The 57,671-nt window shown below is 53.8% G+C and carries 42 protein-coding genes, 1 tRNA gene and 1 pseudogene (2 of these 44 cut by a window edge); 30 read left to right on the forward strand and 14 right to left on the reverse strand.

What is annotated here, in order from left to right; translation table 11 throughout:
• The 10 genes from BJ887_RS13320 to BJ887_RS13365 form a co-directional block, all read left to right on the forward strand.
• Positions 1–1,820 carry the 3' portion of a hypothetical protein gene (locus BJ887_RS13320; RefSeq protein ID WP_121339970.1) on the forward strand. It extends 739 nt beyond the left edge of the window, so only the last 1,820 of its 2,559 coding nucleotides appear in the window; the start codon falls outside the window, past its left edge; it ends in the stop codon at positions 1,818–1,820.
• A gap of 14 nt (positions 1,821–1,834) precedes the next feature.
• On the forward strand, positions 1,835–3,925 hold the full coding sequence (locus BJ887_RS13325; protein WP_121339971.1) for a hypothetical protein: 2,091 nt from the start codon (positions 1,835–1,837) through the stop codon (positions 3,923–3,925).
• A 19-nt stretch (positions 3,926–3,944) separates the two neighbouring features.
• Positions 3,945–9,788 (forward strand): DEAD/DEAH box helicase, encoded by a 5,844-nt coding sequence (locus BJ887_RS13330; protein WP_121339972.1) that lies wholly within the window; start codon positions 3,945–3,947, stop codon positions 9,786–9,788.
• Between the two features lie 90 nt (positions 9,789–9,878).
• A complete protein-coding gene (locus tag BJ887_RS23340) occupies positions 9,879–10,079 on the forward strand; it encodes a hypothetical protein (protein ID WP_380025535.1) in 201 nt (66 codons plus the stop codon).
• A gap of 293 nt (positions 10,080–10,372) precedes the next feature.
• Complete coding sequence (locus tag BJ887_RS13340) at positions 10,373–11,206, forward strand: HNH endonuclease signature motif containing protein (protein ID WP_121339973.1); 834 nt, start codon at positions 10,373–10,375, stop codon at positions 11,204–11,206.
• A gap of 232 nt (positions 11,207–11,438) precedes the next feature.
• A complete protein-coding gene (locus tag BJ887_RS13345; RefSeq protein ID WP_121339974.1) occupies positions 11,439–13,148 on the forward strand; it encodes a class I SAM-dependent DNA methyltransferase in 1,710 nt (569 codons plus the stop codon).
• Positions 13,138–14,526, forward strand: coding sequence for a restriction endonuclease subunit S (locus BJ887_RS13350; RefSeq protein ID WP_121339975.1), 1,389 nt, complete (start codon positions 13,138–13,140; stop codon positions 14,524–14,526). Before BJ887_RS13345 ends, BJ887_RS13350 begins: the two co-directional genes overlap by 11 nt.
• Positions 14,519–15,700: a DUF4268 domain-containing protein gene (locus BJ887_RS13355; protein ID WP_121339976.1), complete on the forward strand. Its 1,182-nt coding sequence runs from the start codon at positions 14,519–14,521 to the stop codon at positions 15,698–15,700. Before BJ887_RS13350 ends, BJ887_RS13355 begins: the two co-directional genes overlap by 8 nt.
• Positions 15,700–18,831, forward strand: coding sequence for a type I restriction endonuclease subunit R (locus tag BJ887_RS13360; RefSeq protein WP_121339977.1), 3,132 nt, complete (start codon positions 15,700–15,702; stop codon positions 18,829–18,831). Before BJ887_RS13355 ends, BJ887_RS13360 begins: the two co-directional genes overlap by 1 nt.
• A gap of 85 nt (positions 18,832–18,916) precedes the next feature.
• A complete protein-coding gene (locus BJ887_RS13365) occupies positions 18,917–19,759 on the forward strand; it encodes a hypothetical protein (RefSeq protein ID WP_121339978.1) in 843 nt (280 codons plus the stop codon).
• Between the two features lie 243 nt (positions 19,760–20,002).
• On the opposite strand, the gene BJ887_RS13370 is transcribed toward BJ887_RS13365, so the two are convergent.
• The 5 genes from BJ887_RS13370 to rraB all read right to left on the reverse strand — a co-directional run bounded on the left by BJ887_RS13370 (position 20,003) and on the right by rraB (position 23,648).
• Positions 20,003–21,271 (reverse strand): integrase arm-type DNA-binding domain-containing protein, encoded by a 1,269-nt coding sequence (locus BJ887_RS13370; protein ID WP_069196998.1) that lies wholly within the window; start codon positions 21,269–21,271, stop codon positions 20,003–20,005.
• A 198-nt stretch (positions 21,272–21,469) separates the two neighbouring features.
• A tRNA-Leu gene (locus BJ887_RS13375) sits at positions 21,470–21,554 on the reverse strand.
• Positions 21,555–21,658: 104 nt separating this feature from the next.
• On the reverse strand, positions 21,659–22,387 hold the full coding sequence (locus BJ887_RS13380) for a hypothetical protein (protein WP_020885380.1): 729 nt from the start codon (positions 22,385–22,387) through the stop codon (positions 21,659–21,661).
• Positions 22,388–22,417: 30 nt separating this feature from the next.
• A complete protein-coding gene (gene miaE / locus BJ887_RS13385) occupies positions 22,418–23,176 on the reverse strand; it encodes a tRNA isopentenyl-2-thiomethyl-A-37 hydroxylase MiaE (protein ID WP_073397216.1) in 759 nt (252 codons plus the stop codon).
• A 46-nt stretch (positions 23,177–23,222) separates the two neighbouring features.
• The gene (gene rraB / locus BJ887_RS13390; protein WP_014168417.1) at positions 23,223–23,648 is read right to left on the reverse strand and encodes a ribonuclease E inhibitor RraB; all 426 of its coding nucleotides are present in this window, start codon (positions 23,646–23,648) and stop codon (positions 23,223–23,225) included.
• Positions 23,649–23,747: 99 nt separating this feature from the next.
• On the opposite strand from rraB, the gene BJ887_RS23165 reads away from it, so the two are divergent.
• From BJ887_RS23165 to xynR, 3 genes are all read left to right on the forward strand, one after another.
• Positions 23,748–23,843 (forward strand): hypothetical protein, encoded by a 96-nt coding sequence (locus BJ887_RS23165; protein WP_215723726.1) that lies wholly within the window; start codon positions 23,748–23,750, stop codon positions 23,841–23,843.
• Positions 23,813–24,817, forward strand: a complete 1,005-nt coding sequence (gene argF / locus BJ887_RS13395; protein ID WP_121339979.1) for an ornithine carbamoyltransferase — start codon at positions 23,813–23,815, stop codon at positions 24,815–24,817. Before BJ887_RS23165 ends, argF (BJ887_RS13395) begins: the two co-directional genes overlap by 31 nt.
• Before the next feature lie 133 nt (positions 24,818–24,950).
• Positions 24,951–25,709: a DNA-binding transcriptional repressor XynR gene (gene xynR / locus BJ887_RS13400; RefSeq protein WP_121339980.1), complete on the forward strand. Its 759-nt coding sequence runs from the start codon at positions 24,951–24,953 to the stop codon at positions 25,707–25,709.
• Positions 25,710–25,713: 4 nt separating this feature from the next.
• On the opposite strand, the gene BJ887_RS13405 is transcribed toward xynR, so the two are convergent.
• From BJ887_RS13405 to BJ887_RS13425, 5 genes are all read right to left on the reverse strand, one after another.
• Complete coding sequence (locus BJ887_RS13405) at positions 25,714–27,333, reverse strand: glycoside hydrolase family 43 protein (RefSeq protein ID WP_121339981.1); 1,620 nt, start codon at positions 27,331–27,333, stop codon at positions 25,714–25,716.
• An 11-nt stretch (positions 27,334–27,344) separates the two neighbouring features.
• Positions 27,345–28,727: an MFS transporter gene (locus BJ887_RS13410; protein ID WP_121339982.1), complete on the reverse strand. Its 1,383-nt coding sequence runs from the start codon at positions 28,725–28,727 to the stop codon at positions 27,345–27,347.
• Between the two features lie 335 nt (positions 28,728–29,062).
• The gene (gene yagF, locus BJ887_RS13415) at positions 29,063–31,030 is read right to left on the reverse strand and encodes a xylonate dehydratase YagF (RefSeq protein WP_121339983.1); all 1,968 of its coding nucleotides are present in this window, start codon (positions 31,028–31,030) and stop codon (positions 29,063–29,065) included.
• Between the two features lie 14 nt (positions 31,031–31,044).
• Positions 31,045–31,953 (reverse strand): 2-keto-3-deoxygluconate aldolase, encoded by a 909-nt coding sequence (yagE, locus tag BJ887_RS13420; protein WP_121339984.1) that lies wholly within the window; start codon positions 31,951–31,953, stop codon positions 31,045–31,047.
• A gap of 218 nt (positions 31,954–32,171) precedes the next feature.
• The gene (locus BJ887_RS13425) at positions 32,172–32,624 is read right to left on the reverse strand and encodes a YhcH/YjgK/YiaL family protein (RefSeq protein ID WP_121339985.1); all 453 of its coding nucleotides are present in this window, start codon (positions 32,622–32,624) and stop codon (positions 32,172–32,174) included.
• A 675-nt stretch (positions 32,625–33,299) separates the two neighbouring features.
• Here BJ887_RS13425 and arcA point away from each other — a divergent pair.
• The 5 genes from arcA (at position 33,300) to BJ887_RS13450 (ending at position 38,547) form a co-directional block, all read left to right on the forward strand.
• Positions 33,300–34,520 carry an arginine deiminase gene (arcA, locus tag BJ887_RS13430; protein ID WP_020885388.1) on the forward strand — a complete coding sequence of 407 codons (1,221 nt, stop codon included), beginning with the start codon at positions 33,300–33,302 and terminating at the stop codon, positions 34,518–34,520.
• A gap of 10 nt (positions 34,521–34,530) precedes the next feature.
• Positions 34,531–35,442 (forward strand): carbamate kinase, encoded by a 912-nt coding sequence (gene arcC, locus BJ887_RS13435; RefSeq protein ID WP_121339986.1) that lies wholly within the window; start codon positions 34,531–34,533, stop codon positions 35,440–35,442.
• A 90-nt stretch (positions 35,443–35,532) separates the two neighbouring features.
• Positions 35,533–36,537, forward strand: a complete 1,005-nt coding sequence (gene argF / locus BJ887_RS13440; RefSeq protein WP_121339987.1) for an ornithine carbamoyltransferase — start codon at positions 35,533–35,535, stop codon at positions 36,535–36,537.
• A gap of 46 nt (positions 36,538–36,583) precedes the next feature.
• Positions 36,584–37,987: a YfcC family protein gene (locus BJ887_RS13445; protein WP_020885390.1), complete on the forward strand. Its 1,404-nt coding sequence runs from the start codon at positions 36,584–36,586 to the stop codon at positions 37,985–37,987.
• An 80-nt stretch (positions 37,988–38,067) separates the two neighbouring features.
• Positions 38,068–38,547 (forward strand): arginine repressor, encoded by a 480-nt coding sequence (locus tag BJ887_RS13450; protein WP_025205741.1) that lies wholly within the window; start codon positions 38,068–38,070, stop codon positions 38,545–38,547.
• A gap of 3 nt (positions 38,548–38,550) precedes the next feature.
• Here the strand turns inward: BJ887_RS13450 and BJ887_RS23345 are convergent.
• Positions 38,551–38,668, reverse strand: a pseudogene (locus BJ887_RS23345) (hypothetical protein).
• Here BJ887_RS23345 and BJ887_RS13455 point away from each other — a divergent pair.
• The 4 genes from BJ887_RS13455 (at position 38,648) to ridA (ending at position 40,654) form a co-directional block, all read left to right on the forward strand.
• A complete protein-coding gene (locus BJ887_RS13455; RefSeq protein WP_168769597.1) occupies positions 38,648–38,752 on the forward strand; it encodes a pyrBI operon leader peptide in 105 nt (34 codons plus the stop codon). The pseudogene BJ887_RS23345 and the gene BJ887_RS13455 overlap by 21 nt on opposite strands.
• 34 nt (positions 38,753–38,786) lie before the next feature.
• Positions 38,787–39,719, forward strand: coding sequence for an aspartate carbamoyltransferase (pyrB, locus tag BJ887_RS13460; RefSeq protein ID WP_014168402.1), 933 nt, complete (start codon positions 38,787–38,789; stop codon positions 39,717–39,719).
• A 12-nt stretch (positions 39,720–39,731) separates the two neighbouring features.
• Positions 39,732–40,193, forward strand: a complete 462-nt coding sequence (gene pyrI / locus BJ887_RS13465) for an aspartate carbamoyltransferase regulatory subunit (protein ID WP_025205744.1) — start codon at positions 39,732–39,734, stop codon at positions 40,191–40,193.
• A gap of 74 nt (positions 40,194–40,267) precedes the next feature.
• Positions 40,268–40,654, forward strand: a complete 387-nt coding sequence (gene ridA, locus BJ887_RS13470; RefSeq protein ID WP_014168399.1) for a 2-iminobutanoate/2-iminopropanoate deaminase — start codon at positions 40,268–40,270, stop codon at positions 40,652–40,654.
• A 66-nt stretch (positions 40,655–40,720) separates the two neighbouring features.
• Here the strand turns inward: ridA and BJ887_RS13475 are convergent, their stop codons facing one another.
• Both BJ887_RS13475 and mgtA read right to left on the reverse strand, forming a co-directional pair.
• Positions 40,721–43,105 (reverse strand): beta-N-acetylhexosaminidase, encoded by a 2,385-nt coding sequence (locus tag BJ887_RS13475; protein ID WP_121339988.1) that lies wholly within the window; start codon positions 43,103–43,105, stop codon positions 40,721–40,723.
• 150 nt (positions 43,106–43,255) lie between these two features.
• Positions 43,256–45,964, reverse strand: a complete 2,709-nt coding sequence (mgtA, locus tag BJ887_RS13480) for a magnesium-translocating P-type ATPase (RefSeq protein ID WP_050737609.1) — start codon at positions 45,962–45,964, stop codon at positions 43,256–43,258.
• A 392-nt stretch (positions 45,965–46,356) separates the two neighbouring features.
• Between mgtA and treR the strand changes: the two genes are divergently transcribed.
• The 4 genes from treR to BJ887_RS13500 all read left to right on the forward strand — a co-directional run bounded on the left by treR (position 46,357) and on the right by BJ887_RS13500 (position 51,439).
• Positions 46,357–47,304 carry a trehalose operon repressor TreR gene (gene treR / locus BJ887_RS13485; RefSeq protein WP_014168396.1) on the forward strand — a complete coding sequence of 316 codons (948 nt, stop codon included), beginning with the start codon at positions 46,357–46,359 and terminating at the stop codon, positions 47,302–47,304.
• A 128-nt stretch (positions 47,305–47,432) separates the two neighbouring features.
• Positions 47,433–48,851: a PTS trehalose transporter subunit IIBC gene (gene treB, locus BJ887_RS13490; RefSeq protein WP_025205752.1), complete on the forward strand. Its 1,419-nt coding sequence runs from the start codon at positions 47,433–47,435 to the stop codon at positions 48,849–48,851.
• A 51-nt stretch (positions 48,852–48,902) separates the two neighbouring features.
• The gene (gene treC, locus BJ887_RS13495) at positions 48,903–50,558 is read left to right on the forward strand and encodes an alpha,alpha-phosphotrehalase (protein ID WP_050737576.1); all 1,656 of its coding nucleotides are present in this window, start codon (positions 48,903–48,905) and stop codon (positions 50,556–50,558) included.
• Between the two features lie 134 nt (positions 50,559–50,692).
• The gene (locus BJ887_RS13500; protein ID WP_050737577.1) at positions 50,693–51,439 is read left to right on the forward strand and encodes an oligogalacturonate-specific porin KdgM family protein; all 747 of its coding nucleotides are present in this window, start codon (positions 50,693–50,695) and stop codon (positions 51,437–51,439) included.
• An 8-nt stretch (positions 51,440–51,447) separates the two neighbouring features.
• Here the strand turns inward: BJ887_RS13500 and BJ887_RS13505 are convergent, their stop codons facing one another.
• A complete protein-coding gene (locus tag BJ887_RS13505; RefSeq protein ID WP_014168392.1) occupies positions 51,448–52,107 on the reverse strand; it encodes a MurR/RpiR family transcriptional regulator in 660 nt (219 codons plus the stop codon).
• 179 nt (positions 52,108–52,286) lie between these two features.
• Here BJ887_RS13505 and BJ887_RS13510 point away from each other — a divergent pair, with 179 nt between their 5' ends.
• The 4 genes from BJ887_RS13510 to nrdD all read left to right on the forward strand — a co-directional run.
• A complete protein-coding gene (locus BJ887_RS13510; RefSeq protein WP_071993116.1) occupies positions 52,287–53,684 on the forward strand; it encodes a PTS fructose transporter subunit IIC in 1,398 nt (465 codons plus the stop codon).
• Between the two features lie 10 nt (positions 53,685–53,694).
• Complete coding sequence (locus tag BJ887_RS13515; protein WP_121339989.1) at positions 53,695–56,292, forward strand: glycoside hydrolase family 38 C-terminal domain-containing protein; 2,598 nt, start codon at positions 53,695–53,697, stop codon at positions 56,290–56,292.
• Position 56,293: 1 nt separating this feature from the next.
• Complete coding sequence (locus tag BJ887_RS13520) at positions 56,294–56,866, forward strand: PTS sugar transporter subunit IIA (protein ID WP_032681842.1); 573 nt, start codon at positions 56,294–56,296, stop codon at positions 56,864–56,866.
• Between the two features lie 367 nt (positions 56,867–57,233).
• Positions 57,234–57,671, forward strand: the 5' portion of a protein-coding gene (nrdD, locus tag BJ887_RS13530; RefSeq protein WP_121339990.1) for an anaerobic ribonucleoside-triphosphate reductase. Its footprint extends 1,701 nt past the window's final position; only the first 438 of its 2,139 coding nucleotides appear in the window; the start codon lies at positions 57,234–57,236; its stop codon lies beyond the right edge, outside the window.

The following is a 57,671-nucleotide window of genomic DNA, read 5'->3' on the forward strand; positions in this document are numbered from 1 at the left end:
GAGCAGTCCAGCTATCTTCCTGTGTAACACCGCATCAGGCCATCATTGATATGTACGTCGATTTCGATGGCTCGCGGTGCTATTTCAGTGTCGCAGACAAGAGCGACGAAAGAGTTTTTCATCCTACATTATCCGAAGCTCTTATCGCCCGCGACGCAGAGAGTAGCGAAAATCTGGGGAAGGCGACGCAGGTTGGCTTACTCTTTTTTTACGAGATAGGACACGGACGCTGGAGAGCTAAATCGTCACCCGACGTAGACACCCAACAGTTTCATATCGCTTTATCCAGTAAACATTCTGTACAGATGAGCAAGCGCTTGAATGAATATATTTCAGAGGACGAGTGGATTTTAACGTCGCAGCCGCTGAGCAGGGTTTCAGCGGCTGATTTATTCCGATTAATACGATCCTCTTCGGCTAATCAGGATGATGTCGTTACACGCCCTCAGCTATACGGAGGAATACGCGTCCCTGGCGGATGGCTGGGATTACCGGCATTTTTGCCTTATGTTGAGTCAGATACGCGGCGCTACAAAATATATTCAACCATGAATGATGAAGCAGGAACCAATATTTCTGTAATAGATGGTCGGCTGAATTCTTCTGAGCCGCTTAACGGTGAATTTTTCATCGAGCCAGTCCTTAAGGCAGGTGAACAAACGCCGCTCTGGCGGCGTCGCGCGCGTTTTTTCACCCGCGCCATACCGCACCCTACTTTAGGTGAAAGCGCAAGATACCGGTTTGAACTGCTTTGCGATTGGTTGACGTCTTCACTAAAGGCACCGGCGTTTAATTTCGAAGGATTGTTTGAGTGGGAAGATAGCGAAGCGTGTTGCGATCACCTCCTCGAAGCGATTTACGCGAGTGGAGCCAGCGGCTGGGAAGAAGCTGAATTAATCGAGCTTCTCAAGTCTGTGACCGGTGATCTCAACGTATGGCATTTGATTCGTTGTTTACATCATGCGGGTCTGATCGAGCCGCGCTTGCGGCCAGGCTGGAAAGGTCGGGTATGGACATTAGTTAAACCTTCATTGTTTTATATTCGCAATGGAGAAAATAGTCTGATTGTTGTGGAAGGCGCAGTCTGCGCCAGTCTGATGGATGATTTTCAAAAAGCGGTCGCTGGGCTGGGTGGAAATAGTTTTCGTCGTTGCGGTGTAAGCCTCTGGTCGCCGCCCGTATTTGGAGCAGCACTAGCTAATCCTCTTGCATTATCCCAACGTATGGGATGGCCGCTTATCGAAGCACCGTTGTCATCCGATACAACACCACTTTCACTGGTCTCAACGGAGCGCACAGCTGAACTACACGAGCCAGCGGCTGTCTGGAACTGGCGTTCAGGAAGATTTCAGCAGCATGGTTCTGAGGATAAAGAGTCTGCTTCGCTGTCATATCATAATCACCCTGGCGGGCGAGATCATGATATTTATCGGGTTGTTTCCGGAAAAAAAACAATACATTATCTTTCTAGAACTGCAGCTATTATCGCTGCTGGCGCAAAAAACCGGCAACCCGTGTTTAAACGCATCACCAAAAATCATCTGCTATGTCTTATCACTGATTGCGGTCTGCCTGACGCGCTTGCCGCGGGAATACGGCGTCACACACTCAGAAACGGAGGCCCAACGGATTCTGGTTATGTTTATCCTGTCGATGACGCCTCTTTCTTCTGGTTGAAATCGCTGCTTCCGGGATGTTTTTCTTCCCTCGCGCCGGACGGCGAGAAGGAAGCAAGCAATTTGGTTTCCTCCGCTCGCCATTCCGGCGGGAAAATACGTCTGACATGGCGAGACGGGCGACTCATGCTGGGTCCGAGATAATAAGGAAAATAACAATGAGTGAAATTCCATGGTATCTTGGTCAATATGACCGCAGAAATTACCAGTCGTACTTCAAAGTTGTCGCGCAGGAAACCCAAGATGGCTGGAGTGTGATCGACAATCCTAAGAAGAAATTTCCTCGTACAGGGGAAGTCGAGTTTAACGGAACTGACCTTTTACAATTTCGCCCGCAAGAATGGGCTGCCTTTCAGGTGGGTCCAGGTCCTCGAAACAAGACTCAGGCGAAACACACCCGTCGTATTTATCCTTATTATGATTTATCTTCCGGGCAATCACTGCTGGAGGCGCGTCGTAGATTAAGTTTCGATGGCATAACGGCAGACGGCGAACCGGGATTATGGGCTATCCGCTTCGGGTCCGATGCGCTTATTCTGGCTAATCTGGCGGAATCGAAATCAGGCAGCCTTATCCTGTCCAGAAATCAGAACGTTTACGAATATGATTTCAATGAAAACGGCGTAATTATCGTATCCGGTATATCTGAAAGCGAAAATTTATTTTATATGCCCGATGTCGATGCATCACCAACCCAGGTCCATGACTGGACGCCGGATAAGCAATACATCGAAAACGTTATTCGACTACTTTCCTGCGCTGATTCAACAGCCGCGGTAGCTTCGTGGCTTCGGGTGCATACAAACGAGCAAAATGGGGAATTAACATCCGGCACCGAAGCGCTTCTGGCTGCCGCTCAAACGCTCCGGGCTGGAGAGCTGGCGAAGAAACTGGAAGAAGAGGATTCACTGGCTCGTCAATTTACTGAAGCGGTGTTGAAGGACCAGCATATCACCCGCCTTCTCGACCATCAGATAAAAAACATTGCGAAAGAAGAGCGAGTCGCATTGCGCGCCGAACAGATTAAGGCGCTCGAGAAAGAGTTTTCTATTGAACGACGGCGACGTCGTGAAGTTATTGAAACGGAAATGGCCGTTTTTGAGAAGACAAGTAAAAGCGAGATCGAAGAGAAGCTCGCACAATTACGGCAACTCGAAGAAGAAAAATTACACATTGATTTTGCAGAAAAGCAAGCGAATATAGAACAAACGCTCAAACAGGAAAAAGCGTATCTCGAAAGCGAAATTAGCCGTCTGAAAGACGCCAACGCTGATTTATGCGCTCAGAACGAAAACCAGCGTCAGATACTGGCTTCTTTGACCTGTGAACATGAAGACTGTTTGGCATCTTTAACAGATATCGAAGAACATACCGCTCAGGCGCAAATTGAACTCGAAAAAATAGATATCGCCATTGCTGAGAAGGCTCGTCGTATGGCTTACTCAGCGATCCCCGAAGTACGCCTCCCGGTGCAAGCGAGAGTCGTATCTTGCGAAGAGTTCGGTCATACCGTCAGAGAGAACAAGCTACTGACGTCTGACGGAAAGATACTCATGACGCAATTTCTGGCGTTGATGTTGGCCGGCGAGTGTCCATTGCTATATGGCCCGGAGACACAAGACTTCCTTGCTATTGCCGAATCGCTGATTTCTTCAGGCCGCTCCATCCGACAGATCGCCGATCCAACGATGATTTCCTGTGAAGATCTTTGGGTTCGTGCGGGAAATAATATGGCAACGCCGTTTTATCAGGGTTTATTGTTGAGCGAAGCCTCTTGTCCTCGAACGATTCTCGCCGTCATTGAACGTGTCGAATGTTCCGCTGCGCGTTTCTGGCTGCCAACGCTGAAAGACCGATTACACGGCGGCGATTTGCCCAGACGCTTTCTGATTTGCGGCACCATTGAGAACGAAGATTGTGAAGAAGCAGAGAAAATGAAGGAACAACATCTTCGCCTACGGATGGAAAACGTCGTCATTCAGAATGCGATTGCGCTGTCCCCTTTGCACCTTTCCCCGGAAAATCATAGTGAACTGGATCCTGGCATAGCATCGCAAGGTTCACTCCCGGATAAACTCGCTATCACGGATAAAATGTCAGCCGGACGTTTAGATCTGGCAAATACCCTACGGGCGATGCGAACGGCACATGAAGTCGCGCCGTTTGATGATGAAAACAAAGCGATACATCAGAAGCAGTTAGTCGATTTATACGCTGATTTGCAGAATAACGAGCTGTACGCCCAATAAATTACAGGAGAAGGAAATCATGTTAGATCCAATTGGCGGTTTTCGCCGCATTCAGGACTTCTTCATTTCATATATAGAAACCAGCTTTCGAATTGCCGATCCTTCAGTCGCGGACTCAAGACGCAGTCTCTTGAATAGCAGCGGGGAATTTGCCGCAGAGCCCTACATTGAACCTGTTTTACGGTATGAGTCTTCGGATAAAACGCTTGAAGCTTTGGCCGAGATGGACAGCGGGCCGCTGAATAGCTTGTCTTCCAAAGGCCGTAAAGCGTTCGTCGAACTAGCGTTATCCGGTCTGTTCGATTCTAAACCAGGCGACGAAGTCTGGCCGCGTCGTTCGGTCCATGCGCCCTATAGCCACCAGACTCAAATGCTAGAGCGCGGTATTCGCCCCGGCTGCCCCGGCATTGTGACATCGGGAACAGGTTCGGGAAAAACGGAAAGTTTTATGTTGCCGATACTGGCTGCATTATCGAATGAGGCTGTCAACTGGGCCAAGCCTTGCGATGGCTATCTGCAAAATCGGTGGTGGAATGGCGAAAAAACAAACTGGGTTTCTCGTCGCGAAGGGGAAAGACGCCCTGCAGCGGTCAGGGCGATGGTGCTTTACCCAATGAACGCTCTGGTTGAAGATCAAATGGCGCGTTTGCGTAAAACACTGGATTCCGACGATGCGCGAGAGGTCATGGAGCAGCGTTTCGCCGGAAACAAGATCTTCTTCGGGCAATATACCAGCGCCACACCGATTACCGGCTACTCTAACCATCCTCGTCTTTCTGGCATCAGTTCGGAAAAAAGCCGCCGGGCTCGTAATCTTGAAAAATTACGTAAGGCGTTGAAACGAATTGATAGCGATCAGCAGGCTGCGCGCGCATTCGACGAAAAAGAAAACGCTTCGGAAAAGACCCGATATATATTTCCTTCTACAGACGGCGGGGAAATGATGTCTCGCTGGGATATGCAGGCTGCCCCGCCTGACGTTCTTGTCACTAACGCCTCAATGCTAGGGGCAATGCTTTCGCGCGAAGTCGAAGACGGTATTTTTGATGCAACGCGCGAATGGTTGATGAATAACAACGATGCGTACTTCTATCTGGTATTCGACGAACTGCATTTAATGCGCGGTTCCGCTGGAACCGAAACCGCAATGTTGATTAAGTCGCTGATTATCAGACTTGGGCTTGACGATCCGAAACATCGCTACAAACTGCGTTTGCTGGCGTCTTCCGCATCGCTGCCGATGGATGGAGCTGATGGAGAACAATCACGGAAATACCTTCGAGATCTCTTTGCGCCCTTTGGCACTTGCCGCGATTCTCTGGATCCCGGTAGCGATAAGCCTGATTTCTGGCTTAACTGCGTCATTCAGGGAAAACCTTATATACCGTTGAAGCCAGAAGGAAAAATCGCCGTGCGGCCTTTTGCCGCATTAATGCGGGTTGCCCTTGAGAATCAGGGAAATGTCATTCGCAATTTGAATATGACGGACGCGCTGAGTCAGGCTTTGTCTGATGTATTCCTGGCTCTGAGCGTGAATGCGCAAAATGATATACAAGGCATTAAACAAGCGGCGGAAAAAGCGGCTGCGCTATTGACCAACGCTTGTATAGAAGAAGACGGCGAGTTGCCACGAGCAATGCCTCCAGGACTTATTATAGATAAGATTTTTCTGAAGGAAGACTCGGATAAACCAGATGAATTGGAATTAGCATTACGCGGGTTAATGCTGGTGCGCGCGCTGCCGGAATGTGGAGTGGTTTGCGAGAAGCCCGCCAACGTCACACCAGCTTTTCGCGTGCATACATTCGTCAGAAATATTGAAGGTTTCTTTGCCTCCGTATCGGCGGGAAAGCAAAAGGCGAAATTCGCAGACTTTTGCCTAGAGCGAGGGCTGTCGCATGCGCCATCAACACCAGCCGGAAAACGTGGTCGCCGTTTGTTCGAAATGTTGTATTGTGAAGCGTGTGGCGAGTTACTGATCGGGGGGCAGAAGGGACAGAATCACGGTAAAATCATCGAATTATTACCTTCTGCGACAAATCTGGAAAATCTTCCAGAACGCCCTAGCGCTGAATATTACGATGATATGACACTGGATGAGTTCGCGGTTTTCTGGCCTGTCGATATAGCTGATCGACCGCCGGTAGGTTGCGAAAAAGGTTGGGATGTCTGGGAAAAAGCGGCGCTTAATCCTGTTACAGGCATAGTGACCACTGGTCAGGAAACATCAACGACGAATACTGACGTAGTTCGCGGGTATATCTATTTCCAGAATCAGGTTAAGCCTAAAAAAGGTGAGCCGCCGAAGAAACCCTCTGCGCAACCTTTCTGCTGCCCTAGCTGCGGTATTGACTATTCCAGCCGGCCTGCCAGCAATCGTTCCAGATCGCCCATTCGCGCATTTCGTACCGGTGTGACGAAATCATCCCAACTGGTAGCAACGGAGCTATTTGAATTACTGCATGCGATCGGCGCAGAAGCAAAGAGTATTGTTTTCTCAGACAGTCGACAGGATGCGGCATCAATGGCGCTGGAAATCGAACGGCTGCACTTGCGCGATCTACGCAGGGAAATATTGATCGCAGCGTCCAGGGCGATGATTAACGAGGCCGAAAGCGGGTACATTTCAGACAAGGATATTGAAGAAAGGAAAGCCAAAGCTATACAATCTGGAGACTACGATGAGTATGCCAAACTAGATAACCTTCAAAAAAGCCAAGTCGGAATTACCGAGCTTTGTAAATATCGACGGGTAAAAATAGACAAATTGCTGGAGTCTGAAGGCGGCTCAATCGGAAGAATCACATCTGAGCTAGTCGGACTGGGAATATCACCCTATAAATACCGTTCTAATTCAGATGAGAATGATAGCGCTGTTTGGCATGCTAATTTCATTAAAGAAGAGGAATCGGTTAGATTCAGTGAAAGACTTCCTTCTCATGAACTAATGAAAATAAAGACGAAAATATCTTACGATCAATCTGAACTGATAGATGACGTTATCTTCGCCAATACTTTTTTCGCGCTGGAAGAAACAGGACTGGCATACCCATGTATCTCAGATAAAGATGACATGCCGGAAATTGATGCTTGGCTAAGGGTGTTTTCCGGTGCCTATCGTGTTAAAGAGAATAAATATTTCGATGCAAGCCGTACTCGTGATTGGTATGTTGGGAAAGATGTTGAAAAAGAGAAAATTAAGCGAGTCGCGAGAGTTTTATTCGGTGATAACAACTATCAAGATGGGTTGACGCGTATATTAAAGCAGTTTACTGATTTGAAACATCCAGCAGGATTAATTAGTATCGGCAAGTTGTTTCTTAAAGTTGCTAAACCTGGCGATAATTACTGGCAATGCGGTAATTGTGGGCGAATTCACTTACATTTAGGGTTCAATCATTGTACCCGTTGCGTAAACCCGCTCGACATTAAACCCAGCGGAGTTGTCGAAGAGCTATGGGAAGAAAATTTTCTTGGTAAACGCATTGTACGTGGAGAGCGAGACGGAGTTAAACGTTTCCGGCTGAACGTCGAAGAATTGACGGGACAAACGGATGATTTCTCCGATCGTCTGCGTAAGTTCAAGGGTATTTTCGTCGATAAGATGAGTGAACTTGAAAAGCTAGATGCGGAAATAGATATGCTTGCTGTTACCACGACAATGGAAGTTGGAATTGATATCGGTTCACTTCAGTCTGTTTATCAGGCGAACATGCCGCCTCAACGGTTTAACTACCAGCAGCGCGTCGGTCGAGCTGGGCGACGCGGTCAAGCTTTTTCTTTCGTTATCACATTTTGTCGCGGACGTACTCATGATGCTTACTATTTCGCCCATCCTCATGCGATCACCGGTGATCCACCGCCGCCGCCCTTTCTGGCGGTAGATCACGATGCCATTCCATTAAGACTTATGCGGAAAGTATGGCTTAGAGCTGCATTTAATCTTTTACGCGAAGAGGATCATAAAAACGGAACAACTTTCCCTGGAGATAAGCTCGTTCCTCCTGATATTCATGGCGAATATGTTTCTACGCATGATTACTATCATAGCGATGAAACAAATTGGGCTGAACGATTGCTGGGAGCATTGAAAGCGACTCAGAATATACATGATCGTTTTATTGAAGCAGCAACATTCGCTCCAGAGCAAAAACAACGTCTTTATTCCGCATTAAATGCGGAAAGAGTAATTGATGAAATCGCTGAACTGAATGCTTATGTCCCTGAAGAAGATATGGGGCTCGCTCGTTTCCTGGCCGAACACGGTAAACTGCCGATGTATGGAATGCCGACACGGGTGCGCAACCTTTATTTGGGATTGCGTAAAACAAAAGGTCTAAATGCTCAAGAAGAATACGAATGGTCGACGATGGATCGAGATCTTGATCTCGCAGTTTTCGAATATGCTCCCGGTTCTGTATTGATTAAGGATAAGAAAAAGCATGAGGTTATAGGCTTTACAGGCAATTACCAGGAACCACAGGTCAAAAATAACCGAATATCGGATCTATCGACGGTAGGCTCCTGGCAGGAGTCATGCAGCCATGTAGCAATTTGCCCGGCATGTGGCTCCGCCAAGCTGGAGTTACATAAGCCTGGCAGCGATATTAATTGCGAGGATTGCCGCGCTCCTATTAGTCCTGACGAATTCAGGCTTTATATCACGCCCGCCGCTTTTCGCACGGATTTCAAACCCAAAGACGATATAGATAGTTTTATCCGCATGTCGTTGAAAACCACGGCGACAGTGTTGCATGAAGGCATTCCAACAAAATGCGATTCTTTCACTGTGCAACGCGGCGAAGTGACCATCCTGCGCCTCAACGATGGTCCTATTAATGGAGAAAAGGAAGGTGAACGATTTACTGTCGACTTGGTAACCGATCAAAAAGCACCGATGCCCTTTTCTACATATTGTTCGTCAGTTAAAGGCGAGCAGGCTATCGATTCAGGATGGCTGGAATCGCACAATAACCCGCGCTGGCAGTTTAGCGGCAAGAGAAAAAGTTTTGGGCTTATATCGAGCAAAGAGACCGAATCGCTTCATCTTGAACTAACGAAATTCGATACTCGCCTTAATCTGAATATGGTCGCCAGATACGGAGAGTACATGAATTTGCCTACGCGCGCCGCGGCTATCAGCGCAACCCAGATATTGACGCATAAAGCAGCGCTCTATCTGGATGTTTCGCCAGATGAATTTGAAATACTTGAACCCCGACTACATCTTGGTAAACCCATATTGCAAATCGCCGACGCGTTAATCAACGGTTCAGGATTATGCAGACGGCTTGCCGAACCAGCAACTGCTAACGGCTTACCTTTGATAGTCAAATTATTACATGAGATTCTCGAAGAGAAAAACGACTGGCCGATGGTTGATTTTCTAAAAAATGATCACCCGACTCAGTGCAAAACCGCGTGTTACAAGTGCATACAGCGCTATGGCAACCGTCAGTATCACGGCTTGTTGGACTGGCGTTTAGGTATGGCCTATTTACGAGCGATGGTTATGCCTGAATTCGCATGCGGCCTGAACTCCGTCGACTGGAACCAACCGGAAATGAAAGGCTGGCGAGAAAGAGCGTTTGAGTTAGCGGAAGACGTCGAGGCGCTACGACCAGGAACAATCAAATTGTCAAAAGAGCATTCATTACCTGTTCTTATCGAAATACAGGACGGAAAAGAGCTTTGGCGAGCGGCCGTAACGCATCCATTATGGCAATGGAGAGACGCCGAACGTGATGCCCTTATCAACACTTTTGGATTGGTTGATGGGAAGTCGCCGCTACGATTCATCGATACATTTGAACTGGAAAGACGACCACTGCGTGCGCTGACGAATCTTAAAAAATTGCAGTAGCGTTTATTGTTACTGGCTGGTGTTTTTTGCCGAAGACGCTTTCAATGCGAAAGCGCTTTTAAGTGACGACATAACATAGCGAGGTTTACGATGGATACGGTTTCTCCTGCTAAACGAAGCTATGTTATGTCCAAGGTTAAGGGGAGAGATAGCAATTCAGAAAGAATCGTTAGACGTCTCGTCTATCATGCTGGATTTCGTTATCGTTTATGCGATCCGCGATTGCCGGGCAAGCCAGATTTAGTGTTTTGGGGAAAGCGTAAAATTATCTTCGTGCATAGCTGTTTTTGACATGGTCATGAGGGATGTCAGCGAAATCGTATGCCAAAGTCAAACCAGGAATACTGGTTTGTTAAGTTGGGGAAAAACAAAGTCAGAGATACTTTGCATTTATCAAAACTACATGAAATGGGGTGGCAGAAGTTGGTGGTTTGGGAGTGCGAACTTAAAGAAACAGATATCCTTTTGGAAAAAATGAAAACGTTCTTAAAAGAATGATGGACAGGACAAATTTCAATAAAACGTTGCGTATTTATATAGATAGATAGTAGTTTTATAGAAAACCCTCACATAAGATCATTATAATGCTTGTTTTTGATAAAAACGGTACTGAACTGAACGCGGAATGCACAGTAGATGAAGAAGATGGGGTTTATGGCCTAATCCTTGAGTCTTGGGGACCAGCACACAGAAACAAAGACTACAATATTGCCCTCGATTGTATCATTGAGCGACTGATCAATTCCGATGTAGATAATGTCGTTGTATATCTTGCCTCATCGACAGCCAGAAAGCATATGCCGTCCATAACTGAAAGAAAAATCCATCCTGGTGAATACTTTTCTCTAGTAGGTAATAGCTCTCGAGATATTCGCCAAGAAATGTGTAGTTATCAAGCTCATTTCAGTAGCACAGGTAGAAAAGAAGTTCCTTCTGGTAACAGGACCAAACGAATAATGATAAGTGTTCCTAAAGTCAACAGTGGCGAATTTTGGGAACAAATAATACATGGAGAATCATCAGATCTCTTGCAACCTACAGATGATGAGAACGTTCTGAATACAAGAGTTAGCAAATTAATAAAAAAACCTCTGAGTAAGCCCAAAGGATATAAAGTACCAGGCGCGGTAGAGCGACTTCAAAAGGTCTATGTTAGAGATCCTGCGGTGAAAGCTTGGATCTTGCAGCAAAGTAAGGGTGTTTGTGAAAACTGTGGTGCAAAGGCACCTTTTTATTTAAACGATGGTAGCCCATACCTGGAAGTACATCACGTGATACCTCTATCTTCAGGAGGTGCTGATACCACAAGCAACTGCGTTGCACTTTGTCCCAATTGCCATAGGGCCTTGCACTACAGTCAAAATGCGAAAGAACTAGTCGAGATGCTTTACATTAATACAGATAGATTGCAGAAGTGAGGGGGTTCTTTTCTAAGTGGCTTGCAGACGAGCAACGTCCCATTTCTTTAAGAATAAGCAAGCGAGACGGTGATCTAGTTTCCTCTTTTTTACCCTGCAAAGGCAAACTTCTTGAAGCCGTGTCGTTTGTAATCTCCCCCGTTCCGGGTATCATTTTGCGAACTGCATTCCAAAAATGAATTTGCGGAAAAGCATGGCTGCTTTTTCGCTGCGATCTCCCCCGAGGATTTTCATGAACAACGCTGAACAACTCTTTCTGAACGAGCTGGATAACAAATTCTGGAAGGCCGCTGATAAGCTACGTGCCAACATGGATGCCGCCAACTACAAGCACGTGGTGCTAGGACTTATCTTTCTGAAATATGTCTCCGATGCATTTGAGGCCCGTCAACAGGAGCTGATAACCCTGTTCCGCGACATCGGCAACCCGGACAACATCTACGCCATGTCGCACGATGATTACGACTCCGACGAAGATTACGCACAGGCGATTGCTAATGAACTGGAAGTCAAAGATTACTACACCGAAAAGAACATCTTCTGGGTGCCAAAAGCAGCGCGTTGGGACACACTGAAAAACAAAGCCATGCTGCCAACCGGCACCGTGCTGTGGGTGGATGAAACCACTGGAAATGACGTCAAGCTGCGATCCGTCTCCTGGCTGGTGGACAATGCGTTAGATGAAATCGAAAAGACCAACCCGAAGCTGAAAGGCATACTGAACCGCATCAGCCAGTATCAACTGGGCAACGAGGTGTTAACCGGTCTGATTAATACCTTCTCGGATGCTAACTTCAGCAACCCGGAATATAACGGCGAGAAACTCAATTTAAAGAGCAAAGATATTCTCGGCCACGTATACGAATATTTCCTCGGTCAGTTCGCGCTGGCAGAAGGTAAGCAGGGTGGGCAGTACTACACGCCAAAAAGCATCGTGACCCTGATTGTCGAAATGCTCGAGCCTTATAACGGCCGCGTTTATGACCCGGCGATGGGTTCCGGCGGGTTCTTCGTGTCCAGCGATCGCTTCATTGAAGAGCATGCGGGCGAGAAGCAGTACAACGCCGCCGAGCAGAAGCAGAAGATTTCCGTTTACGGCCAGGAATCCAACCCGACCACCTGGAAACTGGCGGCGATGAACATGGCAATCCGTGGCATCGACTTCAACTTCGGCAGCAAAAACGCAGATACGCTGCTGGACGACCAGCACCCGGATCTTCGCGCCGACTTCGTGATGGCTAACCCGCCGTTCAATATGAAGGAGTGGTGGAGTGCCAAGCTGGAAAACGATGTGCGCTGGAAGTACGGCACCCCGCCGCAGGGCAACGCCAACTTTGCGTGGATGCAGCACATGATCCACCACCTCGCGCCAAAAGGTTCGATGGCGCTGCTGCTGGCGAATGGTTCGATGAGCTCTAACACCAACAACGAAGGCGAAATCCGCCGCAACCTGATCGAAGCCGATTTGGTCGAGTGCATGGTGGCGCTGCCAGGGCAACTGTTTACCAATACCCAAATCCCGGCCTGTATCTGGTTCCTGACCAAAGATAAATCCGGCGGCAACGGCAAAGCACACCGTAAAGGCGAAGTGCTGTTTATTGATGCCCGCCAGATTGGCTATATGAAAGACCGCGTGCTGCGTGACTTTACCCGCGAGGATATCGCCAGAATTGCCGAGACCTTCCATGCATGGCAATCAGATAAAGACTACGAAGACGAAGCCGGATTCTGCTTCTCGGCAACACTGGAAGATATTCAGAAAAATGACTTTGTGCTGACCCCTGGGCGCTATGTCGGAGCGGCCGAGCAGGACGAAGACGTTGAGCCCTTTGCCGAGAAGATGGCTCGATTGACGGCGCAGCTGAAAGATCAGTTGGAAGAGAGCGCGAAGCTGGAAACACAGATTAAGGCGAATCTGGAGGGGCTGGGTTATGGGTTTTGAAATAGTGCAACTCCAATCAATTTGCAAAAAAATTGTCTCAGGGGGAACGCCCAAGAGCACTAACCCAGACTTTTATAACAATGGGACTATTCCTTGGGTAAAAACCAAGGAAGTTAACAATAATAGAATTTATGTCTCTGAAAATTACATTACGGAACTTGGTCTTAAAAGTTCTTCAGCAAAAATAATCCCTGCAAACTCAGTAATTATCGCAATGTATGGGAATGGAGATACTGCTGGTAGAGTTGCGATAAATAAAATACCAGTGTCAACCAATCAAGCCTGTTGTAATTTAATTATAGATAACAGCAAAGCTGACTATCGCTATGTTTTTTATTTTCTCCGTACACAGTACCAGCGTTTAGTTGATTTGAAGAATGGAGGAGCACAGCAGAATCTTAATGCAAAAACTATTAAAGAATACCCTTTCCCTTGCGCACCACTTCAGTTTCAGAATGTTGTAGCTGATATTTTAGAAGGGCTTGATGAAAAAATCATACTTAATCAATGTATCAACCAAACCCTCGAACAAATGGCACAAGCCCTTTTCAAAAGCTGGTTTGTCGATTTTGAACCGGTAAAAGCCAAAATGGCAGTACTGGAAGCAGGCGGCTCGCAGGAAGACGCGACGCTTGCAGCCATGATGACGATTTCCGGGAAAGATGTCGATGCGCTGGCAGTTTTTGAGCGTGAACACCCTGAGCAATATGCCGAGTTAAAAGCCACGGCAGAGCTATTTCCGTCCGCGATGCAGGATAGTGAGATGGGGGCGATTCCAGAAGGTTGGGCTTTGGGGACATTAAGTGACATTGCAATTTTTGCCAACGGTAAAGTGGACGTTTCTTCTCTGACACCGGCTACATATGTTTCTACTGAGAATATGCTTGAAAATCGAGCCGGTATTTCTAGCGCTTCTTCATTACCCTCTGTAAACAGCGTTCCTAATTTTAGACGTGGACATGTTCTGATTTCCAATATTCGCCCTTATTTCAAGAAAATTTGGTTAGCTCGGTTCGAGGGAGGCCGTTCGGCGGACGTGTTAGCCTTTGAAGCAAGAGACTCTGTTACCGTGGAGTACATTTACAATTTGCTTTATCAAGAATCGTTCTTTGATTTTATGATGCTGACTTCTAAAGGTGTGAAAATGCCTAGGGGAGATAAAAAAGCGATAATGGGTTGGCAGTGTATTTGCCCTGAGAAGAAAATCTCACACGCTTTTTCAAAGGCTGTTGGTAACTATTATTCATTAATTGAAAGCAATCATGCTCAGAATAAGACTTTAACCCAACTCCGCGATACCCTTCTCCCCAAACTCCTCTCCGGCGAAATCACCCTGCCCGAAGCAGAGCAGGCAGTAAGCGAGGCGGAAAATGTATAAAGTCGATACGCCGACCAATAGCTTGCACTCCTTGCAAGAAGTGTCGTTCAGCAGCCTCGGCTTTCGCGAGCGCGATCATTTGCAGGAGTGGCTGGCGAAAAATCCGCAGACGCTGACCAAAAAAGACGACAAAGAAGACGAACTGCTGATTATCCAGAAAGAGTTCGCCGGCTTTGACGACACCAAAGAGCGCCTCGATCTGCTTGCACTCGATAAAAAAGGCAACCTGGTGATCATCGAGAACAAACTCGATGACTCCGGGCGCGACGTAGTCTGGCAGGCGCTGAAATACGCCGGATACTGCGCCAACCTGCGTCAGGAGAGCGTGGTGGAGATCTTCCAGCTCTATCTGGATCAGTACGATCCCAGCGAGAACCGCCAGGCAGCAGACGTCATCGCCGAGTTTATAGGCTGGGAAAGCCTGAAAGAAGGGGTGCTCAACCGTAAAGGCACCCAGCGGGTCATCATGGTCGCGGCCAATTTCCGCAAAGAGGTCACCAATACCGCGCTGTGGCTGATGCAGTTTGGTATCCGCGCCCAGTGCTTCAAAGTGACCCCTTACCGTTTTGGTGAAGACGTGTTTGTCGATATCCGCCAGGTTATCCCAACCCCGGAAGCGGAGTCATACATGATCGGCATGGCGCAGAAAGAGGCGGAAGAGCAGTCAACCTCCAGCAGTAGCGAACTGCAACAGCGTCATTATCTGCGCCGCGAATTCTGGACGATGGCGCTGGAAAAATTCCGCACCAGCCCCTGTACACTGTTTAACAACCGTGCCCCCTCAACCGATCACTGGCTGGCCGCCGGGTCGGGCGTCAGCGGCGTGCCGTTTGAGCTGATCTTTTCCCAGAAAGACGCTCGCGTGCAGCTCAATATTTCGCGCGGGGATGCGCTGGAAAACACCTGGTTATTTGAACGCCTGCAGGAACGCAAAACGCACATTGAATCGCTGTTTGGCGAGCCGCTCGACTGGCGATTGCTGCCAGAGCGAAAAAGCTGCCAGATCGTCTGCTCAAAGGCGTTTGACGGCGGCAATAAAGAGATCTGGCCTGCCATTATCAACTGGATGATGGATAGCATGAACCGTCTGGAAAAAGCGATCCGCCCGAGCCTGCTGGAACTGGCGATTGAGCTGAAACAGACCGGTATGATCACCGAGGGAGAGGAAGAGTAATGCTGAGCGAAGACGATTTAGAGCAGCAATGCCTGAAATGGTTTGCTGAACAGGACTGGGAAGTGCTGCACGGGCCAGATATCGCACCGGATGGAGACAACCCGCTGCGTGCTTCATTTCATGATGTGTTTCTGCGCCCGGTGATGCTGGAGCAGCTGCAAACCATCAACCCCCATCTCCCTGTTACCGTGCTGGAAGAGGTGATACTGCGTATTACCCGCCCCGAAAGCCCGGATCTGATCGTCAGCAATAAAGCCTTTCATCACCTGCTGCTCAATGGCGTACCCGTTGAATATAAGCATGAAGACAAGGTGATTCACGACAACGCGCTGTTAATGGATTTCAACCATCCAGACAACAACCGCTTTATGGTGGTGAACCAGGTCGCCATTCAGGGAATAAAACAGGTGCGTCGCCCGGATGTCATTGGCTATATCAATGGCCTGCCGGTAGCGGTGCTCGAACTCAAAAGTCCCATTGATGCTAACGCCGATATCTGGGCGGCGTTTAACCAGTTACAGACCTATAAAAATGAACTGAGCGACCTGTTTATCTGCAACGAAGCGCTGGTGGTGAGTGACGGGCAGAATGCGCGTATCGGCTCGCTGACTGCCGATGAAGAGCGCTTCCTGCCATGGAAAACCGTGGCTAACGAAGATGATAAACCGCAGTTTGACTGGCAGTTACAAACCGTCGTGAAGGGCTTCTTTAACCGTGCGCTTCTGCTCGATTACATTCGTTATTTTGTGCTGTTTGAGTCTGACGGTAAACGGCTGATCAAGAAAATTGCCGCCTATCACCAGTTCCACGCGGTGCGTGAAGCGGTTGCGGCCACGATTGTGGCGTCTACCGGCAAACACCTGCCGCTGCGCAGCAACATTACCCCCGGCAGTAAAAAAGCGGGCGTGGTGTGGCATACCCAGGGCTCTGGCAAAAGTATCTCTATGTGCTGCTACGCCGGAAAGCTGCTGCAACAGGCGGAGATGAACAACCCGACCATCGTGGTGGTGACCGACCGTAACGATCTGGATGGGCAGCTTTACGCCACCTTCTGCCAGGCGCAGGATTTGCTGAAACAGATGCCGTTACAGGCTAACGACCGCGACGAGCTGCGCGAGTTGCTCAATGCTCGTGAATCCGGCGGCATCATCTTTACCACCGTGCAGAAGTTTGCGCCGCTGGACAACGAGCGGAGCCATCCGGCACTCAATCAGCGCAGCAATATCGTGGTGATTTCCGATGAAGCGCACCGTAGCCAGTATGGCCTGAGTGCCACGCTGGACCGTGAAACCGGGGTCTATAAATACGGCTATGCAAAGCACATGCGCGATGCACTGCCGAACGCGTCGTTTATGGGCTTCACCGGTACGCCGATTGCCTCTGAAGATAAAGATACCCGTGCCGTGTTCGGTGATTACGTCTCGATATACGACATTCAGGATGCGGTGGATGATGGCGCGACAGTACCTATCTACTACGAATCCCGTCTGGCAAAACTCGATCTGAATCATGAGGAACTGGAAACGCTCTCCGACCAGGTAGATGAGCTGGTGGAAGATGAAGAGACGGACCAGCAAGAGAAAACCAAAGGTGACTGGAGCCGTCTGGAAAAACTGGTGGGATCTGAGCCACGTATCAAACAGGTAGCTGCGGATCTGGTTCAGCATTTTGAAACGCGCAACGCGGCCATGAACGGTAAAGCGATGATTGTCGCCATGAGCCGTGATATCTGTGTGAAGCTCTATGATGCCATCGTCGCAATCCGTCCGGACTGGCACAGTACAGATGTCGAACAAGGTGCCATCAAAGTCATCATGACGGGCTCGGCATCTGATAAAGACCATCTCCAGCCGCATATATACAACAAGCAGACCAAAAAGCGTCTTGAAGCCCGTTTTAAAGATTTGAACGATCCGCTGAAGTTGGTGATTGTCCGCGATATGTGGCTGACCGGGTTTGATGCGCCGTGTTGCCACACCATGTATATCGATAAACCGATGCGCGGCCATAACCTGATGCAGGCCATTGCGCGCGTTAACCGCGTGTTCCGGGATAAACCCGGCGGGCTGGTGGTGGATTACATTGGCATTGCCAACGAGCTGAAGCAGGCTCTGAAAACGTACACTGACTCGAAAGGGAAAGGGCAGACCACGGTAGATGCGCGGGAAGCCTTAGCCATTCTGTTGGAAAAAATCGATGTCATTCATGGGATGTTCGCATCCTCAGCAGGAAAACCCGGCTTTAGCTACGAAGGATTTTCTCGCGATCCATTAGCATTTTTACGCGATGCCGTGAACTACATTTTGGGTCTGGATGACGGTAAAAAACGCTACCTCGACGTTTCACTGGCGATGAGCAAAGCCTGGTCGCTCTGTAACACCCTTGATGAAGCTGAGCCCTTACAGGAGGAGTTCGCGTTTCTTTCTGCCGTCAGAGTGGGGCTTATCAAACTTGATCCGAAGGCAAAATTTAGCCAGTCAGAAAAAAACTCCCTGTTGAGCAAGATTCTCGATAACGCCGTTGTTGCAACCGGCGTTGAGGATGTGTTTGCTCTGGCGGGGTTAGATAAACCCAATATTGGGCTGCTGTCGGATGAGTTCCTGGAAGAAGTGCGGGAAATGCCACAGCGTAATCTGGCGGTGGAACTGCTGGAAAAACTGCTAAATGACGGCATCCATGCTCGTTCTGGTAATAACGTGGTGCAGCAGAAAAAATACTCTGACCGCCTGAAAGCCGTTTTGCTGAAATACAATAACCGGGCGATTGAAACCGCGCAGGTGATTGAAGAGCTTATCCAGATGGCGAAAGCGTTCCAGGAAGCGATGGCGCGTGATGAAGCGCTGGGGCTAAACCCGGACGAAATCGCGTTCTACGATGCACTGGCGGAAAACGATAGCGCGGTACGAGAGCTGGGTGATGATGTCCTTAAGAAACTGGCTATCGAAGTCACGTTAAAATTGCGTCAATCCACAACTGTAGACTGGCAGGTACGAGAAAGCGTGCGTGCGAGGTTACGTATTCTGGTGCGCCAGACACTACGCAAATATAAGTATCCGCCGGATAAAACACCGGGTACGGTGGAGCTGATTTTAAAACAGGCTGAGGTTATCTCGAATCATTGGACGGTATAGCAACTGATGAGTTCTATCCGCCGAGGATGACGGTGAATTTTAGTCTCAAAAAAATCTCATTTGATTATAAAAGGAAAATAGCAAAGTGAGTAGAAACCCATGGGAAGTTCCTGAATGGCATGCTCTAGGCCGAGAAGCATCATTAGTCTGTCATCTCATTGGATCAGGTGCAACAGCTATAGGTAGGGCCAATTATGCTGACAAGATGGGAGAATATTACACTGCGTTCTTTGGACTTTCAGTTGGGTTAGAAAGGCTTTCAAAGTTAATATTGGTTGCGCATTATGCTATTGAGAACCAAGGAAGAATGCCTGATGAGAAAGTTGTGAGAAAATTTGGACACAAACTAATCGACTTGACCAATGAGGTTGAGAATATTTCCAAAAAAATGGAACTATTACTTGAATATAAAATGCCTACAGGAAAAATTCCTCACAAGATACTTGAATGTTTAGATTCATTTGCTGATGCTCGGAGAGGTAGGTATGCAAATTTTGCTACATTAGGTAACCCCTCTTTAACCAGTGATGAACCTATTAACAAGTGGTGGGGAGAAGTAGCTGAGTGCATACTAGAAAAACATTATTACGGTACAACTGCTCAAAGACGTGTTGAAGGGGATGCTGAATTAATCGATGCTATGATGTCACGTTTTACAATGGTATTGCATACAGATGAGACCGGAAATATTATGCAAGATGTTAAGTCTTCCTCAACACGTACTGGGCAAAACGTTATCGTACAAAAGTGGGGAAGATACTATTCTCTAACTATCGCTCGATGGCTTGCAACAATTTTATCTGAGCTTTCTCAGATCGCTTGCTATAAATATAATATCGAAGGTTTTTTTGGTCTGAATGAACATTTTTATAGTTACACTGTTGACGATAGTTTCTTAAAAACCAGAAAGATATGGCCTCTAAAATAATAACAATCTTAACAAACACCATATATCGTGAATACGAAGCTGAGCTCACAACAAGCTGTGAGTTCCCTATTACTTCAGGCCCCTCTAAGTAAGCATGCATACCGTATTCCTGTTTTTTACATAAACCTGACAGTCAGGTTTTACTGGTTTCAACATATAAAGTTGTTAGGCTAAGTTTGAGCTAATACATATATTGCAGTCAATTGCTGCAACCAGAGATGCTTCCCACTTCAGCCCAACTATTTATCCACCATTACCCCGATTAATTTTCGCATAGTCAAACGGCGTAATCCCCTTCTCCCGATTCGCATCCAGATAATCCGCCCACCACTGCAGCATTAACCTGCGCTCTCCCAGATGCTCCGCCTTGTGGATGTAAGCTGCTCGCACAGAGCTACGCTCTTGGTGACTCATCTGCCGCTCTACCGCATCCCTCGACCATAATCCCGACTCGATCAACGAGCTACACGCCATCGTCCTGAAACCATGCCCACATACTTCCGTTTTCGTGTCATAACCCATCACTCTCAGCGCCTTGTTCACCGTGTTTTCACTCATAGGTTTACGCGGATCGTGATCGCCCACAAAGATCAGCTCACGGTTTCCACTCATGCTTTTGATCTTTTGCAAGATAGCGAGAGCTTGTCGCGACAAAGGAACAAGATGTGGAGTACGCATCTTCGAACCACGTTGAGAATGCTTAACTCCTTCCAGTGGCTCACGCTCGCCCGGAATCGTCCACATAGCCGTTTCAAAATCCACTTCTGTCCAGCGAGCAAAACGTAACTCGCTCGAACGGATGAAAACCAGTAACGTCAAATCCACAGCTAACCGCGTTAATGGTCTGCCGGTGTAGTTATCAATGCGATGGAGTAACTCAGGAATGCGATTGAGATCTAGCGCAGCGCGATGCTTTCGTTTAGCTGTTGCGATCGCACCAGTGATCTCTTGTGCAGGATTGTAATCAATTAAGCCGTTCTGTACCGCAAAGCGCATTATTGCCGTTGTTCGCTGTTGAAGACGCGCAGCCACTTCAAGGCGTCCTGACTTTTCCACTGCTTTAATTGGGACCAGTAAGTCACGAGTACCAATATCTTTGATATTTCGCTTCCCAACTGAAGCAAATAAATTGTCTTCCAAGCTTTTCAATACACGAGCGCTATGCGATGCCGACCACTTTTGATTGCTGGCATGCCAGTCTCTGGCGACCACTTCAAACGTTATCGCCTCTTGCTCCTGCTCTACCTTAACGGCTTTCTTGTTCTCACTTGGATCGACGCCATTAGCTATTAGCTTACGGGCTTCATCCCTGCGTGCCCGGGCATCCGCCAGCGAGACTTCGGGGTATTTCCCCAACGCCAGCATCTTCTCTTTGCCGCCGAAGCGATAACGAAGTCGCCAGTATTTAGAACCGTTAGGGTGAACCAGCAATACCATGCCGTCACCGTCAGTCAGTTTATAGGCTTTTGCTTCAGGCTTAGCCGAACGAACCTTCACATCACTCAGAGCCATGATGAGTATCCTTTCAAGGGTTCTGTGTGGGTACAAACATTATCGAACCGCGATATACCCGCAGTTGTACCCGCATCAGTAAGTTGATGTAGATTGAATCAGGTTGACTTAGGTAGAGTGAAAAAGCGAGGAAAGCCTTGCGGATACTGGATTTCAGGCACAAAAAAAGACGTCCGTTGACGTCTATTGATGTTCCGATGGTGCCGAAGGCCGGACTCGAACCGGCACGTATTTCTACGGTTGATTTTGAATCAACTGCGTCTACCGATTTCGCCACTTCGGCACTGAAGGGGATGCGGAAACGTTGTGGATTATACCTGTCGCGCGCCGCCATGCAAGCGGCGACGCGCTAAACCTACGCTAAGTGCCCAAAAAACCAGCGCCCTGTCATTCTACCTCGGAAACCGCCAGCCGAATCACGCCTGCCGCCTTCTGCTCTGGCAGCGCCAGCACCTTCGCCCACATCTCCTGCACCATGTCGCAGGAGAGCTTCTCTTTGCCCACCGCCTTCTCCGGCATCTGCAGCAGCTGGATGTCCTCGCCGTACTTGTCGGCCAGCGTTTTCATAATCGGACGGACATCCGTCACCGCGGCTTCGCGTTCTTCCGGGGTCACGGTGTGGCGATTTTTGCCGTAGGCCGCGCGCATCATGTCGGCGTCGGCCTGCATGCGCCGCGTCATCAGGTCTTTATCCAGCATGCGCATCGGGTTGACGCCCCCTTTTACCGCCGGGTAGAGGAAGCGGAAACAGGCGTCGTCGCTCACCTTCTGGATGGCGGCGGTCTGCTCCATGTTGATCGTCATATAGTTCACCACGTTAGCGTCCGGCGCGTTTTGCAGGCGCGACATCTGCAGATGCAGGATCTGCGGCTGGATGGTGTCGATAATCTTCTGCTCCGGCTCGCCGGCTTTTTGCAGGGCCGCCATCTGGTCAAGAATGCGCTGATGAAGCACAGGCTCCTGCTCTTTAATCACCTGCCAGGCGGGCATTGCGTTGAGGGTGGTATCAAGCTGCTGTTCGGGGGTGTGCTGGCGTTGTTTGTCGAAGTAGACCCAGAACGCCACGACGGCGGCCAGGAGAGTCACCACGACTATACGGATCCACGTTTTATTCATCTCGCATCCTTTTCTTTTCGCTATGCCGGTTTACACCGGCACGCCGCTGTGAAAGCGAAACTCGTTGTCCGGTGTCGAGATAAGTGTGGCTTCAATTTCGCCAAAAAGCTGTATGCGCGGTGAGATATCGTCGTCGCTCACCTGTTGGGCAAGCGTCAGGTAGTCCTGATAGTGGCGCGCTTCCGAGCGCAGCAGCGACAGATAGAATTTCTGCAGATCGTCGTCGAGGAACGGGGCCAGCGCGGCGAAACGCTCGCAGGAGCGGGCTTCGATGTAGGCACCGCAGATGAGCTTGTCGATAAGCGTCAGCGGTTCGTGCGTGCGCACCGCTTTCAGCATCCCTTTGGCGTAGCGGCTGGCGGTGATTTTGACGTACGGAATGTCGCGCGCCAGCATCGCCTCGCGCACCTGCCAGAAGTGGTGCAGCTCTTCTTTAATCAGCAGCACCATGCTGTCGATAAGCGCCTGGCCCCACGGGTCGTCGGTTTTGGGCATGACGCTTTTGCCAATCTGCTTGTGCAGGGCCACAAAATCCGGTTCCGGGCCTTCGCGGAAGGTGAACGCTTCGTAGGGTTTGAGCCAGTCGAGCAGCGCGTCGGCACCGCTTTCGTCGGCGACATATTTGCGCACCAGCAGCAGCGCGGTCTGGGCGGCCTTGAGCTCGCACACCATGTGGTCGGTGAGCAGCAGCGGCAGGTTCGCCGGGTCGCGGGCGTGATCAATCCATGCTGGTGGGGTTGGGCACTGGAGGAAGGTAAGAACGGGGGCGAGTATCTGCGGGTAATCCATGGTTCTGCCTTGAAAAAGCGGTGGCACGCGCCACCGCCTGAAACGCTTAGTGACGCACGCCGTCGTCGTCTTCGTCGATGAAATCTTCGTCGTCGCCTTCTTCGCCGTCTTCACCGTTCGGATCTTCGAAGTAGGTTCCCCAGCCGTCGTATTCCACTTCAAACTTCTCGGCCAGGTTCATCAGCTGTTCGACCTGAGCGTCGATCAGTTCTGCTTTCAGCGCGCCTTCGCTCAGAATATCGCAGCAGATGACGGTGTCGCCCTCTTCCACTTCCAGCTCTTCCGGCTCGGTCACTTCGTAACCCAGTTTGAAAGCTTCTACCGCCAGTTTTTCCAGCGCGTCGAAATCGTCAGCAGAGAAATGGTGCTCGATGGTGTACAGCGCGTCCGGATCGCTACCGTCTTCCAGCAGTTCTTCGATAATCAGGCGCGTCTCTTCGCGTTGCTCTTCCAGGTGTTCCGGGTTTGCCATGGCTCATTCCTCTTTAAAGTGCGGCAGATACTTCTATTTTCACACACGGACGGGTTTGCCTCCACCTTTGTTGGAAAGATTTGTGAAACGGGGTTGCAAATGAATAATTACACATATAAAGTGAATTTTAATTCAATAAGTGGCGTTTGCCATGTGAGGATAAAATGTCTGATCTGTACAAGAAACACTTTCTGAAATTGCTCGATTTTACCCCTGCACAGCTCAATACCCTGCTGACCCTTGCCGCTCAGCTCAAAGCCGATAAAAAAAAGGGTAAGGAAGTACAAAAGCTTACTGGCAAAAACATCGCGCTCATCTTCGAAAAAGACTCAACCCGTACACGATGCTCTTTCGAAGTTGCCGCATTTGACCAGGGCGCGCGCGTCACGTATTTAGGGCCGAGCGGCAGCCAGATTGGGCATAAAGAATCAATTAAGGACACCGCGCGGGTACTCGGGCGGATGTACGATGGCATTCAGTATCGCGGTCACGGTCAGGACGTGGTCGAAACGCTGGCGCAGTATGCGGGCGTACCGGTGTGGAACGGGCTGACCAACGAGTTCCACCCGACGCAATTGCTGGCGGACCTGCTGACCATGCATGAGCACCTGCCGGGCAAAGCGTTTAATGAGATGACGCTGGTTTATGCGGGCGATGCGCGTAACAACATGGGTAACTCGATGCTGGAAGCGGCGGCGTTAACCGGGCTGGATCTGCGTCTCGTGGCACCGAAAGCCTGCTGGCCGGAAGAGCGCCTGGTGGCGGAGTGCAGCGCGCTGGCGGAGAAGAATGGCGGGAAGATCACCCTGACGGAAGAGGTAGCGGCCGGCGTGAAAGGGGCGGACTTCATCTATACCGATGTGTGGGTGTCGATGGGCGAGGCCAAAGAGAAGTGGGCCGAGCGGATTGCCCTGCTGCGCGGGTATCAGGTGAACGCGCAGATGATGGCGCTGACCGGTAACCCCGACGTGAAGTTCCTGCACTGTCTGCCGGCGTTCCATGACGACCAGACCACGCTGGGTAAGCAGATGGCGAAAGAGTTCGATCTGCACGGCGGGATGGAAGTGACGGACGAGGTGTTTGAATCGGCGGCGAGCATTGTGTTTGACCAGGCAGAAAACCGGATGCATACCATTAAGGCGGTGATGGTGGCGACGCTTGGGGAGTGATCCTCTGTAGTCTGGTGCCCTCACCCCGGCCCTCTTCCACCGGGAGAGGGCGTAAACCGGCGCCGCTTCATTGATTTTTCCGCCTGAAAAAGGTACGTTTTCGCCTTAATTCCTGCGTGGACATACCAGCATTATGCCGATTATTCAGTCTGTTGAACGTGCGTTGCAGATCCTCGACCTGTTTAACGAGCAGGCCACCGAGCTTAAGATCACCGACATCAGCAAACTGATGGGGCTGAGCAAAAGTACCCTCCACTCGCTGCTGAAAACCCTGCAGCTTCACGGCTATATCGATCAGAATCCGGAAAACGGTAAATATCGCCTCGGCATGAAGCTGGTTGAGCGCGGCCATTTTGTGGTGGGCTCAATCGATATTCGCCAGAAGGCGAAAGGCTGGCTGACGGAGCTGTCGCAGCGTACCGGGCAGACCACCCATCTGGGGATCCTGGACGGTCGTGAAGGCGTTTATATCGAGAAGATTGAAGGCAAGCTGGCGGCTATCGCCTATTCGCGCATTGGTCGTCGGCTGCCGGTTCACGCCACCGCCATCGGCAAGGTGTTGATTGCCTGGCTTGGCGAGGCCGAGCTGAACGCCCTGCTTGAGGGCTATCAGTACACCACCTATACCCCTTCCACCCTTGCCTCCCGCGACGCGTTGCTGGAGGCCCTCGCCAAGACCCGCGAGCAGGGTTATGCCTTCGACCGCGAAGAGAACGAGCAGGGCGTGCGCTGCGTGGCGGTACCGGTGTGGAACCATGAATCCCGCGTGATTGCCGCCCTGAGTCTGTCGACGCTGACGTCGCGGGTGGATGACGCCGAACTGGCCTGCTTCCGCGAGCAGCTTCAGCAGGCCGGGCTCCAGCTCTCACGCGCGCTGGGTTACCCGGCCTGAGCCGCTATTTCGCGGCCGATTCGTAGGTGAAGTAATCAAAGTCAGCGTGGCAGCCGTCACCGCTGATGTCTTCGCAGTGCAGGCCGACAAACGCGCCGGTAAAGAAGCCGCGCCCACCGATGTAGTCGTCCGACAGTTTCCACGCTTCATACGTCACCGGCACGGTGTGCCACGTGTCACCGTCAAACGAGTAGCTGTAACGGTAAACCAGGGTGTCGACGTCAACCCGTAACCAGATGCTCTCTGCGCTGTCCGGTACCGGGATCGGCTGTTCATGCAGCGGCCACGACGGCACGTTGTGGTCAAGCTGGATCACTTTGATCGTTCTGCCCTGCCCCTCCTCGTAGTCCACAAAGCAGTAGCTCCAGTTTTTACTGTTGTAGTAGCAGGTCAGCCCGGCGCTCTGCTGGAAGTGAACCGGCGAGAACTGCATGCGCGTCTCTGCCCGGAAGGCGAAGTGCTGCCAGCGGCGTGCCACGGTCGACTGGGTAAAGGTCGAGTTAAGCGAGTCGTTGCCGTAAAGCCGCAAATACCCCGGTCGCACGCTGAGCGAGCCGAGGGTGTCGTCGAACGGAATGCGCAGGGTCTGCAGCTCCGGGTCAAGCGTGCTGCCGTCGAAATCCTCCCGCCAGCGGTCCCGGGAGGCGGCGGGCTGCTCCGCTATCTGCGGGCCGGGGACGGTCAGCTGCGCGTGTTTACCGCCGTCAACGTACGGCCAGCCGTCGCGCCATTCGATGCGCGCAATGCCGGTCTCGCGTCCCAGCGGGCAGTAGCCGCGCCCGCCCGAGACCAGCAGCGGTATACCCGGCAGGCGCAGCGGTCGGCTGGTGAGGTAGGCCATATACCACTCCCCGGTGTGGGTCTGCAGCAGCGAGCCGTGGCCGCTCTTCTGCAGCGGGTTCTCCGGCAGATGCCAGCTGGTCATCATCGTCACGTCCGGATGCAATTCGTACGGCCCGTCGAGAGTTTTTGAGCGCAGCACCACCACCGCGTGTTCATAGCTGGTGCCGCCTTCGGCGACCATCAGGTAGTACCAGCCCTCTTTACGATAAAGGTGCGCCCCTTCGGTGTAGCAGAGCGGCGTGCCGGTAAACAGGGTTTTGCGCTCGGGCGAAAGGGTGCCGGTCTGCGGGTCAAACTCCTGCATCACGATGGTGTTATGCGGGTTGCTGTGATGGCGCGGCCCCCACGGGCGGTAGAGGTAGTATTTACGGCCATCATCGTCGTGGAACAGCGACGGGTCAAACCCTCCGTTGCCCATCGGGATCGGTTCGCTCCACGGCCCCTCGATGGAGGGCGCAGTGACGAGAAAGTTACGGCCATTTTTCCACGGCGAATCGACAATTTTCACGTCGGTGTACAGCAGCCAGAATTGGCCATCGGCGTAGCTCAGGCACGGCGCCCAGATGCCGCCGGAGTCCGGGTTGCCCTTCATGTCCAGCATCGACACCCTGTCCAGCGGCGTGCTGACCAGCGACCAATTCTTCATGTCACGGGAGTGGTAGATGCGCACGCCCGGAAACCATTCAAACGTCGAGGTGGCGATGTAGTAATCCTCCCCCTGACGGCACAGGGACGGGTCCGGGTTGAAGCCGGTGAGGATCGGGTTTGTTATCGTTGTCATGTTGCCTCCTGTTAATGGGATGCGGCTGTCGCAGCCTCGGGCACGGCGTCACCCTGCGTTGCACGGTGCTTAATCAGCTGCTGGCTGATGGCCGCCACGCGGGCGTCGGTGAGTTTGTAGAACGACAGCATGATGAACATGCCCACGTAGAGCACCACCGGCACCACGCAGAACAGAATTTTAATGGTGGTCAGCACTTCGACCGGCTGCACGCTGCTGCTGGCGGAGTAGTTCACATACGCCAGGATCCAGCCCACCACCGCGCCGCCAATCGCCAGACCGATCTTCAGGCTGAACAGGTAGGTGGAGAACACCAGCCCGTCGAGGCGGCGACCGCTGCGGCTCTCCTCGTAATCCACCACGTCAGAGGCCATCAGCCACTGCAGGGGCGTGGTGGTGTTAAAGACGAACAGGAACAGAATGTTAAGGGCGAAAATCAGGGCGATATGTTCGGCCGGGATGAAGAAAATCAGCAGGCTGATCAGGGAGTAGGCCACGATAATCCACTTGAAGGCGGTCACCCGGTCAAAGCGCCCCAGCAGGCGGGATGAGCAGAGCGAACCAAACATGGTGGCGAGGCTGCCGTAAAGCAGAAACTGCGTCGCCATCTCCGGGTGATCCATGACGTATTTCACGAAGTAGAGCGTCGCCCCGCCGCGGACCACGTTGGAACAGGTCGCCATCATCTTGAACGCACACATAATGCGCCACTGGGTATTGCCGAACAGAAGCTTGAGGTCTTTCGACACCGACGACCCCGGCTGCACCTCAAAGATGTAGCGCTCTTTGGTGGTGAAGAAGCAGACGTAGAGCAGCACCACGCCGCTCAGCCCCAGCACGCACATGGCGCCGAAATAACCGACCTGCTCATCGCCTTTACCAATGATGCTCACCAGCGGCAGGGCAATGCCACTGATGGCCAGCGATCCCGCCGCCGCGAGGAAAAAGCGCCAGGACTGCAGCGCGTGGCGCTCTTTCGGGTCAGCGGTGATGACGCCCGGCATGGCGCAGTAAGGGACGTTAACGAAGGTGTAAACCAGGGTCAGCAGAATGTAGGTTATGCAGGCGTAGATGATTTTACCCTGCGCGGAGAAGTCCGGCGTGTAGAAGGTCAGCACGCAGACAATCCCAAACGGGATCGCGCCCCACAGCAGGAACGGGCGGAACTGGCCGTGACGCGTGCGGGTGCGGTCAACCAGCAGCCCCATCAGCGGATCGGTGACGGCATCCAGCACGCGGGAAACTAAAAACAGCGTCCCCATAATGCCCGCCGACAGGCCAAACACGTCGGTATAGAAATAGGCCAGCAGGAACATGGTGGCCTGCCAGACAAAGCCGCAGGCGGTGTCACCCAGCCCGTAGCCAATTTTATCTTTCATGGTTAATTGCATCATTACCCCCAACGGCAGTACGTGGAACAGTGCAAACGCCAGGGTCCTGATTCAGGCAAATAAATGCCCGGTGCATCATCAGGAATACACCCTTATTTCGTGTGCTGAATTCACAACATCGTGTTAATAGAGTGTAATTAAGTGTTCAATTAACCGACAATGGTCATATCTTATTTCTGAATTATGATATTTTGCTTTTGTGACACCACTCGACATCCTGATATCATTTAAAGACCTTGCTTTTCATGTAATTAGATTATTTACGCAATAATAAAAAACAGACATGCAAAAGCCGTCCACGGAATATTTTCCGTAGACGACAAGAGCCAGAAATATAATTAAAGACCGAGCGCTTTTTTACCGGCGTTAATTACCTCGATGATTTTATCGGTGTCATAAATACACCCTTTCCAGGTGCCGCCACTCACCGACTGCAGAGCCGCCCACAGGCGGGTATCGTCTGGCAAAAATGCGTGGGCGTGCAGATCAGGATGCACCGGACGCGACGCCAGCACGCGCGCCCCCTCTTCCGGCGTCAGCGGCTGCTCCGCCGTGCCGATAAAGTTAACGCTGCCCGTTAAGGACAGGCGGTCGACGCTGATCTCAATGATATCGTTGTCGCGCAGCTTGCCGATGGGGCCACCAGCCAGCGCTTCCGGCGACACATGGCCGAAGCACGCCCCGGTTGATACCCCCGAGAAGCGCGCATCGGTGATCAGCGATACCGTCTTGCCCCACGAGATATGTTTCAGCGCAGAGGTTAGCTGGTAGGTCTCTTCCATGCCGGTGCCGGACGGGCCTCCGCCAATCACCACCATAATATCGCCCTGCTGGATAGCCTCCTGCTTGATGGCCTTGATGGCCTGCGCTTCAGAGACAAACACCCGCACCCGGCCGGTATGGCGGTAAACGCCATCGTCATCCACAACAGACGGGTCGATGGCCGTGGCTTTGATCACCGATCCTTCGGGCGCGATATTGCCGGTCGGGAAGCAGACCGTCGAGGTCAGGCCTTTCGCGTGGGCGCGCTCAGGCGGCAGGATCACGTCATCCGGATCGACGCCGTCCTGCTCGCGCAGGCACTGACGAAAACGCGCCCGACGCACTGAGTTTTCCCACCAGTCGAGGTTCTCCCCGACCGTCAGGCCGGTAACGGTCATGGCATCTTCATGCAGCAGCCCCAGCTTGCGCAGATGGAGCATCACCTCCGGCACGCCGCCCGCCAGGAAAGCACGTACCGTCGGGTGGTAGTCCGGGCCGTTTGGCAGCACGCTCACCAGACGCGGAACCTTACGGTTGATGCGCGTCCAGTGCGCCACATCCGGAATGGTGCAGCCCGCCGCATGGGCAATCGCCGGGATGTGCAGCAGCAGGTTGGTGGAGCCGCCAAACACCGCGTGAAGCACCATGGCGTTTTCAATGGCTTTGTCGGTCAGGATATCGCGAGTCGTGATCCCACGGTTATCCAGCTCGCTCACCGCCCGCGCAGACTGACGGGCAATCTCCAGCCACACGGCCTGCCCGGACGGGGCGAGCGCGGAGTGCGGCAGCGCCAGACCCAGCGCTTCGGCCACCACCTGTGACGTTCCCGCGGTGCCGAGAAACTGACAGCCGCCGCCGGGTGATGCGCAGGCGCGGCATCCCAGCTCGGCAGCCTCCTGCAGCGACAGCTCATGGTTAGCGAAACGCGCACCAATGGTCTGCACTTTTCCGGCATCTTCCCCCACGGTCGGCGGCAGTGTCGCCCCACCCGGCACCAGAATGGTCGGCAGATCATGCATGGAGGCCAGCGCAATCATGGTCGCGGGCAGCCCTTTATCGCAGGTTGCCACGCCGATCACCGCGCGCCGCGTCGGCAGGGAGCGGATCAGACGACGAAACACGATCGCCGCGTCATTACGGTACGGCAGGGAGTCGAACATGCCGTGGGTGCCCTGAGAGCGTCCGTCGCACGGATCGCTGACGAAGGCCGCAAACGGGATCCCACCATTACGGGTGATCTCCTTCGCCGCCGCCTGCATCTGCATGCCAATCTCCCAGTGCCCGGTGTGGTAGCCCAGCGCAACAGGTCGTCCGTCCCCGGCGCGAATGCCGCCCTGCGTACCGATAATCAGCACCTCTTTGCCGGTCAGCTTGTTGGCGTCCCAGCCCATACCGGCGTTTTGCGTCATGCCAAACAGGTTACCGCTGGGGGATTCCATCAGCATTTGCGGCGTCAGCGGCAGCGCCCCCTGCGGCCCGGCCGCATGGGTGATGACGGCATAAAACGCATCGTCCTGTGGGGTGAAAATTTTCTCAATGGTCATCGTCGTCTTCCGGCTCAGCAGAGCTTGAGCTGTTGCAACAGGGTTTTCAGCTGCGCCTTACGCGGTTCATCCAGTGGCGACGCGGGCGGCAGCACGTATGTGGAGATCGGGCGGCCGCACAGCACAATCGCCTCTTTAATGACGTTCACAAACGGCGTATCGAGCTGATACATCTGCGGTATTTGCAGCAGGACCTGGTGGTATTCGGCCGCCTTCGCCACCTCCTGGTCACGCCAGGCCTTCAGCAGATTCACCGACACCTGCGGAGCAAAGTTACCGCTGGCCGAGATCGCGCCATCGCCCCCCAGCAGCAACGTATTAAACAGATGATCGTCATAGCCGCACAGCACCGTGAAGTGCGGATGGGCAGATTTGACGGTGTGGATCATGCTACGCAGATGGGCGACGGAATCGATCGTGTCTTTGATGCCGACAATATTGCTCCGCGAGTCGGCCAGGGTTTTGACCAGCGCCGGAGTCAGATCCTGCCCGGTCAGCGCCGGGAAGTTATACAGTATTACCGGCAGCGTGACGCTGTCTGCCACCTGTTCGAAATAGCGGATCAGATTCGCTTCGGACACTTTCCAGTAGTACGGGTTGATCACCACGATCCCGTCGGCGCCGGCCTGCTGCGCATGCTGGCTCAGTTCAAAGGTTTCCCGGGCATTGGTGCCACCGGTGCCAATCAGCACCGGCACCCGGCGATCGACATGATCGATAGCAAACCGGGCAATGGTTTTACGCTCTTCGGCGTTTAGCTGGGAGAACTCGCCGCCGCTGCCCAAAAAGAACAGGCCATCGACGCCTGCGGCGATCAGGTCGTCGATCAACGCGGCGGTGCCGTGTTTATCAAGCTGTCCATCGGCGGTAAAGATGGTGGAGACAGGGGGAATGATTCCCGTGAACAACGCGGTCTGCGGCATGAGATCTCCTTGCTGAATTATTTTGTTCTACATTATAGAACAGCGTTCATTAATTTAACGATCATACTATGACGCAGAAAAAGCGCAGGTAAATGGGAGGCGATGAGGGAGTGCGGAAAATATTAGCTGGATCACATAATGACGGGCTGCGGCCTGATGCTTTCACCCTCTCCCACCGGGAGAGGGAACATTTCACCCTTCTCTTACGCTAACAGGGCTTACCCCACCAGCATTTTCACCACCACTTTACGCACCTTCGCAGGCGCGCCCACCGCGCACAGCGGCTTGTGCACTTCGCCTGGATAGAACACCACAAAATCACCTTCACTTAACACCACCGTTTTCTCCTGCCCGCCCTCGGGCAAAAACGCGATGTCTTTATCCGCCAGCCAGTCGGTGTCCGGCGTACCGTGCGGCAGGGTACTGAAGGTCATCCCCTCCTGGCCTTTCATGATTATCTGAATATCCAGATAGCGGGCGTGATACTCAGCGCGGCGCTCGGCAAACGGCTGGGTCATATCTTCAGACACCAGATAAAACAGGCTGTTGCCTTCGATGTCGTGTTTGCCGCAGGGGGTAGCATCGGTAACGTGCGCCTTGACGTACTCGATAGCCTGACGCAGTTCTTCAGGTAGCCAGGACTGCTGATGAAGGATGTTGCCAGCGATCATAAATAAACCCTCAATATAAAACAGCGTTTCATTTTAATCTTTTATACGAGAATTCAGACTGTCCTACCACCGCTTTTTCGATGAGTTTTGCGCGAGCGCATGTTTATCGGGAAATGTGTTACTCCACTGTTAATCGCTCACAGGCATTTATGCAGTCTTTATGCATAACCCCAGCCCTCCGCTTTCAGGACGTGATGCTAACTTACTGATCGTATACGCTTCATAGCAAAACTCTCTGTGACTTCACACTTTATCATTTTGATAATTTGCTATTAAATCCCATAATTATTTATTGATTTTTCTTAAGCCAAAAATAGTTAATTGATAATAGTGCATAGTCATTCTGCTCGCCATTTAATTATCTTCAAAATCAATAGCATAGCTAAATATGTCAAAACATTAAATTCTACAAAATAATAACAACTCCAAATAATGCCAACGGATCCTGCTTAGCTATTCACCCGCAAATATAATCAAATTAATCATTATCTGATACGAATCATGCAAATGAAAACAAACTCCTTAATAGCTATTCTCACGTGAGCAACGTCACAATATTCATTATTTAAGCGCCTACTATAAATCTCGAAATCAATTGAGCTTAGCCGCCATGTAAATAAAGACATCACATGGCGCATGCCCTTTTTATTCTGAAAAACAGTTAAAGGAATAATTATGGAAAAGCATTACGTCGGTTCTGAAATTGGTCAATTGCGTAGCGTTATGCTGCACCGCCCAAATTTAAGTCTGAAACGTTTAACGCCATCGAACTGCCAGGAGCTGCTATTCGATGATGTGCTCTCGGTTGAGCGGGCGGGTGAAGAGCATGACATCTTCGCTAACACCCTGCGCGAGCAGGGTGTGGAAGTCCTGCTGTTGACCGACCTTCTCACGCAAACGCTTGATATTGCGGAGGCCAAAACCTGGCTGCTGGAGACGCAAATCTCTGACTATCGCCTCGGGCCAACCTTTGCCGGCGACGTGCGCGGCTGGCTGGCAGATATGCCACACCGTGAACTGGCACGCAGATTAAGCGGCGGATTAACCTACGGTGAAATTCCGGCGGCCTTTAAAAATATGGTGGTGGATACCCACACGGCAAATGATTTTATTATGAAGCCACTGCCTAACCATTTATTTACCCGCGATACCTCGTGCTGGATTTATAACGGCGTGTCAATTAACCCGATGGCCAAAGCGGCCCGCCAGCGTGAAACCAATAATCTCCGGGCCATATATCGCTGGCACCCTGCATTTGCCGATGGCGATTTTATTAAGTATTTCGGCGATGAAAACATTAATTACGACCACGCCACGTTAGAGGGCGGCGACGTATTAGTTATTGGCCGCGGCGCAGTGTTAATCGGCATGTCTGAACGCACCACGCCGCAGGGCGTTGAGTTCCTCGCCAATAGCCTGTTCAAACACCGCCAGGCCGAGCGCGTCATCGCTGTGGAACTGCCAAAACACCGCTCCTGCATGCACCTCGATACCGTCATGACCCACATCGACGTGGACACCTTCTCCGTCTACCCGGAAGTGGTGCGCAAAGACGCTCAGTGCTGGACGCTCACCCCGGACGGCCGCGGTGGCCTGCTGCGCACCCAGGAAACGGATCTGCTGCACGCCATTGAAAAAGCGCTCGGCATTAATCAGGTACGCCTGATCACCACCGGCGGCGACGCCTTTGAAGCCGAACGCGAACAGTGGAATGACGCGAATAACGTGCTGACCATCCGCCCGGGCGTGGTGATTGGCTACGAGCGTAACGTCTGGACCAACGAGAAATATGACAAAGCGGGTATCACCGTGCTGCCTATCCCGGGTGACGAACTGGGACGCGGCCGCGGCGGCGCGCGCTGCATGAGCTGCCCACTGGAACGCGACGGAATTTAAAGGAGCCATCATGGAACGAAAACCCACTCTGGTTGTGGCGCTTGGCGGTAACGCATTGCTGAAACGCGGCGAGCCGCTGGAAGCGGAGATCCAGCGCCAGAACATCGAGCTAGCGGCCCGCACCATCGCTGGGCTGACGGAACAGTGGCGCGTGGTACTGGTTCACGGCAACGGGCCGCAGGTTGGGCTGCTGGCGCTGCAAAACAGCGCGTACGACAAAGTCACCCCCTACCCGCTGGACATCCTCGGCGCCGAAAGTCAGGGAATGATTGGCTACATGCTCCAGCAGGCGCTGAAAAACAATCTGCCCCAGCGTGAGGTGAGCGTCCTGCTCACCCAGGTGGAAGTGGACGCCGCCGATCCGGCATTTACTAACCCGACCAAATACATCGGCCCGGTCTACAGCGAAACCCAGGCAAAAACGCTGCAGGCGGAGAAAGGCTGGGTGTTCAAGGCCGACGGCAGCTATTTCCGCCGGGTGGTTCCCTCTCCACAGCCGAAACGCATCGTTGAGAGCGACGCCATCACGGCACTGATACAGCGCGATCACCTGGTGATCTGCAACGGCGGCGGCGGCGTGCCGGTGGTGGAAAACGCCAATGGGTATCACGGCATTGAAGCGGTGATCGACAAAGACCTCTCTGCCGCCCTGCTGGCGCGCCAGATTGAAGCCGATGCCCTGCTGATCCTGACCGATGCCGACGCGGTGTACCTCGACTGGGGCAAACCAACCCAGCGTCCGCTGGCACAGGTCACGCCGGAACGGCTCAGGGGCATGCAGTTTGACGCCGGTTCGATGGGGCCAAAAGTGGCCGCCTGCCGCGAGTTTGTCGAGGCCTGCAACGGCATCGCCGGGATCGGCGCGCTGGCCGACGGGGCAGACATTCTGGCGGGCGAGAAAGGCACGTTGATTCGCCACTGAACCGTATTTTCCCCTCACCTTCCCTCTCTCACTGTGGGCGAGGGTCGGGGTGAGGGCACCAGACAACACCATTTTAAAAGGGACGACCCAATGACCATCAATCTGAAAAACCGTAATTTCCTCAAACTGCTGGACTACACCCCGGCAGAAATCCAGTACCTGATCGACCTGGCCATCGAACTCAAAGCCGCCAAAAAAGCCGGACGTGAAAAACAAACCCTGGTCGGGAAAAACATCGCCCTGATTTTTGAAAAAACGTCCACGCGCACCCGCTGCGCCTTTGAAGTCGGTGCCTTCGACCAGGGCGCACAGGTGACCTACCTCGGCCCAAGCGGCTCGCAGATTGGCCACAAGGAGTCGATGAAAGACACCGCCCGCGTGCTGGGGCGGATGTACGACGGCATCGAGTATCGCGGCTACGGCCAGGCCATCGTGGAAGAGCTGGGCGAGTATGCGGGCGTGCCGGTGTGGAACGGCCTGACCGACGAGTTTCACCCCACGCAGATCCTCGCCGACCTGATGACCATGCTGGAGCATGCTCCGGGCAAAACCCTGCCGGACCTGAGCTTTTCTTACCTTGGCGACGCGCGGAACAACATGGGCAACTCCCTGATGGTCGGTGCCGCCAAAATGGGGATGGATATCCGCCTCGTCGCACCGAAATCGTTCTGGCCGGAAGCCGGGCTGGTTGAGCAGTGCCGCGCCATCGCCAAAGAGACCGGCGCACGCATCACGCTCACCGACGACGTGGAGGAAGGCGTACACGGTGCCGATTTCCTCTACACCGACGTGTGGGTCTCGATGGGCGAGCCGAAAGAGGCCTGGGCCGAGCGCGTCAGCCTGATGAAGCCTTACCAGATTAACGCGCAGGTGATGAAAGCCACCGGCAACCCGAACGTCAAGTTCATGCACTGCCTGCCGGCGTTCCACAACGAACACACCAAAGTCGGCCGTGAAATCGAGATGGCCTACGGTCTGAAAGGGCTGGAGGTGACGGAAGAGGTCTTCGAATCACCGAACTCAATCGTCTTTGACGAAGCAGAGAACCGCATGCACACCATTAAAGCGGTCATGGTGGCGACACTCGGCGACTAATCACCGCCCGGCGCGCCACGGGGTGCGCCGGGTACAGGAGAACATCATGGGCAAGTTCAAGTTTCCCTCCGCTTACACCATTCTCTTTTTTCTGATTGCCGTTGTGGCGGCACTGAGCTGGGTCGTGCCTGCCGGTCAGTATCAGATGGCAATGAATGAAACCCTCGGTAAAGAAGTGCCGATTGCCGGAACGTACGCGCACGTGGCAGCGCATCCGCAGGGGCTGGTTTCCGTACTGATGGCCCCCATTGCCGGGCTGTACGATCCCGTTTCCGGCCAGGCCGGGGCGATCGACGTCGCGCTGTTTATCCTGATCATCGGGGGATTTCTCGGGATCGTCACCAAAACCGGGGCGATCGACGCCGGGATCGAACGCGTAACCACCCGCCTTCGCGGACGTGAAGAATGGATGATCCCGATCCTGATGGCGCTGTTCGCGGCTGGCGGCACCATTTACGGCATGGCCGAAGAGTCCCTGCCCTTTTATACCCTGCTGGTCCCGGTGATGCTGGCCGCCCGTTTCGATCCGGTTGTCGCCGCATCCACCGTGCTGCTCGGAGCGGGGATCGGCACGCTCGGCTCCACCATCAACCCGTTTGCCACGGTGATCGCCGCTAACGCCGCCGGGATCCCGTTTACCAACGGTATCGCCCTGCGCGTGGCGCTGCTGGTGATCGGCTGGATCATTTGCGTGGCATGGGTGATGCGCTATGCCCGTAAAGTGCGGCTGGATCCGTCATGCTCTATCGTCGCAGACAAGCAGGAAGAGAACCTCGCCCACTTCCTCGGCAATAAAGGCGAGCAGTCGCTGGAATTTACCCCGGTGCGCAAAATCATTCTGCTGATCTTCGCCCTCGCCTTCGCGGTGATGATCTACGGCGTAGCGGTGCTGGGCTGGTGGATGGCGGAGATCTCGGCGGTATTTTTGGCCAGCGCCATTATCGTCGGGCTGATTGCCCGCATGAGCGAAGAGGAGCTGACCTCGACGTTTATCAACGGCGCGCGAGATTTGCTGGGCGTCGCGCTGATTATCGGCATTGCGCGCGGTATCGTAGTCATTATGGATAAGGGCATGATTACCCACACCATTTTGCACAGCGCGGAAGGGCTGGTCAGCGGGTTGTCCACGGTGGCGTTTATCAACGTGATGTACTGGCTTGAGGTCGTGCTGTCGTTTCTTGTGCCTTCTTCGTCCGGCCTGGCCGTTCTGACGATGCCGATCATGGCACCCCTTGCTGATTTCGCTAACGTCAACCGCGACCTGGTGGTTACGGCTTACCAGTCGGCCTCCGGCATCGTTAACCTGGTCACGCCGACCTCAGCGGTTGTGATGGGCGGTCTGGCGATTGCCCGTGTGCCTTACGTGCGTTACCTGAAATGGGTTGCGCCGCTGCTGGCGATCCTGACGGTGGTGATTATGGTGGCGTTAAGCCTGGGTGCCTTGTTGTAATTTGCCGGCTGGCACTGCGCCTGTCCGGCCTACGGACCGGTGCGGTGCCACCGGTTATGTCGGGAACTGATATGGGAAATATGATGGATTACGAAGACTGCTCTCCCAGAGAACAACTGCAGCTAACGGTGTGCCAGCAGCTGATCGCCGAAAAGAGTTATCTCTCCCAGGAAGAAATCCGCCGCGATTTGCAGGAGAGAGGGTTTGACAGCATCAGCCAGTCGACCGTTTCGCGTCTGCTGAAATTGCTCGGTGTCATAAAAATTCGAAATGCCAAAGGGCTAAAGATTTATTCGTTGAATCCTCAGTTGCGCCCTGCCCCCGATGCCGCGCGTACCGTTTCCGAAATGGTGGTGAGCGTGGAGCATAATAGCGAATTTATCCTTGTTCATACCGTGGCCGGATATGGCCGTGCGGTGGCGCGAATTCTGGATTATCACCAGTTACCGGAAATTTTAGGTGTGGTTGCCGGAAGCAGTATCGTCTGGGTCGCTCCCCGGGTGGTAAAGCGTACTGCGCTGGTGCATAAACAAATTAATTATTTACTCAGAACGAATTAATATTCATAAAGAACCGTTTGCATTGAGTAAAGTGTGCATTAAACCCCTTGATCCGAAAATCGAGCTGCGTATAATGCCCGACAATTTGCCGGGAGGAAGCATGGTCAAGCGTGTACGACATAACGTCTTACCGCGTCTGAAATCAGACGCTGGCCTGCCGTTTTTCTTCCCGTTGCACAATCTATTCCCAGAGCCCCTCATTTGAGGGGCTTTTTTTTGCCCGGCGTCAGGAGATAAACATGAATCCGCTTTATCAAAAACACATCATTTCCATAAACGACCTCAGCCGCGAAGAGCTGGAACTGGTTCTGGAAACCGCGGCAAAACTGAAGGCAAATCCGCAACCGGAACTGCTGAAGCACAAGGTGATTGCGAGCTGCTTCTTCGAAGCGTCGACCCGCACCCGCCTCTCCTTCGAAACCTCTATGCACCGCCTCGGCGCGAGCGTGGTAGGGTTTTCAGACAGCAGCAACACCTCGCTGGGTAAAAAAGGCGAAACGCTGGCGGATACCATTTCAGTTATCAGTACCTATGTTGATGCGATTGTGATGCGCCACCCGCAGGAAGGCGCGGCGCGTCTGGCGACCGAATTTTCCGGCGGTATTCCGGTGCTGAACGCCGGAGACGGGGCCAACCAGCATCCGACACAGACCCTGCTGGATCTGTTCACCATTCAGGAAACGCAGGGCCGTCTGGAAAACCTGAACATCGCCATGGTGGGTGACCTGAAATATGGCCGCACCGTTCACTCGCTGACCCAGGCGCTGGCGAAATTTAACGGCAACCACTTCTTCTTCATCGCGCCGGACGCGCTGGCAATGCCGCAGTACATCCTCGACATGCTGGACGAAAAAGGGATCCCGTGGAGTCTGCATGCCAGCATCGAAGAGGTGATGGGCAACGTCGATATTCTGTATATGACCCGCGTGCAAAAAGAGCGTCTGGATCCGTCTGAATACGCCAACGTGAAGGCACAGTTTGTGCTGCGCGCCAGCGACCTCGACGGCGCACGCGAGAATATGAAGGTGCTGCACCCGCTGCCACGTATCGATGAGATCACCACCGACGTGGATAAAACGCCGCACGCCTGGTACTTCCAGCAGGCCGGAAACGGCATCTTCGCCCGCCAGGCGTTACTGGCACTGGTTCTGAATCGCGAATTGGCTCTGTAAGGGGAAATGACAATGACACACGATAACAAACTCCAGGTTGAAGCCATCAAACGTGGCACCGTGATTGACCACATCCCTGCCCAGATCGGCTTTAAGCTGCTGACGCTGTTCAAGCTGACCGAAACCGACCAGCGCATCACCATCGGCCTGAATCTGCCGTCGGGTGAAATGGGCCGCAAAGACCTGATCAAGATTGAAAACACTTTCCTGACCGACGAGCAGGTTAACCAGCTCTCTCTGTACGCGCCGGATGCCACCGTGAACCGCATCGACGAGTACGAAGTGGTCGGTAAATCCCGTCCTAATCTGCCGGATCGCATTGAAAATGTGCTGGTCTGCCCGAACAGCAACTGCATCAGTCATGCTGAGCCGGTTTCGTCCAGTTTTGCAGTGAAAAAACGTGCCGATGACATCGCACTCAAATGCAAATACTGCGAAAAAGAGTTTTCTCATTATGTGGTGCTGGCCAACTAATTGAGGTTGGTAAAGGATCCCGGCCTCCCTATAATGGCCGGGAACATTTAATCAGCTGTTATTCTGGAGAAATCATGACCAAAGTACTCGCGACGGAAAATGCACCAGCGGCTATCGGCCCATACGTTCAGGGCGTTGATCTGGGTAGCATGATTATTACCTCTGGCCAGATCCCGGTGAACCCAAAAACGGGTGAAGTGCCAGAAGACGTGGCGGCGCAGGCGCGTCAGTCGCTGGAAAACGTACAGGCTATCGTGGAGTCTGCGGGTCTGAAAGTGGGCGACATCGTGAAAACCACCGTGTTCGTGAAAGATCTGAACGATTTCGCGACCGTTAACGCCACGTACGAAGCGTTCTTCACTGAGCACAACGCCACTTTCCCTGCACGTTCCTGTGTGGAAGTTGCGCGTCTGCCTAAAGACGTGAAAATTGAAATCGAAGCGATCGCCGTACGTCGCTAAGTTTCAGTCAGGGGGCAGCCGGGGCTGCCTTTACGCCCGGCAGGCAACGCGCTACCGGGCGTTTTGCTACTGATTCCGCGTCGCCCGTAGCAGCGTTTCCAGCGGATACACCGCCGCAATCACCACTTCATCCTGTATTTTCGCCGCGTTATCCAGCTCGCCCTGAATAGAGGCAATCTCGTTGTCATCCAGCGTCCCCTGACGCGCCACCAGATCCGTCAGCCGCAGGCCAATCGAGGCCAGTTTATCCACCTCCTGAATAACCGGTTTAATCGCCTTCAGTGCGTAGCTGTTTTCGCTTAATGCCAGCGCATCGCTGGTGTTGCTTTGCCAGCGGTTGAAGACGTGGCGCAGCGCGTCGGCGCTTTCCGTGTCTTCCGCGTCGCTGACCAGGCGGTCAGCCCATTTGTTCATCTGGCGCACCGTGGCACTTTCGGCGTTGAGCGCATCAGCAAACCGATTGAGCGGTTCGAACTGATGGTAATTTCCGGCCTGGAACTTAAGATGCTGACGGGTGTAATACTGCGCCGGCTCGATTGCCTGCGCGAGGATTTGCAGCGGAAGGGTATCGGCGTTATTCGCCAGACGCGTGAACTGCACCTGCTGCTGAGTATGCTGCTGCAGCCCGACCGAGACCGTCGACCAGCTGTCCATCGCCTGCAGGCGGGTGTACATATTGTCGACATCGTTAACGTCCTGCGCGGACCATAACCGCTCCGCCACCGCAAAGGTGCGCGGCCACAGGCGGATATCCAGCACCGGTGCGACCACGTTTTCCGCCCACAGCGCGGCTTCCCCGCCGAGCAGGTTCACCTGATGAGCGGCGTCCGGTACCACCGGCGGGATGCCTTTGGGGATATCGTCCAGCCGCTTGCCGCTAATGGGATAGCGGGCATTGCCCACCAGGAAATAGCCGCTCAGATTATCGTTGTCCACCGACACCACCGGGCGCGTTTCGCCCATCCAGGTATCGACGGTAAACGTCACCTGATTGTCGTCGCGCCACGCAATATCCTGTACCGCACGCCGGGATTTCCCGGCGAAATCAATAAATCCGCGCCAGCCGGAATCCCCTTTCACCAGGGTGAAACTCCCCTCCACCGGCTTGCCTTTCAGACGCGGCATGGTGAATGACCAGCTCTGGGCGCTGTCGGTGTCGCCAATCACATCCTCGCCGTTTAACCCCTGCGGCACAATTTCATTGCGGTAGTGATAGGCGGTGGACTGGGGCTGATCGAGGTAAAAGCCGGTCGAGAGAATGCCTTTATAGCCCTTCTGCGCCACCTGCCCCAGCGCGTCCTGCCCTTGCCAGGACTGGATCAAGATGCTTTTTGGCAGATCAGGATGAGCAATTTCATCCCAGCCCACCATCTGCCGGTGGTGTTTTTCGAGGATATTTTCCAGCTTGCGATTGAAATAGGCCTGCAGGGCATGGCTGTCTGCCAGTGTGTTGTCGCGCATAAACTGCTGAATGGCAGCGTTCGCTTTCCACTGGCTGTCATCCACCTCATCGCCGCCAATATGCAGATACGGATCGGGGAAGATCGCCGCCAGTTCACTGACCATCGCCTCCGCAAACTGATAGGTCGCCGCTTTTGTCGGATCCAGGACCGGTTTCAGCACGCCCCAGTGGCGTTCCATCACATACGGTCCCGGGGCGCTCATCAGTTCCGGGTAGGCCACGGCAATCGCCGAGGCGTGGCCCGGCATGTCGATCTCCGGCACCACGCGGATGCCGCGCTCGGTGGCATAGCGCACAACGTCGCGCATCTGTTCCGGCGTGTAAAACAGCCCGTCGCTGGCGAGCTGCGTGAGCTTTGGATAGCGTGTCGAGCTGAAGCGCCAGCCCTGATCGTCGGTCAAATGCCAGTGCAACACGTTGAGTTTTGCCGCCGCCATACCGTCAATCTGCCGTTTGATATCCGGCAGCGGGATAAAGTGTCGTGCCGAGTCAAGCAGCAGCCCACGCCACGGGAAACGGGGGGAATCCTCAATAGTAACCCACGGCAGAGAGGTGTTTTCCGCCCCGTTTTGTATCAGCTGGAGCAGGGTTTCCATGGCGCGCAGCGCGCCAAAACGGGTGTTGGCGGTGATATCCACGCCACTGGCATCGACCGTGAGCGTATAGCGCTCATCGCTGTCCGGCAGCGGCTGCGGCTTCACTTTTTTGGTAATGGCAATGCGGATAGTGGGCTTGTCCGGTTTAACGGCCTGCGGCTGTAGCGTCCAGCCGGTTTGCAGGGCGATGCGCTGGCGCAGACGGTTGACCGCGTCGCCGAGGTCGTCTCCGGTAACGCTGACGGAAAGGGTGTTGCTGAGTACCAGTGCGCCCTGCGTCGCGGGACGTTCAACCTTCGCAGGCCAGGGCATCAGGGGAAGGTCGCCTGCCGGAGCGGCAAACGCTGACGCGCCGAGCATCAGCCCGGCGGTTAAGAGACTGTACCGTAACATGAATGTTCCTTATCTGACGGGCCAAATAAAGGCAAAACATTCAGTTAACATGCGCTCATTTTGTCGTCAAGCGAATGCGCTGACGGAGATCACAGGTTGTTGAATTTGGGAGGAAACGTACCCCTCTCCCGTGCCGGGAGAGGGGAGAAATCACTGCCACCCATACCGACGGCTATAGAAGCCTTTGACCATCTGCGTCAGCACCATGTAGCCCGCGAGGATCGCCACCAGCCACGGGAAGTAGCTCAGCGGCAGCGCCTGCAGCTGGAGGTAGCTGGCCAGCGGCGAGAACGGCAGTGCAATGCCGAGCGCCATCACGATGCCGGTCATGACAATCAGCGGCCACGCGGCCCGGCTCTGAATGAACGGGATGCGACGCGTACGGATCATATGCACAATCAGCGTTTGCGACAGCAGCCCTACCACGAACCAGCCGGACTGGAACAGCGTCTGGTGTTCCGGCGTGTTGGCATGGAACACAAACCACATCAGGCAGAAGGTCAGAATGTCGAAGATGGAGCTGATCGGGCCAAAGAACAGCATAAAGCGCCCCAGATCGGACGGGTTCCAGCGCTGCGGCTTCTGGATCTGCTCGTCGTCCACGTTATCAAACGGGATGGCGACCTGAGAGACATCGTACATCAGGTTCTGGATCAGCAGGTGCAGCGGCAGCATCGGCAGGAACGGCAGAAACGCACTCGCCACCAGCACGCTGAAAACGTTACCGAAGTTGGAACTGGCGGTCATCTTGATGTACTTCAGCATGTTGGCGAAGGTACGACGTCCCTCGATAACGCCCTCCTCCAGCACCATCAGGCTCTTTTCCAGCAGAATGATATCCGCCGCCTCACGGGCAATGTCCACCGCACCGTCTACGGAGATACCAATATCCGCCGCACGCAGGGCGGGCGCATCGTTAATGCCGTCGCCCATAAAGCCCACCACATGCCCTTCGCGACGCAGCAGGGTGACAATGCGCTCCTTGTGCATGGGTGTCAGCCGGGCGAACAGCGTGGTGCGCTGCGCAAGCGTCGCCAGCGCATCATCGGAGAGGTGCTCAATATCACTTCCCACAACGACGTCACCCGCATCCAGCCCCACTTCATGACACACTTTGGCGGCCACCAGCTCGCTGTCGCCGGTAAGGATTTTCACGGTGATCCCGCTGGCCTTTAACGCTTTCAGCGCAGGCGCGGTGGTCTCTTTCGGCGGATCGAGGAATGCGATATAACCCTCGAGGATCAGATCGGATTCGTCGATACGCTGATAGTCCCCTTCGCGTGCAGGCAGGAATTTACTCGCCACCGCCACCACGCGCAGCCCCTGACGGTTCAGGTTATCGGTGACGCGCTTGATACGGCGCAGCATGGTTTCATCCAGCGGCACAATGTCGCCGTTATAGCGCACCTGGGTTGAGACATTGAGGATCTCCTGCAATGCGCCTTTGCAGATCAGCTGATGCACGTCCGGATGCTCGCTCACCACCACCGACATGCGGCGGCGCTCGAAGTCGAACGGGATCTCATCCACTTTCTGCCAGCGCCCGGAAAGCGTGCGGGCAGATTCTTCATCCACGCCTTCAAGCACGGCGACGTCGAGCAGGTTTTTCAGCCCGGTCTGGTAGTGGCTGTTCAGCCAGGCGCTGTGCAGCACGCGATCGCTGGTTTTGCCGGCGATATCGGTGTGGTTCTCCAGCACAATTTTGTCCTGGGTCAGCGTGCCGGTTTTATCGGTGCAGAGAATGTCCATCGCGCCAAAGTTTTGAATGGCATCCAGGTGTTTGACGATCACTTTCTGTTTTGACAGTTTGACCGCCCCGCGCGCCAGCGTGGAGGTAACAATCATCGGCAGCATTTCAGGCGTTAACCCCACGGCGACGGAGAGCGCAAACAGCGCCGCTTCCCACCAGTCGCCCTTGGTATAGCCGTTGATCAGCAGCACAATCGGCGTCATCACCATCATAAAGCGGATCAGCAGCATGCTGACACGGCCAATCCCCTTCTGGAAGGCATTCGGTTCGCTCTCCTGCTCGCTCACGCGCCCGGCCAGCTGTCCAAACCAGGTGTTGCCGCCGGTAGCGATGACCATTGCCTGCGCCGTGCCGCTGACCACCGTAGTGCCCATAAAGCAGAGGGTGTCACACTCGAGCGGGTTCATCTGCTGCGGGTCGCGGGTGCGCGCCACTTTTTCCACCGGCAGAGATTCACCGGTCAGCGAGGCCTGCGCCACGAACAGATCCCGCGCCTGAAGAATACGTAAATCCGCGGGGATCATGTCGCCGGCCGCCAGCTTCACCAGATCGCCCGGCACCAGCTGGTCGATGGGCAGCTCAACCCAGGCGTTCTCCCCGAGATCGTTAATGACGCGCGAGACGGTTGCGGTGTTGCTTACCATCGCTTTCAGGGCGTCTGCCGCGCGGGTAGAGCGGGCCTCCTGAATAAAGTTCAGCAGCGTGGAGATCCCCACCATCAGGGCGATAACCCCGGCAGCAAACAGATCTTCGGTGGCATAGGAGATAATGCCAAGCACGGTCAGCAGCAGGTTGAACGGGTTACGGTAGCAAGTCCACAGATGCACCCACCACGGCGCCGGTTTTTGCGCCGGAATTTGGTTATCGCCATGCACGGCACGGATTTTTTCCACTTCCGCCGCGTTCAGCCCCTCCGGATGCCCGCCAAAGGCACGCCAGACTTCGTTTTCATCCATCGCCGCCACGTTCAGGCAGCGTTGGCTCAGGGAAGCAGGGATCGCTGCAGAGGCCATATTTTTGGCATTTGGCAGCGGGTCGCGCTGAACAAGACGATGTGGCAGGTGGCGGCTCAGCATCGCCTGCAGCTGCCGGGTGATATTTTTAAACATAGTCATTCCCCCGCGCCCGCAAACGCGGACACAGTATTTCCTGCAGGCGTGGCAAGGCCGTACCTGACAGGCACTTAATGTTTTAAGCAGGAACGTGCAGGACGTTGCTGCCTCACATACCGGTGAGACAGCACAAAGGCTGGCTTACCGGAAAGAAAGAACGCTCCCGTTCAGGAGAAGCGTGGGATCGGGATCCATGTCACCTCCGGTAAGTAAAAAAGTAGGGTGCCGCCGCGCAGTATAAGGATTTAACCGTACCGTTTGCGGCGATTCGGGCGGTATTATACTCCCCCGCAAATAAACCGAACGTAAACCAGACTTTGCCCATAGCGAAAACACGCTATAGCATTAGGCTCTACTGACCACGTTGTCATTGTTACAGGGAATACAGCATGCAGAACCGCCTTACGATAAAAGACATCGCGCGTTTAAGCGGCGTGGGGAAATCCACCGTATCGCGCGTGCTCAACAATGAGAGCGGTGTCAGCGAACGCACCCGCGAGCGCGTCGAGGCGGTAATGAATCAGCACGGTTTTTCCCCTTCCCGCTCTGCGCGCGCCATGCGCGGGCAAAGTGACAAAGTGGTTGCCATTATCGTCTCGCGTCTGGATTCCCTGTCCGAGAACCTCGCCGTTCAGACCATGCTGCCCGCCTTTTATGAGCAGGGCTACGACCCAATCATGATGGAGAGCCAGTTCTCCACGCAGCTGGTTGAAGAGCATCTGGGTATGCTCCAGCGGCGCAACATTGACGGCGTGGTGCTGTTCGGTTTTACCGGCATCAAAGAGGAGATGCTGAAGCCCTGGCAGGCGTCGATGGTGATGCTGGCGCGCGATGCCCACGGTTTTGCCTCCGTCTGTTACGACGATGAGGGGGCGATTATTACCCTGATGCAGCGTCTGTACGATAAAGGCCATCGCCATATCAGCTACCTCGGCGTACCGCATGCGGACGTTACCACCGGCAAACGGCGTCACGAGGCCTACCTGACCTTCTGTAAACAGCACAACCTTTCCGCCGTCGCGTCTCTGCCGGGTCTGGGAATGAAACAGGGCTACGAGCAGGTCGCCAGCGTGCTGACCCCGCAGACCACGGCGCTGGTGTGCGCCACCGATACCCTGGCGCTGGGCGCGAGTAAATATCTTCAGGAGCAACGCATAGAAGGGCTGCAGATCGCGAGCGTAGGCAGTACGCCGCTGATGAAGTTTCTGCACCCGGAGATTATCACCGTCGACCCGGGCTACGCCGAGTCAGGCAGGCAGGCCGCTGCACAGCTGATCGAGCAGATTAACGGGCGTGCTGAGCCGCGTCAGATCGTGATTCCCGCCCACCTTTCATAACCCTCGCTTATCAGTTTATTGTGATCTTCGCCCGATTTAGGGAACGTTCCCATTTTCGCCGTCACGCTGAAGGAGTAGGCTTGCGCTCAGGTCATTACCCCCCTCACCATCGGTCATGAGGTTTCATGATGAGTAAAGTCAAACAAGAAGATATCGACCAGTTGATTGTCCTGGTAGGCGGCCGTGAAAACATCGCGACCGTCAGCCATTGCATTACCCGCCTGCGCTTCGTGCTGAACGATCCGGCCAAAGCCGATCCGAAAGCCATTGAAGCGCTTTCCATGGTTAAAGGCTGCTTCACCAACGCCGGTCAGTTCCAGGTCGTCATTGGTACCGAAGTGGGCGATTACTATCAGGCTCTGCTGGCGACAACCGGGCACAGTTCAGCCGACAAAGAGCAAGCCAAGAAAGCTGCACGCCAGAATATGAAATGGCACGAGCAGTTGATTTCCCACTTCGCGGAGATTTTCTTCCCGCTGCTCCCGGCGCTGATCAGCGGGGGTCTGATTCTGGGCTTCCGCAACGTTATCGGTGATGTGCCGATGAGCGACGGCAAAACCCTGGCGCAGATGTACCCGGCGCTGAAAACCGTTTACGACTTCCTGTGGCTGATTGGCGAAGCGATCTTCTTCTATCTGCCGGTCGGGATTTGCTGGTCAGCGGTGCGCAAAATGGGCGGTACGCCGATTCTGGGTATCGTGCTGGGCGTCACGCTGGTCTCTCCGCAGTTAATGAACGCTTACTTACTTGGTCAGCAGGTGCCTGAGGTGTGGAACTTCGGTCTGTTCACCATCGCGAAAGTGGGCTATCAGGCGCAGGTTATCCCAGCCTTGCTGGCCGGTCTGACGCTGGGCTTTATTGAAACGCGCCTGAAACGCATCGTACCGGATTACCTCTATCTGGTGGTGGTGCCGGTCTGCTCCCTTATTCTGGCCGTCTTCCTCGCCCATGCGTTTATCGGTCCGTTTGGCCGCATGATTGGCGACGGCGTTGCCTTCGCGGTACGTCACCTGATGACCGGCAGCTTCGCGCCGATTGGTGCCATGCTGTTTGGCTTCCTGTACGCCCCGCTGGTGATCACCGGCGTGCACCAGACCACGCTGGCGATTGATATGCAGATGATTCAGAGCCTGGGCGGTACGCCGGTCTGGCCTATCATCGCGCTGTCTAACATTGCGCAGGCCTCGGCGGTCACGGGCATTATCCTGGTCAGCCGCAAGCATAACGAGCGTGAGATTTCTGTTCCGGCCGCCATCTCCGCCTACCTCGGCGTCACCGAACCGGCGATGTACGGTATCAACCTGAAATACCGCTTCCCGATGCTGTGCGCGATGATCGGCTCCGGTCTGGCAGGCCTGGTATGCGGTCTGTACGGTGTGATGGCGAACGGGATCGGTGTCGGCGGTCTGCCTGGTATTCTCTCCATCCAGCCCGCATTCTGGCAGGTGTTTTCCCTGGCAATGGTCATCGCGATTGTCGTCCCAATGGCTCTCACCACCGTGGTTTACCAGCGTAAGTACCGTCAGGGCGCGCTGCAGATTGTTTAACTTCATCTTTCGGGGCGCAGTTGCGCCCCTTCGCATTTGCAGGAACGCATTATGAATACCCTTCCTCACTGGTGGCAGAACGGCGTTATCTACCAGATCTACCCAAAGAGTTTTCAGGACACGACGGGCAGCGGTACCGGCGATTTACGCGGCGTCACGCAGCGGCTGGACTACCTGCAAACCCTCGGCATCGACGCCATCTGGCTGACGCCGTTTTATATTTCCCCGCAGGTAGATAACGGGTACGACGTGGCGAATTACACCGCCATCGACCCGGCCTACGGCACGCTGGATGATTTTGACGAGCTGGTCGCGCAGGCCCATCAACGCGGCATTCGTATCGTGCTGGATATGGTGTTCAATCACACCTCAACGCAGCACGCCTGGTTCCGGGAATCGCTGAATAAAGAGAGCCCGTATCGCCAGTTCTACATCTGGCGCGACGGTACGCCGGAACAACTGCCCAATAACTGGCGCTCCAAATTTGGCGGCAACGCCTGGCGCTGGCACGCCGAGAGCGAGCAGTACTATCTGCACCTGTTCGCCCCCGAGCAGGCGGACCTCAACTGGGAAAACCCGCAGGTGCGCGCCGAGCTGAAAAAGGTATGCGAGTTCTGGGCCGACCGTGGCGTGGACGGTTTACGCCTCGATGTGATTAACCTGATTTCTAAAGACCAGGATTTCCCGGATGACGCCGTGGGCGATGGCCGTCGCTTCTATACCGACGGACCGCGCATTCATGAGTATCTTCAGGAGATGAGCCGCGACGTCTTTACCCCGCGAAACCTGATGACGGTAGGCGAGATGTCGTCGACCTCGCTGGAAAACTGTCAGCAATACGCCTCTCTCGACGGGCGCGAGCTGTCGATGACCTTCAACTTCCACCACCTGAAAGTGGATTACCCCGGCGGCGAAAAGTGGACCCTGGCCAGGCCGGACTTCGTGGCGCTGAAAACCCTCTTCCGCCACTGGCAGCAGGGCATGCACAACAAAGCCTGGAACGCGCTGTTCTGGTGTAACCACGATCAGCCGCGCATTGTGTCGCGCTTTGGCGATGAAGGGGAGTACCGTCCCCACGCCGCGAAAATGCTCGGCATGGTGCTGCACGGAATGCAGGGCACCCCGTATATTTACCAGGGCGAAGAGCTGGGTATGACCAACCCGCACTTTAGCCGTATTACCGATTACCGCGACGTTGAAAGCCTTAATATGTTCGCTGAACTGCGGGCCAACGGTCGCACCCCCGAAGAATTGCTGGCTATTCTGGCGAGTAAATCCCGCGATAATGGCCGCACGCCAATGCAGTGGGATGCCACACACAGTGCGGGCTTTACCGAGGGTGGGCCGTGGATTGGCGTTTGCGACAACTATGAGACGGTCAATGCCCGTGCGGCACTGGACGATACTGATTCGGTGTTTTACACCTACCAGACGCTGATTCGCCTGCGCAAAACCCTGCCGGTGCTGACGTGGGGAGATTATGAAGATCTGCTGCCTGACCACCCTTCCCTGTGGTGCTATCGCCGGCGGTCGCAGGGCCAGACGCTGATGGTGGTGGCAAACCTGAGCCATGAGCGCCAGCAATGGGTTCCCGCGTCAGTACAGGGAGCCTGGCGGGTCGCACTGAGCAACTATGCGGATGCTCCCCCTCAGCCCGACAACCTGCTGTTGCGCCCGTTTGAAGCCATCTGGTGGATACAGGAATAACCCTCAAGAGATACAGCCAGCTGTATCTCTTTTTTTATGTTTAGCGATACGCTAAATGTACGACGATAACTTTTACTTCACGGTGTGCCAAAATAAGAATAGCCCTGCCATTTAAATAACCTCGGCAGGACATTATGAAAAAGACAATTATTAAAGCAACATGTATTAGCGCATTATTATTAAGTACCCAGGGATGGTGCGGAAATACCTCCGTCGATCTTCGCTTTGGTCATAATACGCGCTCAGACGTAAATGATTCACGTATTAAAGTGATGCATCAGGCTGATAACGGTTTTTACTTCTCCGTCGAAGCGGCGCAAAACCATAACGATACGTTCTTTGGTGATACCGACCGATATAATCCGGACGAAAAAGGGTTAACGGAGGCAGCACAGGAAATCGAAACGCGCTGGCGTTTTGATCTGGGAAAGGGGTTCGCCATCGCGCCAGGGATGGTGACCGTCTTTACCGCCAGCAATACGCATTACCGCCCCTTCATCCAGGGCTGGAAAGCATTCGATAACGGCCTGAACCTGTCTGCCCGCTACCGCTATAACACCGTTAACGACGCGCACAGTGACAAACGCCTGGACGGCAGCGGCTACACCCGCCGCGAGTCACACCAGTTCGACCTGTGGTTCGCGTACAACATCGGGAAATTCGGCATGTCCTATAACCCGCGCTTCCGCTGGCAGGATAATGTCGATCAGGGAACCGGGGATGATACCTACTGGGAGCACACCGTAGCGTTCAACTACAAGCTCGACGACGGCTGGACGCCTTACGTCGAACTGGTGTCGCTGGATAAAACCTACCTCACTCAGGATGGCAATCATGAAAATGATTACGCCATTCGTCTGGGTATCGTGAAACAGCTCTGACGGCCTGCCTACTCCGTATCGTGCTGCAGAAGCCTGCAGCCGATACGATCGACGGCGCTTAACAGGTCCAGCTGTCCCTCTCGCTGATATAACGAGACGGCATTCATATCAATCGACAATGGCCAGCACAGCGTAGAAAGCCCGGCCAGCGTCGAACCCTGACGGGTAATCGCAATAATCTTTAGCCCCTTACGCAGCGCGTTACGCGCCATTTCTATCAGCGACTGCGTCTCCCCGGATTTACTGATCAACACCAGCGTGCCCTTCGATACCCGGGTCAACTGGTGCATATCATTCAGAATCAGGTGCGGCAGGCTCGCCAGTGACAAAAAACGCGACAGGTAGTTGAGGCTGGTGAGAGATGCCCCGCGTGCATATAAATAGATATGGCTGGAATGGGTCAGTAACCGGGACACGTCCACCACGATATCGTCTGCCTGCGGCCCCATCGCAGGCTCGGCAGGGACAGACGTAAAATGGTCGCGTAAAAACCGATAGCGAAGCTCGGTATAACTCTTATAGCCCATTTTCTTACAGACACGATTCACCGAGGTGGTTGTCGTAAAAGTATCACGCGCAATCTCTTTTGCCGATATATCAGAAATATTGCGTGCGTGGTGCTGAATGTATTCAAATATCAACCGTTCACTTCCCTGAAATGAATTCATTTATTACGTCCTGTTAAAACCTAACAGGATATTAGCAGAATAGCGAAATAGTCTCTGGAAGGCGCTTCACATATTGCAACATAGCGTATGACGATACGTAATTAGTATTAGCAAACCTTAAACACTGTTTTAAGTTCTCTTTATACTTTCGCTATTTTCACACCCAGGGAATTATTACAATGATGAATCAAAAAATTATCGCTGTAACGGCTTGTCCTACAGGGATCGCGCACACGTTTATGGCGGCAAGTAAAATTATTGCATGGGCAAAAGAGCATAATATTGAGGTCAAGGTCGAAACGCAGGGCAGCGACGGCGTAAAAAACAGATTAACGAAACAGGATATTGCCTCCGCCACGGCCATTATTCTTGCAACCGACGTTCCCATTCAGGATGCAGAACGTTTTGAACACGTTCCTCACCTTCAGACCCGCACGCAGGAGCTGATCAAAAATACCGACCGCTACCTGCGTCAGGCGCTGGCCATGCAGAAAAACGTCACCACTGTGGCGGACGAAGACGCCATTCAGCGTTCGGCTTACCAGATTTTTATCGGCCATATCATGGCGGCCATCAGCTATATGTTACCGGTCGTGGTAATGGGCGGCCTGATGATGGCGACGGCCAAAATTACCGGGCAGTTTATAAACATTGAGCATTCGCCGTTCAGCGTGCTGGATAAAATGGGCTTTATGACCATCAAGTTCATGTACCCGGTCTTTGCGATGTATCTGGCCTTTTCCATTGCCGGTAAACCGGCGCTGATCCCCGGACTGATCGGCGGCATCATGTCAGATGAGGTCTACAAACGCTTCTTTGATATTGAAGGCTTTATGCCCTCCGGCTTTTTCGGCGCAATTGGCATTGGCTTTTTTGTCGGCTATCTGGTGCGCTGGCTGAATGATGCCATTCACGTCCGACAGCAGCTTACCACCCTAAAAACCATGCTGGTCGTTCCGCTGATCACCGGTATTACGCTGGTGATGGTAATGGAATATCTGATCAACCCGATTTTTGGTTCGCTTAACCAGCTGATGGTGGTCTTTTTTACCTCGGCGGGTGATACCGGACGCGGCTTCTATTCGGCCATGATCGCCGCGGGTACCGCGTTCGATCTCGGCGGCCCGGTCAACAAGGCGGCAGGATCGGTCGCGCTCGGCCTGAACGGCATGAGCGAGACATTTGATTTAACCGCCCGCGAGCTCTCCATCGTGATTCCTTCTATTGGGGTAGGCCTCGCCGCGTTCCTCAATGGGCGTTTTGGCCTGCCGGATGTGTTCAGCCGTGAAGAGAAAACCGTTGGCAGCACTTCGTTATTGCTGGGCTTTATCGGTATTTCAGAAGGCGCTATCCCGTTCATTCTGAAAAACCCACGCCTGATCCCCGTGTTCATGACAGGAGCCGTCGCAGGTGCGCTGGTGGCGATTGCCCTCGGCGTGAAGCAGACGTTGCCCCTGCCGGCTATCTGGGGCTGGCCGCTGGCGACCAATGTGGTCGGGTACCTGGCAAGCGTCTTTATTGGCGCACTGATTTGCGCCCTGGGCGTGCTTTATCTCAGCCCAAAGAACGCCAGATAAGGAGAGCGCAATGAGCCAGATCCACGTCATAGCCCATACCCACTGGGATCAGGAGTGGTATTTCACCCGCCAGGACAGCATGGTGCTGGCGTCATACAACTTTGCGGAGGTCATCGAGACGCTGGAGCAGGACCCGGCCTGGCAGTGCTATCACCTTGACGGGCAGATGGCGGTGGTGGATGACTTTCTCGCCATCAATCCCGATTACCGGCCCCGGCTGGAAAAACTGGTCAGGGAGAAAAGCGTGTTTGTCGGGCCGTGGTTCACCCAGACGGATACCTACAACGTTCACGGCGAATCGATTATCCGCAACCTCAAGTACGGCATCTTCGCCGCTCGGGCGCTGGGGCATGCCATGCAGGTCGGTTATCTGCCGGATACCTTTGGGCATAACGCGCAGATGCCCACGATTTTGCAGGGCTGCAATATCGATAACATCGTTTTCTGGCGCGGTATCGACCACGACACTCAGGCCAAAAACAGCCAGTTTCTCTGGCGCGCGCCGTCAGGTGCAACCATCATCGCCTGTGCAATGGCGCTGGGGTATGGTGCGGCCAAGAACATGCGCGCGGAGGCCAGCCATCTGCACGGCAAGATCTACCCGATGGTGGATCTGCTGCGTTCACGGTCGCAGATTGACGACCTGCTCCTGCCCTGCGGCGGCGATCAGGTGAGCATCGACCCGGCGCTGCCGCATATCCTGCAGGCTGCCAGCGCGCACTCTCCCACGCAGGACCGTTACGTCCTCAGCTCGCTGGAGCAGTACGTCGCTCTGCTGCGCACAAAACGGGAACAACTGGCGTTATGGGAAGGTGAGCTGAAATCGCCGCGCTACACCCGCATTCACAAAACGATCGGGTCTGTGCGTTACGATATCAAAAAGAAAAATGCCGATATTGAGCAGTTTATCCTGCGACAGCTGGAGCCCACCATCGCCATGGCGCGTCATCAGGGCATTCCGGTCATGCTCCCGATTGTGGACACCCTCTGGAAGAAGCTTCTGCGAAGCCATGCCCACGACTCCATGGGCGGCTGCAACAGCGATGCCACTAACCGCGACATTCTTCATCGGCTCGAGCAGACAGAGCAACTTTGTCACAGCCTGTGGAATCTGGTGGTGAAGTCGCTGGCCGCCGCATGCTGTCAGGAGGGTGACCTGCTCATTTTCAACCCGCTGGCCACCCCGACCCGCTGCGTGATCCACACCACCCTGTACAGTCGGGCCGACAATATCACCCTGACGTATCAGGGCCAGCCGCTGCCCTTCGACGTTCTGGAACGCGAGACGTTACCCGGAGGAACGGCCATCTCCCTCACCTGTGAGGGCGAACGCGAAACACACCTTCCGCCTTATTTCCGCTGGCATGTTGTTCTGCAGACGCCTCTCCTGCCGCCGGTGGGCTATATCACCGTCAACCTAAAAGACACGCCGGCTCCGTTTGCCATGACCTGCGCCGCGAAAGGAGAGGCGATAGAGAATACGGTTTATCGACTGACGCTGGAGGCCGGTACGCTGGTGCTTGAAGACAAGCGCAGCGCCAGGCGCATCACGTCGTTATTCAGTCTTGAAGACTGCGCGGATGCCGGAGACAGCTATGATTTCTCGCCGCTCCCGGGCGATGAACCGACGCGTTGCGCGCATTTCACGCTGATCGACTGCAGCAAAACCCCTCTTTGCCAAACGATAGTGCTTGAGGCGGTCATGTCGCTGCCGCCGGATCTCGCTGGACGCCGGGAAAATACCCGCACCCCGTTATCGATGCGCATAGTGTGCGAATTACGTCACGACGATCCGAACCTGCATGTTGATAGCTCGCTGATAAACAGCCACTGCGATCACCGGCTGCGTTTACTGATCAACAGCGATATTTGCACCCGTCACTCCCTCGCCTCGCAGCCGTTCTCGATAATCGAGCGCGAAACGGGGTACGACGAGACTCACTGGCAGGAGCGCTATCGCGAGAAGCCCGTGGATATTGAAACCAGCGAGGGCATTATCGCTATCGCGCAAGCGGGCAAAGCGCTGGTCGTGAATAGCCGCGGCATGAAAGAGTTTCAGGTTATTGGACGCGATCCGGCAGTCATTGCCCTGACCTTATTCAAATCAACCGGCGTACTGGGGCGCAGCGATCTTGACTGGCGACCCGGCCGGGCGTCTGGCATTAACAATACGGTGGTCGACACGCCCGATGCGCAGCTGCTCAAACCGCTGCACTTTTCCTTCACCGTGGCGCTGGCCGATAACGCAGACCATCTGACGCTGCGCCAGCTGGAGAATCAGGCGACGGGTCACCCCTTCACCTATCAACGGCAAACGCTGCATACCCTCGATAACCGGCTTGAGCGTTTTTCGCTGCGCCTGCCCGAACGCACGCTGCCGGCAGAATTTTCGTTATTCGCCTTACCGGAACCGCTCGTTCTTTCTGCCCTGCCTCATGCGCAACGATCGCCTGGCACGATCGCCCGCGTGTTCAACGCCGGGACGCAGCCTGTCCCTGTTCCGGCTGGCCTGGCAGAGCGTCCCCAGCTCAATTATCTGGAAGAACACGTGCCATCGGTGACGATGATCCCCCCTTCTGCGACCTGTGATTTTTTGATTGAGGCTTAACATGAACTTGCTTGAACTCACGCACCCCGAACTGGTGTTTATTAACCCACCCTGCCGCACGCCTGAAGCGCTGATCCGCTGGCTCTCCGAACCGCTTGTCGGGCGAAACGTCATCACCGATAAAGACGCCTTTATCCAGAGCGTCTTACACCGCGAAAGTGAAGGTCCCACCGCGCTGGGCGAAGCGCTGGCCGTTCCGCACGGTAAATCAGACGCGGTGCAGCAGGCGGCGTTTTGCCTGGCGCTTTTTGATGAGCCTGTTATCTGGCCGGGGCTGGAAGGCGATGAAGCGGTCAGGATGGTTTTTCTGCTCGCCATCCCGCACGCCGAGGCCGGCAGTACGCATATGCAGCTGCTGACGACGCTGACCAGTTCGCTGGCGGAAGAGCGCGTGCGTAACGCGCTTCTGGCGGCGCGCACCGGCGAAGAAGCGCTGTCCGCGTTGCGCAGAGAAATGCCACAAAACGCGGACGCCGAACCCGGGCGCTCACTTGTTATCCCGCTGATACTGGGGGGTATTGCGGCGGCAGCCTTTCTCCAGGCCGGACTGAACTGGGCATGCGGGGTGAGTTAACCGACTGGCGCTCGGCACATGCTGCTGAGCGCTTGTTTTTGTTGAATAATTAATCAGAATTTTCCCTCTCGTCTTTACAAACGCTGGAGTGCCCGTCGTTTGTACTCTCGTCTTTTTACTTTGTTCTGAATCAAATAAATCGCAAACATGTTTGATGCAAATCACTATATGTAGCACTTAAAATGCACGCCGACCCAACATATTGTATTTATCGTCTACTATTCCAACAACAAGACGGCGACTCAGCTCTCCGGAATTGTGGATAACACGCGTTGGGAACGTGGGAAGTCTCTGGCCTGGCTGACAATACGCCCGGTGAACACTTCTCCACCTTTGTGGATAACCTGTTTTTAAAAATGGAGTGATCATGACACCGCATGTGATGAAACGTGATGGCTGTAAAGTGCCGTTTAAATCAGAGCGCATCCAGGAAGCCATTCTGCGTGCAGCTAAAGCAGCGGGTGTCGATGACGCAGATTACTGCGCCACCGTCGCAGAAGTCGTTAGCAGCCAGATGAACGAACGCAGCCAGGTCGATATCAATGAGATCCAGACCGCGGTTGAAAACCAGCTGATGGCGGGCCCCTACAAGCAGTTAGCCCGCGCCTATATCGAATACCGCCACGATCGGGACGTACAGCGTGAGAAACGCGGTCGTCTTAATCAGGAGATTCGTGGCCTGGTTGAGCAGACCAACTCCGCCCTGCTGAATGAAAATGCCAACAAAGACAGCAAAGTGATCCCCACCCAGCGCGACCTGCTGGCCGGTATTGTTGCCAAACACTATGCCCGTCAGCACCTGCTG

Source organism: Enterobacter sp. WPR_3_1 (assembly GCF_003635055.1).
Taxonomy (GTDB): Bacteria; Pseudomonadota; Gammaproteobacteria; order Enterobacterales; family Enterobacteriaceae; genus Enterobacter; species Enterobacter ludwigii.

Coding starts and splice junctions, on each gene's coding strand:
- BJ887_RS13355 (WP_121339976.1), top strand. CDS start 14,519: ATGTATAAAGTCGATACGCCGACCAATAGCTTGCACTCCTTGCAAGAA.
- pyrB (WP_014168402.1), top strand. CDS start 38,787: ATGAATCCGCTTTATCAAAAACACATCATTTCCATAAACGACCTCAGC.
- rraB (WP_014168417.1), bottom strand. CDS start 23,648: ATGGCAAACCCGGAACACCTGGAAGAGCAACGCGAAGAGACGCGCCTG.
- BJ887_RS13515 (WP_121339989.1), top strand. CDS start 53,695: ATGAGCCAGATCCACGTCATAGCCCATACCCACTGGGATCAGGAGTGG.
- BJ887_RS23165 (WP_215723726.1), top strand. CDS start 23,748: ATGAATAATTACACATATAAAGTGAATTTTAATTCAATAAGTGGCGTT.
- BJ887_RS13520 (WP_032681842.1), top strand. CDS start 56,294: ATGAACTTGCTTGAACTCACGCACCCCGAACTGGTGTTTATTAACCCA.
- BJ887_RS13370 (WP_069196998.1), bottom strand. CDS start 21,271: ATGGCTCTGAGTGATGTGAAGGTTCGTTCGGCTAAGCCTGAAGCAAAA.
- BJ887_RS13450 (WP_025205741.1), top strand. CDS start 38,068: ATGATGGATTACGAAGACTGCTCTCCCAGAGAACAACTGCAGCTAACG.
- BJ887_RS13325 (WP_121339971.1), top strand. CDS start 1,835: ATGAGTGAAATTCCATGGTATCTTGGTCAATATGACCGCAGAAATTAC.
- BJ887_RS23340 (WP_380025535.1), top strand. CDS start 9,879: ATGGATACGGTTTCTCCTGCTAAACGAAGCTATGTTATGTCCAAGGTT.
- BJ887_RS13510 (WP_071993116.1), top strand. CDS start 52,287: ATGATGAATCAAAAAATTATCGCTGTAACGGCTTGTCCTACAGGGATC.
- yagE (WP_121339984.1), bottom strand. CDS start 31,953: ATGCCGCAGACCGCGTTGTTCACGGGAATCATTCCCCCTGTCTCCACC.
- treC (WP_050737576.1), top strand. CDS start 48,903: ATGAATACCCTTCCTCACTGGTGGCAGAACGGCGTTATCTACCAGATC.
- yagF (WP_121339983.1), bottom strand. CDS start 31,030: ATGACCATTGAGAAAATTTTCACCCCACAGGACGATGCGTTTTATGCC.
- BJ887_RS13475 (WP_121339988.1), bottom strand. CDS start 43,105: ATGTTACGGTACAGTCTCTTAACCGCCGGGCTGATGCTCGGCGCGTCA.
- BJ887_RS13345 (WP_121339974.1), top strand. CDS start 11,439: ATGAACAACGCTGAACAACTCTTTCTGAACGAGCTGGATAACAAATTC.
- BJ887_RS13360 (WP_121339977.1), top strand. CDS start 15,700: ATGCTGAGCGAAGACGATTTAGAGCAGCAATGCCTGAAATGGTTTGCT.
- arcC (WP_121339986.1), top strand. CDS start 34,531: ATGGAACGAAAACCCACTCTGGTTGTGGCGCTTGGCGGTAACGCATTG.
- BJ887_RS13425 (WP_121339985.1), bottom strand. CDS start 32,624: ATGATCGCTGGCAACATCCTTCATCAGCAGTCCTGGCTACCTGAAGAA.
- ridA (WP_014168399.1), top strand. CDS start 40,268: ATGACCAAAGTACTCGCGACGGAAAATGCACCAGCGGCTATCGGCCCA.
- BJ887_RS13330 (WP_121339972.1), top strand. CDS start 3,945: ATGTTAGATCCAATTGGCGGTTTTCGCCGCATTCAGGACTTCTTCATT.
- BJ887_RS13405 (WP_121339981.1), bottom strand. CDS start 27,333: ATGACAACGATAACAAACCCGATCCTCACCGGCTTCAACCCGGACCCG.
- BJ887_RS13500 (WP_050737577.1), top strand. CDS start 50,693: ATGAAAAAGACAATTATTAAAGCAACATGTATTAGCGCATTATTATTA.
- BJ887_RS13445 (WP_020885390.1), top strand. CDS start 36,584: ATGGGCAAGTTCAAGTTTCCCTCCGCTTACACCATTCTCTTTTTTCTG.
- mgtA (WP_050737609.1), bottom strand. CDS start 45,964: ATGTTTAAAAATATCACCCGGCAGCTGCAGGCGATGCTGAGCCGCCAC.
- treB (WP_025205752.1), top strand. CDS start 47,433: ATGAGTAAAGTCAAACAAGAAGATATCGACCAGTTGATTGTCCTGGTA.
- pyrI (WP_025205744.1), top strand. CDS start 39,732: ATGACACACGATAACAAACTCCAGGTTGAAGCCATCAAACGTGGCACC.
- BJ887_RS13340 (WP_121339973.1), top strand. CDS start 10,373: ATGCTTGTTTTTGATAAAAACGGTACTGAACTGAACGCGGAATGCACA.
- argF (WP_121339987.1), top strand. CDS start 35,533: ATGACCATCAATCTGAAAAACCGTAATTTCCTCAAACTGCTGGACTAC.
- BJ887_RS13455 (WP_168769597.1), top strand. CDS start 38,648: ATGGTCAAGCGTGTACGACATAACGTCTTACCGCGTCTGAAATCAGAC.
- arcA (WP_020885388.1), top strand. CDS start 33,300: ATGGAAAAGCATTACGTCGGTTCTGAAATTGGTCAATTGCGTAGCGTT.
- BJ887_RS13505 (WP_014168392.1), bottom strand. CDS start 52,107: ATGAATTCATTTCAGGGAAGTGAACGGTTGATATTTGAATACATTCAG.
- miaE (WP_073397216.1), bottom strand. CDS start 23,176: ATGGATTACCCGCAGATACTCGCCCCCGTTCTTACCTTCCTCCAGTGC.
- BJ887_RS13350 (WP_121339975.1), top strand. CDS start 13,138: ATGGGTTTTGAAATAGTGCAACTCCAATCAATTTGCAAAAAAATTGTC.
- xynR (WP_121339980.1), top strand. CDS start 24,951: ATGCCGATTATTCAGTCTGTTGAACGTGCGTTGCAGATCCTCGACCTG.
- treR (WP_014168396.1), top strand. CDS start 46,357: ATGCAGAACCGCCTTACGATAAAAGACATCGCGCGTTTAAGCGGCGTG.
- argF (WP_121339979.1), top strand. CDS start 23,813: ATGTCTGATCTGTACAAGAAACACTTTCTGAAATTGCTCGATTTTACC.
- BJ887_RS13380 (WP_020885380.1), bottom strand. CDS start 22,387: ATGAATAAAACGTGGATCCGTATAGTCGTGGTGACTCTCCTGGCCGCC.
- BJ887_RS13410 (WP_121339982.1), bottom strand. CDS start 28,727: ATGATGCAATTAACCATGAAAGATAAAATTGGCTACGGGCTGGGTGAC.